Raw genomic sequence first — 57,671 nt, forward strand, 5'->3', positions numbered from 1 at the left:
GATCGTGATGCCGAACTCGAGGGGGTCGGGCACCCGGGTCAGGCACACGGTGACCATCGCGCCCTTGGCCCGGTGGTACTCCACGAGCGCGGTGAGGTCGAAGTCGGTGAGCGCGTCGCCGGAGATGACCAGGAACGTGTCGTCCTTGAGCGCCTCCTCGGCGTTCTTGACGCTGCCCGCGGTGCCGAGCGGGGTTTCCTCGTTCGCGTATGTCAGGGTCATCCCGAGTTCTTCGCCGTCGCCGAAGTAGTTGCGAACCAGCGACGCGAGGAACTGCACGGTGACCACGGTCTCGGAAAGCCCGTGCCGCTTCAGGAGCCGCAGCACGTGCTCCATGATCGGCCGGTTCACCACCGGCAGAAGCGGCTTGGGCATGCTGGAGGTCATCGGGCGCAGGCGGGTGCCCTCGCCTCCGGCCATGACGACGGCCTTCATCGGTCTCGTCCTCCTATCGCGTCACACCACCCGCACCCACGGCGGAACTGCCGGGGCCGGGTGGCGTGCCTTCAGTACGTGGTGATCGCCTGGTGTCCGGCGATCCCTGCGCTACCCGGCGGTCGCTGCGCGACTCGCCTTGTCCGCGGCCACGAGGCGTTTGGCCTGGGCTGCGTAGAGGACTCCTGCCCACCAGTACAGCGCAGTACCCCACCAGGCGAACGCCCATCCGAAGATCGCGGCGAGAGTTGCGACACGTCCGGTGCCGTCACTGAGCAGGAGCAGCGGGAAGGCGTACATCAGATTGAAGGTCGCGGCCTTGCCGACGAAGCTGACCGAGAGCGCGCCGTAGCGGTGTCGGCGCAGGATCAGCAGCACCACGCCCATGAACAGTTCGCGGCCCAGGATGATCGCGGTCAGCCAGATCGGCAGGATCTCGCGCCAGGTCAGGCCGACCAGCGTGGCCAGCACGTAGAGCCGGTCCGCGGCCGGGTCCAGGATCGCGCCGACCTTGCTGACCTGGTTCCACCTGCGGGCCAGTTTGCCGTCGAGGTAGTCGCTGATCCCGCTGAGCATGAGCAGGGCCAGGGCCCACAGGTCGTGCTTGGGGCCGCCGAACTCGGGCGCCAGGATGAGCCACAGGAAGACCGGGACGCCGAGCAGGCGCGCGAAGCTGAGCGCGTTGGGGATCGTCAGGACCCGGTCGCTGGGAGCGTCCACGCCGCCGTCCCGGGGGGGCGGCGGCGCCGCGTCCACGTGGGCCTCCACGGGGCCTCTGCTTTCTGCCGGTGGGCCGTCTCGTACTGGGTCCGACTCGTTCGGTATGCGCTGTCCAGCCTAGTGACGCACGGATCCGCTGCTCACCGGGTCCGGGTCGGGCGTGGGCGGCTCGGCGACCGGCTCGGTGAGCGTGGGCAGCGGGGTGCGGTCGCGCAGGATGCGCCAGACCAGGATCAGGGTCAGCGCGATACCGGCGAACAGGTAGCCGTTGCCGAGCACGAACTCGATCGGGGTCCAGCGGTGTTCCCGGCCCCCGTCCCGCGGGGCGAGCCAGATCAGGCCCCAGGGCTGGAGGGTGCGCGAGCCGTCCCAGTCGCCGTGCACGTTCAGCCGCATCGGCCACGCGGCGAAGAACACGAAGAACGTGCCGGTCAGCCACCACCACAGTGGCCGGGCGCGGGTCAGCGCGGTGTGCGCGAGCAGGACGAACGCGGGCACCACCCAGACCCAGTGGTGCGACCACGAGATGGGCGACACGAACAGCGACAGGCCGCCGGTGAGCACCACCCCGACCAGTTCGTGGCCGCGCAGCGAGGCACGGGCGGCGGCCACCAGACCGAGCGTGCCGACCAGCAGGCACAGCAGCAACCACAGCGCCGAGGCCGCCCCGCCGTCACCGAGCATTCGGGTGAACATGCCCTGTACGGACTGGTTGTTGAGGGTGCCCACGCTGAGCTTGTCGTTGACCTTGCCGCTGATCGACACGAGGTGCGACCAGTAGTAGACGGACGCGGTCGGCGCGGCGGCCAGGCCCACCAGGATGGTGCCCAGGAACGCGCCGCCGGCCACTGCGGCGGCCCGGAACCTGCGGGTGATCAGCAGGTAGACGATGAAGATCGCGGGGGTGAGCTTGAGCCCGGCCGCGATGCCGACCCCGATGCCCTTGTATCGGCGGCTGTCCGGGAGCCCGAGGTCGAGCACGATCAGCGCCAGGAGCAGCAGGTTGATCTGCCCCCACACGAGTGTCCACTCCACCGGCTCCAGCCACAGCACCACGGCGAAGGTGGTCGCGCTGACGCCGAACCGGCCCAGGCCGCGACGGTAGCCGAGCATGCCCCACGCGGACCAGACCACGGCGAACAGCGACAGCAGGCTCACGATCGCCATGAACCACTTCAGACCGGCGAAGCCCAGCGGCAGCAGGATGTAGAAGAGCAGTCCGGACAACGGCGGGTAGATGAACGGCAGTTTGTCGGTCCACTTGCCGTAGTTCTCGGTATAGATCGCGTCGCCGTCGCGGAACGCGTGCGCTGCGTCGTGGTAGACGCTCAGGTCGAGCATGTGCCACATGTCGCGGCGGCCGAGGTGGGTCCACAACACCCACAGGCCCAGCGACAGCGCGAGCAGGAGGCCGCCGACGAGCGCGACACGACCCGGTCGACGGGGTTCCCGGCTGCGCTCGTGCCCGAACGGGACGCGGGGCGCGAGCGTCAGGAGCTCGCGGCAGGAGGTCACGAGCACGTGGGGGAAGGACATGTCGGTCGGGGACTCCACAACTGCACGGTTCAATGGGCGCCTGGCCGGGTGGCGCCGGGTCAGGATATCCACACGGACGGATCGGCCCCGCCCGGTGCCTGGTTGCCGGTAACCGGCGAATGCCCCCGAATGCGACCTCGGGATGATTCAGGCCCTGGTCGGAGCCGGAGTGGTGTTGCCCGGGGCCGTTCGGCCCAGCGGTTCCGGCGGGTCGAGCGTAACGGCTTCCGCGGTGCGACTCGCCCATTTTCGTCGGGTCGCCGGCACGCCCACCGCAATCGTGATCAGCGCGGCCAGCCCGGCGAGAGTGTACGCGTCGGCGAGCACCAGGTCCCACCCGGCGAGCCGGAGTTCGCGACCGTCGCGGTAGGGCACCTGCCAGACCAGTCCGGTCGGCACCGGGACCGGGAGTTCCACCCGACGACTGGGGACCGCGACGGTCAGCGCGACCAGCGCGAGCGCGGCCGGCCCGGCCGGGAGCCGGATCCTGCCGAATCGGCGACGGGTGCCGGCGGCCAGGAGCACGGTGCCGGGTACGACCCACACCCAGTGGTGGGTCCACGAGATCGGCGACACGAGCAGCCCGGTCAGCGCGGTGACGCACAGCCCGGCCAGGTCCCGGCGCGGATCACCCGGTCGGCCCCGTGCCACGATCGCGGCCAGCGCGAGCCCGCCGATCCCGACCGCGATCGCGATGGCCGGCCACACCGCCCCGGGCGGGGGCATCCGATGGGTGAACCGGATCAGCAGCCCGTGCAGCGACTGGTTGCCCGGCCCCTGGACCGGGCCGACCCGAGTGTCGTCGAAGAACAGGCCGCCCCAGTAGCGCAGCGACTCGCGCGGCAGCACGGTGAAGGCGACGCACAGGCTCGCCCCGAGCGCGAGCAGCGCGTTGCGGCCCTCGCGCACCCGACCGGTCAGGAACAGGTAGGGGATCACGATCGCGGGGGTGAGCTTGAGTCCGGCGGCCAGGCCCACCCCGCAACCGCGCAGCCGGGCGCCGGGCGCGCGGGAGAGGTCGGCCAGGACCAGGGCCAGCAGGAGCAGGTTGATCTGGCCGAAACGCAGCGTCTCCTGGACGGGTTCGCTCCACAGCGAGATCGCGGCGGTGCTCGCTGCGGCGGCCAGTCGGCGCGTGCCGCGCACGCCGACCATGCCCCAGGCCAGGTGTGCGCCGAGGATGAGCAGCGCGAGGTTGCCGGCGACCGAGACCCAGCGCAGCACCCCCCAGGGCAACCACGCCAGCGGGGTGAACAGCAGTGCGGCGCACGGGGTGTACGTGAACGGCAGGTGCGCCATCCCGACGGACATCGAGTAGAGCCGGCCGTCGCCGTCCACGATCGCGCGCCCGCCGGCCCGGTAGACCCGCAGGTCGCCGAGCCACCACATGGTCGCCGGTCGGGTCAGCGCGAGCGCGAGGTAGGCGGCGACCGATGTCACGACCAGGACCGCGGCCAGTGCCGGGAGGCGTCCGAGTAAACGCTGGGTGCGATGCGACGTCTCGGACATGGACCTGATCGTGCCATCGGACGCGCCCGATTGCTCCGCATCAATGAGCGCGCGTCACTTTGTTGTGCTTTTCCGATATCTACCGGGCGTTGGCGTGGTTCAGCCGACTATGACCGCTTCTCCTCCGGCTTCGCCTCCTGCTTGTCCTCCTGTGCGCGGGCGCGCGATCGGCCCACCTCGGCGTAGAAGCGGAGCACGTCGAGGTCGTCCACCGAGCCGGGGTTGACCGCGTCCTCCAGCCGGCGGCCCTGGAGCAGCTTCTTGACCGGGATCTCGATGCGCTTGCCGGTGAGGGTGTGCGGCACGCCCGGCGCCGCGATGATCTCGTCCGGCACGTGGCGCGGCGAGACCTCCTCGCGGATCACCGCGCGGATCCGGGCCTTGAGCGCGTCGTCGAGGGTGTGTCCGGGCACGGTGACCACGAACAGCGGCATCCAGTACCCGCCGTCGGGCAGTTCCAGACCCACCACGAGCGACTCGCGCACCTCGGGCAGGCGTTCGACCGCCTCGTAGATGTCGCTGGAGCCCATCCGCACGCCCTGGCGGTTCAGCGTCGAGTCGGAGCGGCCGTGCACCACGATCGTGCCGCGCTCGGTGAGGGTGATCCAGTCGCCGTGCCGCCACACGCCCGGGTAGGTGTCGAAGTAGCTGGCCCGGTAGCGCTCGTCCTGCGGGTCGTTCCAGAAGTACACCGGCATCGAGGGCATCGGCTGGGTGATCACCAGCTCGCCCACCTCGTCCACCACCGGCCGGCCGTCCTCGTCCCATGCCTCGACCGCGCAGCCCAGCGCGCGGCACTGGATCTCGCCGAGGTACACCGGCAGGTCCGGGCTGCCGCCGACGAAGGCGCTGCACACATCGGTGCCGCCGCTGACCGAGGCCAGCCACATGTCCGCGCCCACCGCGTCGTAGATCCAGCGGAAGCCGTCCGGCGGGAGCGGCGAACCGGTGGTGCCGATCGCCCGGACCCGGCTCAGGTCGTGGGTCGTCCGCGGGGTCAGCTCGTTCTTGCGGCAGGCCATCACGTACGCGGCGGAGGTGCCGAACCAGGTCGCCCCGGTCCGCTCCACCACGGTCCACTGCGCGTCGGGGCCGGGATGGCCGGGGCTGCCGTCGTAGAGCACGATCGTGCTGCCCGCGAGCAGGCCGCCGACCAGCATGTTCCACATCATCCAGCCGGTGGAGGTGTACCAGAAGAACCGGTCGTTCGGGCCCAGGTCGAGCTGGAACGCGGCCTGCTTGAGGTGTTCGAGCACGATGCCGCCGTGGCCCTGGACGATCGCCTTGGGCAGGCCGGTGGTGCCGGAGGAGTACAGGATCCACAGCGGGTGGTCGAAGCCGACCTGCTCGAAGTCGAGGTCGGCGGCGGACACCTCACGCCCGATCACCTCGGCCCACGGCAGCACGTCGGCGGGTGCCGGCTCGTCGAGCAGCGGCACATGCAACACGTGTCGCACCGTCGGCAGGCCCTCGCGCAGATCGGCGACCACGTCGGCGCGACGGATCTCCTTGCCGCCGTAGCGGTAGCCGTCCACCGCGATCAGCACGACCGGCTCGATCTGCTGGAAGCGGTCGAGCACGCTGCGCGCACCGAAGTCGGGCGCGCAGGCCGACCAGACCGCGCCGATGCACGCGCACGCGAGCAGCCCGATCACCGCGTGCGGGGTGTTCGGCACGTAGGCCGCCACCCGGTCGCCGGGTCGCACGCCCAGCTCGCGCAAGGTCCTCGCGCACGAGGCGACCTGGCGGCGCAGCTCGGCCCAGGAGATCTCGCGCGGAAGCAGTTCCTCGTCCAGGTACACGATCGCGGCGCGCTCGGGGTCGCCGTCCGCGGCGTGCCGCAGCACCTGCTGCGCGTAGTTGAGGCGGGCGTCGGGGAACCAGCGGGCGCCGGGCATGGTCCGCTCGGCCAGCACCACGTCCCGCTCACCCAGGTCCAGCTCGAACCAGTCGCACAGCGAGGCCCAGAACGCCTCGGGCTCGGTGGTCGACCAGGCCCACAGTTGTGCGTAGTCCTCCGCCCGAACGCCGCGTTCGGCGCCGAGCCACTCGCGATAGCGGGTAACCGCCGCGGCGGCGACCCGTTCGGCCGACGGCTGCCACAGCAGCTCGGCCCGCTCGCTCGATTCCGTCATGTCGTAAGTCCCCTCCGCGCGATGTGCCCCCCGACCCTGCCATCTCGCGCCCCGGCGCGCATCCCCCGGGCGGGTCGCAAAAGGATCTTCGTGGGCACTCTGGACGCGCCGCGCCGAACGCGGGATGTTACCGACGGGAAACAAGCCCGGCAGAGGAGCTCTCGCATGCCCACCACACCCGGCACCGGCACCGACCGCGAGCGCGTCGCCGAGCGGCTGCTCGCCGCGTCGCACGCGCACGCGTTCGACCCGATCACCGACATCGACTGGGACGCGCCGCTGGTCGACGGCGCGTTCTTCCTGCCCGCCCACCGGGTCAGCCTGTACGGCACGCCGATCTGGGAGCGGATGAGCGAGCGGCAGCGGATCGATCTGTCCCGGCACGAGGTGGCCTCGATGGCCAGTGTCGGCATCTGGTTCGAGGTCGTGCTGATGCAGCTGCTCATCCGGCACGTCTACGACCGTCCGCTGACCTCGCGACACGTGCAGTACGCGTTCATGGAGATCGCCGAGGAGTGCCGGCACTCGACCATGTTCGGCAGGCTGATCGACAAGCTGGACTGCCCCGAGTACGGGCCCGGGGCGTACGCGCACACGGCGGCGCGGGCGATGAAGACGCTCGGCTCGGGCGTGCAGGCCTTCGCGATGGCGTTGATCGCCGAGGAGGTCCTGGACACGATGCAGCGCGAGATGATGGCCGATGAGTCGCTCCAGCCGATCACCCGGCAGACCGCGCGCATCCATGTGGTCGAGGAGGCCCGGCACGTGCGTTACGCACGCGACGAGGTGGCCCGCGGCGCGCCGCACATGTCGCGGGCCGAGCGCGCGATCACCCGTCTCGCGCTGGCTCGGGCCGCGCACATCATCGCCACCCGCCTGGTGCACCCGGGCGTGTACACGGCGGTGGGTCTGGACGCGGACCGGGCGTCTCGGATGGCACGGGCGAATCCGCACCGGCTGGACACCCTGGGCCACTGGTCGCGGCGGCTGATCGCGTTCTACGACGAGCACGGCCTGCTCGGCGGACCGGGGCAACGGTTGTGGCGGGCCTCGGGCCTGATGGGACGTCAGATATGACGCCGGGCCGGGCGCCCGGGCGCCGGCGGGTGTGACCGTAAATACCCCGGCCGGGTTGGCGCGCGGAACTGACGATCCGTCAGACTGTGGTCCGTACACACATCGGACGAGACGGCCAGACGAGTTGGAGGGCCCCGTGACGAAGGACCACAAGCCCGTGGTCCCCGGTTGGTTCACCACGTCCGGGGAGGACTTCTCCCTCCTCGGCACCCGGTGTACCGCCTGTGGGACCGTGTTCTTCCCGCGCCAGGAGACGTTCTGCAGCAATCCGGCCTGCGCCGGCACCGAGTTCGCCGAGGTGCCGCTGTCCAGGCGCGGCACGGTGTGGTCCTACACGAACGCCGGCTACCGCCCGCCGGCCCCGTTCGTGTCCGACCCGGACGCCGAGTGGCAACCGTTCACCATCATCGCGGTGCGCCTGGAGGCCGAGGGCCTGATCGTGCTCGGTCAGGGCGCGCCCGGGGTCGGCGTGGACGACCTGAAGGTCGGTGTCGAGGTCGAGATCGTGCCCGGCGTGCTGTACGAGAACGACGAGCACGTCTACACGACGTGGAACGTGCGGCCCGTGGAGGTCAAGGCATGAGCACCGACCGCGAGATCGTCGTCCTGGGCGCGGGCATGCACCCCTGGGGCAAGTGGGGCCGCAACTTCGTCGAATACGGCGTCAAGGCCGCGCAGGACGCGCTGAAGGACGCCGGCCTGGCCTGGCAGGACATCCAGTTCGTGGCCGGCGCGGACACCATCCGCAACGGCTACCCCGGCTTCGTCGCGGGCGCCACCTTCGCCCAGGCGCTCGGCTGGACCGGCGTGCGCATCTCCAGCTCGTACGCCGCCTGCGCGTCCGGCTCGCACGCGATCGCGAGCGCCCGCGCGCAGATCCTCGCGGGCCTGTGCGACGTCGCGCTCGTGGTCGGCGCGGACGCCGCCCCCAAGGGCTTCTTCGCGCCGGTCGGCGGCGACCGCCCGGACGACCCGGACTGGGTGCGCTTCCACGTGCTCGGCGCGACCAACCCGGCCTACTTCGGGCTGTACGCGCGGCGCCGGATCGACCTGTACGGCGCCTCGGTCGAGGACTTCGCCCGGGTCAAGGTCAAGAACGCGCGCAACGGGCTGGCCAACCCGAACGCCCGCTACCGCAAGGCGTTCACGATGGAGGACGTCGCGGCGTCGCCGATCGTGTGCGACCCGCTGCGCCTGATGGACATCTGCGCCACCTCCGACGGCGCGGCGGCGGTCGTGTTGTGCAGCAAGGAGTTCGCCGCGCGGCACACCACCTCCCCGGTGCGGATCTCCGCGGTCTCCACGGTCACCCCGACCTTCCCGAGCGCGCTGATCGAGCTGCCCGACATCGCCACCGACTCCTCGGTGGCGGTGGCCCCCCACGACTTGTCCTTCCGCGCGTCGCTGGCGCACGCGGCCTACCAGGAGGCCGGCATCGGCCCGGAGGACCTGAGTCTGGCCGAGGTCTACGACCTGTCCACCGCGCTGGAGCTGGACTGGATCGAGGACCTGGGCATCTGCGCGCGCGGCGAGGCGGAGAAGCTGCTTCGCGACGGCGCGACCGAGATCACCGGCCGCATCCCGGTGAACGCCTCCGGCGGCCTGGGCTCGTTCGGCGAGGCGGTGCCGGCTCAGGCGATCGCCCAGGTCTGCGAGCTCACCTGGCAGCTGCGCGGCGAGGCGGGCGAGCGCCAGGTGTCCGGCGCGACGGTGGGCATCACCGCGAACCAGGGCCTGTTCGGACACGGTTCCTCGATCATCGTCACCCGGTAGAGCCGGCTCGGATCCACCGAAACGGTCTCGGGGTCGACGGGTCCTCGGCACTGCCGAGGCCCTCGCCCCCGGGATCGTTTCCGTTTCAGCGGAGGGTTGTATGGGATTTCCGGACGACGTCGGCGTGGTCGACCTGCTGATGGGCCTGCCGAACCGCGATCGGCGCTGGTGGGCGACCGCGATGGCGGGCACGTTGCGGGACCGGGACAGCCAGACCGGGATGACCCATCCGGCCGGGTACATGTTCAAGGACCTGCCCGAGATGGAGCGCACCGATTCCTCGGCCGAGGAACTGCTGCGCGAGATGGACCGGTTCGGCGTGGAGAAGGCGCTGATCCCGGTCTCGTTCGAGGACGAGGACACCCTGGAGGCGGTACGCCGGCACCCGGATCGGCTGCTCGGCAGCTTCCAGGTCGATCCCACCGACGTGATGGCGGGCGTGCGCGGGCTGCGCCGGGCGCGCGAGGAGGCCGGCGTGCTGGCCGCGACCTTCTTCCCGTGCGGGTGCACACCGCCGGTACCGATCGACGACCGGCTGGCCTATCCGCTCTACGCGACCTGTGTCGAGCTGGGTCTGCCGGTGTTCGTGAACGCGGGCATCCCCGGGCCTCGGGTGCCGGCCGCCGCGCAGGAGGTGATGCGCTTCGACCGGGTCTGCTACGACTTCCCCGAGCTCACGGTGGTGATGCGGCACGGCGGCGAGCCGTGGTGCGACCTGGCGGTCAAGCTGATGCTCAAGTGGCCCGGGCTGCACTGGTCCTCGTCGGCCTTCGCGCCCAAGCACTACCCGCGCGCGATCGTCGACTACGCGAACACGCGCGGGGCCGACAAGATCCTCTACGCGGGCTACTTCCCGTACGGCCTGACCCTGGATCGCATCTTCGCCGAGTTGCCCGGTGTCGGGTTCAAGGACGAGGTGTGGCCGAAGTTCCTGCGCACCAACGCGCTGCGGGTCCTGGGCCGGTAGTCGGCCGGCCGGCGGGCGCGGGGCGACCCGGCCCGCCGATCAGCCGGCCGCCGGCGCCAGTGCCAGTGCGGCCTCGATCGGGTCGGCGTTCGGGCGCGGGTCGATCACCGCCAGGACCGGGACCGTGACGCCCGCCTCGACATAGCGGGCGATCCCGGCCCGGCACCGCGCCGGGTCGCCGTGCACGATCAGGTCGTCCACGACCGCGTCCGGAACCAGTTCCAGGGCCCGTTTGCGGTCGCCCTCCGCCCAGGCCGCCCACATCGGCGCGAGTTCCTCGCCACGCCCGAGCCAACGGTGGAAGTCGGCGTACACCGGCACGGTCAGGTAGCTCGTGATCATCCGCCGGCCGATCGCCCGTGCGGTGTCCCGGTCCTCGATCGGCAGCACGAAGATCCGCGCGACGATCTCCTTGTCCGGTCCACCCTCGTGCACATACGGCACCACCCGCTTCACGTCCTCGGCACCGAGCCAGTTCAAGATGGCGCCGTCCGCCTCCCGCCCGGCCAGGCGCAGCATCCCCGGGCGCAGTGCCGCGACCAGGATCGGCGGTGGGCTCTGCGGCGGCCGGGACAGCCGAAAACCGCGCACCGCGAACGTCTCGTACTCCCGGGTCACCTTGTCCCCCGCGAACGCCGCGCGCAGGAACCGTAGGGTGTCGCGCACCCGCTGGTAGGGCCGGTCGAAACTCGCGCCGTTCCAGGACTCGACGATCGGCGCGGACCCGGCGCCCACCCCCAGGCGGAACCGGCCCGGAGCCACCTCGGCCAGTGCTGCCGCCGTCATCGCCAGCGTCGCCGGGCCGCGTGTGTAGGGCGAGACGATCGCGGTGCCCAGGCGCACCTCGGGGTCGGCCAGTGCGGCGACGGTGAGCGGCGTGAAGCCGTCGAGGCCATCCACCTCGGCCGACCAGATGTCGGTATAGCCGGCCGCGCGCAGTTCCCGGATCAGGCGCGGATGCTCGGCGAGCGGGGCATTGAGCGGCACGGTGATGCCGTAGGCGGGCGGGCTCATGCGTACTCCTCCGCAGTCCTGATGGTCCATCAGAACTATCACAGCCGGCCGGCCCGGGACCGCGACGACCCGTGGTTCGGATTCTCGAACGAGGAGGCCGAGAATACCGGACACCTGATGTACCGTCAGACACCATGACGACCCTGTGCCTCAACACCTTCGCCTTCTCCGCGTTCGCGGGCGCCGCGGAACCCCCACCCCTGCCCGAGCTGTTGGCGGCGGTGCACGAAGCCGGGTTCGGGGCGATCGGGCTCGACGTGTTCTCCGTGCTCGGCTACGGCCGGCCGCTCGCCGAGCTCGCCGCCGAGGTGGCGGCGGCCGGCCTGCGCTGTCCGGAGATGTTGGGCTTCGTGGTGGACGCGGACGAGGCCGCCGCGCTCGCCGGGGCGCGGCAGGTTGCCGAGGCGTGTGCGGCGTTCGACGCCGACTTCGCACTCGGGATGGTCATGCGGGCGCCCGACGCGCGCTGTGCGGACCTGTTCGCCCGCTGCGCCGAGATCATCGCGCAGGCCGGGGCGCGCGCGGCGGTCGAGTTCCTGCCCTTCACCCCGGTCGCCACGATCGCCGACGCCCGCACCCTGGTGGCACACGCCGGGACCGCGAACTCCGGTGTCCTGGTCGACGCGTGGCACTTCTTCCAGGGTCCGGACACCTGGGCCACGCTCGCCGGGTTGTCGGCCGCCGAGATCGCCTACGTGCAGATCGACGACCACCCGGAACTGCTGCCGGAGGGTGCGGATTTCTATACGGAGTGCATGTCGCGCCGGGTTCTGCCGGGCGACGGGGTGTTCGAACTGGACATCTTCCGGGACGCGTTGGTGGACAAGGGATTCGACGGACTGGTCAGCGTCGAGGTGATCAATCCGGGTCTGGTCGCACTCGGTGCGGCGCGGTACGCCCGCGCCGCGCGGGCGGCGGTGGGGCGATACTGGGCCTGACGAGCGGTCAGGCCGGTTGGCCGTCCGGGATCTGCACCACGGGTGCCGGTTCGGCGGGCAGCCGGACGGCGCCGCACGACGAGGTGCCCGCCGAACCGCCCGACCGGTACGCGCGGGCTGCCGCACGTGCACGAGGCACGGTCATGGTCGAGGTGGGCGGGGCGACCTTCACCGTCGGCCCCGGCGACGCGCTTCAAATGCGCGGTGATCGGCCGCACTTGTACCGCGATCCGCAGGCCGAACCGGCGCGGCCGACCATGACCGTGATCTACGAGCGTTGCGAGGCTCCCGGTATCGGCAGGGCCGACGGCCGGTATCAGCCCGAGTGCTCGGGCCTGGTCGCCTGATAGGCCGCGAACAGCGGGACCGCGCCGGACGCGTCCAGGACCGCGCACGCGAACGACCGGTCGAAGATCACCCGGCGCGGTGGGTTCGGATCCCTTGGCGGGACGCCCTCGCACATGAGGACCGCGGTGACCGAGGCGGCCTCCACGCCCTTTTCGCCGATCCGCAGCAGCGACTCCTGCACGGCTTGCCCGATCTGCAGCGCCGCATCGCTCATCGCGCCGAACTCCGCGTCGTCGGTCAGCGCGACCCCGAGCCCGAGCCGGGTCAGATGCGGGGTGACGTCCAGGAACGTGCGCAGTTCGAAGCGCGGTACGTGGAGGATCACGTCCGCGCCCACGAACGCGGTACCGGCCGCGCGCGGCACCCACGCGGCGGCGATCGTCGAGGCGGGCGGGGCGCCCTCGGGGCCGAGCGCGAACCGCACCAGCGCACCGTCGTCGCCCGCGCACGGCAGTTCCACCACCGTGATCTCGCCGTCCGGCCCCGGGATGGTCCACACATCGTGAGCCGGGACGTGCTTGCACATCATCTGCACGGAGTCGACGAACCGGATGTCACTCGCGTCCCAGGCCCGGTCGGTCGCCTCCGTCGAGGCCGGAACCCCCGGCGGGTCGGGCCGAAACCCCCACCACTCCTGCGTGTCGTCCGGATCGAACTCCACCACCCACCGTGCCTTCAGCGCGAGCGCGTTCACCAGCACGAGCGAGTCCTCGGCCCCCACCTTCACCGGCAGGCACTCGATCAGTCCGCCGGTCGCCCGGGCCACCCACGCGTCCGGATCGGCCTGCTCGACCGGCTTGCCGAAGCCGACGTCGGGCAGCCCACTCCGATACGCCGCACGCAGTTCGTCCCGGCTCCACACCCCGGTCGCCACCGCCAGCGCCTGGGTCGCCACCAACTCGCGCGCAACGGCTGTCACCACCGGCCCGGCCTCCGGCCCCGCGACACCGAGCAGCTCGCCGAGCCGCGCACGGGTCTCCCCCTCGGCACCCGAGGCCACCGCGCCGAGCGCGAGCCACAGGCCGACCGGCGAGAACACCACGTCGCCCCGGGCCGCGACCACCGTGTCGTCGACCAGTATCGCGTCCAGCCACCGCGCGGCCAGTTCCCGTACCGCGCCCGCGTGTTCGCCCATCGTCGACCCCACGTGCCCGCCCCCTCGTCCCGGTACGCCGCCCGTTCCCGAGCGGCCGTGCCCCGACCGTAGCGCAGCGGTATCACCGTCGAGGCGGTCCATCCGACGAACCGTCACAACCCCTGATCGGGCGCGTCCCGCGGCGCCGTCGCCTGGAAGGCCGCGAACAGCGGTACGTAGCCGGACGCGTCCATCACGACGCACGCGAACGGTCGGTCGAAGGCCACCAACCGCCGGGCCGGCTCCGGCTCGTGGCTCATCCAGTCCAGCGTGATCGTGGTCACCGCGGTGGCCTCGACGCCCTCCTCGGCGATCCGCAGCAGCGACTCCTGGACCACCTGGTCGATGCGCACCGGCTCGTCCGCCATCGCGCCGAAGTCCGCGTCGTCGGTCAACGCGGCCTCCACTCCCAGATCGATCAGGTGCGGCACCACATCCAGCCGGGTGCGCAGCTCGAAGCGCGGCAGCCGCACCTCGACGTCCTCGCCCTCGTACGCCTTTCCCGTGTCGCGCGGCGCCCACGCGGCGGTGATCACCGACGCCGGCGGCGCATCCTCCGGGCCGAGCGCGAACCGCACCCGCGCGGGCTGCTCCCCCGCGCACACCAACTCGACCACGGTCACCTCGCCGTCCCGACCGGAGATCGCCCACACGTCCGCGGCCGGCACCTCACGCCGCATCGTCGGCACACGGGTGTGCGTACCGTCCGCAGCGTGGAAGTCGAGGTCGTGCGTCCTCGCCACGTCGAACTCCTCGCGCCAGCGGGCCCGCAATGCGAGTGCGTTGACCAGGACCACGCGCGTCCACGCGTCGAGTTCGACCGGTATACGCTCGATCAGCCCGTCGGTGGCCCGCGCGACCCACGCGTCCAACTCGTCCTGTGCCCGCAACGCGCCGAACCCGATGTCCGGCAGCGCCGCGCGAAAACCCTCGCGCAGCGGCGACACGCTCCACACCCCGGTCGCCACCGCCAGCGCCTCGGTGCCCGCCAGATCGCGCGCGACCGCGCTCACCACCGGCGCCGACTCGGGCCACGCGAGGCCGACCAGGTCGGCGAGTTCCTCCGCGGTGTCGCCCTCCGCTCCGGTGGCCACCGCCGCGAGCGCGAGCCACAGCCCGGTCGGCGAGCACACCACGTCGCCGCCGGCCGACCGCACCCGGGGGTCGCTCAGCATCGAGTCGAGCCAGCGCGAGGCCAGTTCCCTTACGGTGCCCGCGTGTTCACGCAGAGCCGGTTCCATCTGATCACCTTCGTCGTCGCCGCGTCGTCGCTGCCCGGAGTTGTTCGGTGTCCCCCGGCCGAGGGGATGTATGCCTCCCGACCGTAGTGTCGTGTGTCATGAACGACTTCGGCGGGGACGTGGAGCTGCGCAGGCTGATCGATCGTCAGGCCATCCACGACGTCGTCCTTCGGTACTGCCGGGGAATCGACCGGATGGACCTCGACGCCGTCCGCGCGTGCTACCACCCCGACGCCACCGACGAGCACGGCGGCTTCATCGGGACGGTGGACGAATACCTCGCGTGGATCGGACGATTGCTCCCCCGGTACACCTCGACCATGCATCTCATCGGCAACCACCTGGTGGAATTCGGCGACGACACGCCCGATCTCGCCCGTTCGGAGACGTACGGAATGGCCTTCCACCGCAGCGCCGATCCGGCCCCGCGCGGCAACCTGATCACCGGCTTCCGCTACATCGACGACTTCACCCGACGCGACGGCGGGTGGCGGATCGCCCGCCGGGTGGCCACCACCGAGTGGGTCCGGGTCGACGACGCGGCCGGGCAGTGGCCGGTGCCCGAGGGCATGCGCACGGGCCGACGGGACCGCACGGACGCGGTGTACGCACCCTTTCCCCTCGCCCCGCCCGGCCCACCCACGCCGCCGGGCACCAGGCCCTGAGCGTGATCGAAGACACGCCCTAGCCGATCGGCTCCGCCTCGATCCCACTCGGCTTGCGGAACACCCGGGTCGCGTGGATCTCCCCGACGATCTGCGGCGCGTCCGGCTCCTGCGGCACCGGCAGCCCGGGCCGCAGGTGCTCCTCGACCGAGATGTACTTGAGCCCGGCGCGCAGGTCCGCGTCGTTGCGCAGCCGCACCACCAGCGGGAACTCGGCCAGCGCCGTGGTGTCGAACAGGCCCGTCGTGTAGACCAGTTGCACCCCGAGCGCGTCCGCGACCGCGCGTTGCAGCTCCAACAGATAGGACGCGTTGGCCCGCCCGATCGGGTTGTCCAGGAACAACGTCCCGGCGTGCCGGTGCCGGGCCCGACCACGGTCGTTGCTGCGCAGCGCCGCCATCGTGCAGTACAGCGCGATGGCCGCGGTGAGCAGCTGGCCGCCGGAGAACACGTCGCCCATTTGTCCCACCGGCACCCGCTCGGCCCGCAGCACCGAGTCCGGCTTGAGGATCTCCACCTGCACCCCGCGCGGGCGCAGCGCCGCATGCACCCCGCGCAGGAGCAGCGTCATCCCGTCCCGACGCACACCGCCGACCGTGCCGTCCCGGCCACGCTTGATCGTGCGGGTCGCCTCGTCGACCACCTCGCCCAGCGCCTCCACCAGGGCCGCCGCGTCCGGTTCGTCGAAGCGGATCCGCAGGAACTCCTGGCCGGACCACTCGCCGAGTTCCTCAGGCAGTCGGGACAACCGCTGCGCCGCGCGCAGCGTGGTCAACGCGGCCTCGACCATGCCGCGCATCCGGTCCACGATGCTGTCCCGGTTGCGCTCGATCTGGCGCAGTTCGTCGGTGAGCACCCGCAGGCGCGGCGCGAACGCGGCGGACCAGGCGGGCGCGTGCTCGGCCAGCGCGGCCGGCGGCAGTTCCCGGATCTGCTGCCGGGCGGGCATCCGTACCTGCTCGAACCGGGTCGCGCCCGCATGCCGCACGAGCGTCTCGGTCCGCTCCCGGACCTGCGCCTCGGCGGCGGACAGGTCGGCCGCGGCGGCGCGCAGCGCGCGCCGGCACGTGGTCGCCGCGTCCCGCGCGTCGGCGATCAGGCCGGCGAACGGCGTGGCGGGCCGCTGCTCGGGGTCCACCGGGACGGCCGGCAGCGTGTCCGTGAGCGAGGCCGCCACCTCGCCGAAGGCGCCCGCGGCGTGGTCGGCGTCGGTGTGCTCGCGGGCCAGCCGGCCGTGCGTCTCGCGGGCCGAGGTCAGCGCCTCGGTACAGGCGGCGTGTTCGGCGCCGGCGGCGCGCAGCAGCTCCAGCGCGTGCGCGCCGTCCCGGGGCCGCCGCTCCTCGGGCAGGTCCAGGTGGTGTTCGCGGCCCTCGGCCGGAGCGTGCCGTTCGACCTCGCCGCGCAGTCGGCCGAGCAGTTCGCTGGCCGCGTCGGCCCGACCCTCCAGGGTGCGCACGTGGTCCTCGGCGCGGCCGGCCGCGGCCAACCGGGACGGGCCGTCGGAGCCGTCGAATCCGTCCAGGAGCTCGGCCGCCTGTCGGCGCACCTTCGCGCTGAGCCGGTCCAGCGTGCTCTGCGCGGCGGACTCCTCGCTCTCCGCCCGGGCCTGTTCGGCGCGCAGGTCGGCGCCCACGCCGACCTTCTCGTACAGTGCGCGGGCCGTGCGATACGCCTCGCGCAGCGCCGGCAACGACGCGCGCGCGGCGGCCTCGTCGGCCGGCGCGTCGGCGACCTGCTCCTCCAGCGCACCGGTGATCTCGGCCCGCTCCTCGCGCAGCGCACGAGCGGTACGCCGGGCGTCGTCGGCGGAACGCTGCGCCTGCCGACGGTCCTCGTCCGCGGTCCGGGCCAGTGTGCGGTCCGCCTCGACGCCCGCCTCGTGTTCGCCGGTCTCCTGTTCCAACTCGCGGATCCGGCGCGCCCAACCGGCCCGCTCGCGCAGCCGGAAGGCCAGCCCGGCCAACGCGTCCGCCCGACGGCGCGCGGTCTGCGCGGCGTCCATCCGCCGATCGCGCCGGTCCACGGCCTGTGCCCGGGCCTGCTCGGCGCTCACCGCGGCGATCTCCGCGGCCTCGCCCGCGGCCTGCGCGGCGGCCAGTTCCTGCCGCGCGTCGGTGACCGCCTCGAAGAGGGCGTCGAGCCGCCCCGCCGGACACGCGGCCCGCCAGGTCGCCAGCCGCCCGGCCAGCGCCCGGTCGCCCTCCAGGCGCGCGGCCCGCACCCGGATCGCCTCCTGCCGCTCGCCCGCCCGGCGGCGCAGCGCGTCCCGCTCGGTGTCGGCGGCGCGTTCGTCGTGCATCGCCGGGTTCGGCGGCACCAAGAACGTGTCGGAGCGGTCCCGACCGGGTTCGAGCAGCGCCTGCGGGGTGCCCACCGCGACCGCCGAGCGCGGCAGCAGCGCGGCCTCGGCGAGCACGTCCCTGGCCCGGTCCATCGCGTCGTGCATGGTCACGATCACGCCGTCGACCAGCTCGGGATGGGCCGCGAGCACCGCGAAGTGCCGCTCGGCGGGCACCGACTGGGCCAGGTAGCGCCAACCCGGCAGCGCCGGAATGCCGTGCTCGCCCAGGAGCTCGACCGCGGCCAGCACATCCGGTCCGGCGGGCAGCAGACCGCCGTCGCCGAGCGCGCCCAGGATCCGCGAGTCGTCGGCGGCGCCGGTGCGCAGTTGGAACAGCGTGCGCTCGCCGTCGGTGACCGCCTCGGCGAGCAGTTCGCGCAGCACGTCGGCGGCCCGGTCGAAGGCCCGCGCGGCCTGCTCGCCGACCGCCTCCTCGGCGTCGGGACCGAGCAGTTCGCGCACCCGCGGATCGGCCGCGAGCGCCGCCGCGTTCGCGTGCACGGCGGCCAGGTCGGCCTCGGCCACACCCAGTCGGTCCGCCGTCCGGGCCGCGGCCAACTCGGCCCGCCCGCGCGCCGACTCGGCCTCGCGCACCCGCGCGGCGAGTTGTTCGGCGCTCGCCCGGGCCTCGGTCCACGCGGCGGAGGCGGCCTTCTCCTCGTCCGAGGCGCGCGCGGCGGATTCAGCCGGATCACCGTCGTCGTCGATCCAGCCCGCCTGGACCGCCAGGTCGAGTTCGGCGCCCACCTCGGCGAGCCGGCCGCGCAGGTGTGCGGCCTCGCTGCGGGTGCGCTGCGCCTCGGTCGCCGCGGTGGTGGCGGCCCGTTGGGCCCGCTCGCCGCGTTCCTGGAGCTCGGCGGCCCGGCGTTCCTCGATGTCCGCCCGGCCCTCGGCCCCGGCGGCGGCCGCGTGCAACGCGCGCACCAGCGCGCCGGCGGCCTCCTGGCGGGCGGCCAGCGCGGGCGCGGCGTCCCGCTCGGCCGCCCGGATCGCCACGTCCACCCGCTCCGCGCGGTCCACCGCCGCACGGTGGCGCAGCACCGCCTCGGTGGCCAACCAGGCCGAGTGCAGCCCGCGTGCGTCGCCCAGTTCGCGCTTGAGCCGCGCGGCGTCCTTCTCCGCGGCCATCAGCCGCATCCCGGCATGCCGGTGGGTGATCTCGGCGGTGACCAGCGCGGCGTGCGCCCCGGCCTGCTCGGCGGCATCCACCGCGGCACTGGATTCGGCCACCCGGCGGGCCAGTTCGGCGGCCCGCTCGCGCTCGCGCTCGGCCCGGGCGCCCAGTTCGCGGCCCAGACCGCGCGCGGTGTCCTCGGCTCCGCGGTGCGCCGCCCGCACCCTGGTCCGCCGACCGGCCGCCTCGCCCACCGCGTCGAGCAGTTCGACCGCGCCCTCGACGAAGTCCCGCTCGGCGGTCAGTTCGGCCCGCTGGGCGAGCTTGACCGCGAAGCCGTCGACCAGGTCGGCCAGCCCGTCGGTGTCGGCCGGATCGGAGACCGCGCGCAGCAGCAGGTCGACGAAGTCCGCGTCGTTCTTGACCGCGAACAGGCCCGCCGCCTCGCCCTCGTCGGCGTTCATCTCGCGCTGGTAGCGAAACAGTTCGGGGTCCAGGCCGAGAGCGTTCAGGTGCTCGATCCAGCGGTCGTGGATCTCCTCCCAGACCACGTCCACGTCCGGGTAGACCTTGTGCAGTTCGGTCATCGCGTCGCGGAAGCCGCGCATGGTCCGCCGCCGGCCGCCGACCCGGACCGGCAGGCCCTCCAGGGTGAGTCCGGGTCCGGGCCGGAAGGAGTACCAGCTCTCGGCGAACTTGCGCGGGTCGGAGGAGACCTGGCGCCCGCGCCACTCGCTGACCTTGCCGACCACGACCGTCTCGCCGGTGCGCACGTGTTGCCATTCCAGCGCGACGTGCCCGCAGTCGTCGGCGAGCAGGAACTTGCGCAGCACGCCGGAGCTGGCCCCGCCGAGGGTGTTGCGGTGTCCGGGCAACATCACCGAGAAGATCAGCTTGAGCAGGACCGACTTGCCGCCGCCGTTCTCCAGGAACAGCACGCCCGCGGGCGCGGGTCGGCGCGGCGGCCCGACCGGCTCGCCCTCGAACAGCTGCGCCTGCCTGGGCGCCGGGTCGGGCACGGGCGCACCGACGCCGCGCAGGTCGAGCACGGTGTCGGCGTAACGCGCACCGGCGGGCCCGATGGAAAACAGGCGGACCCGGGACAGCTCGTACATCGGCGGTCAAATCTCTCTGATCGAAGCACAGGACAAAACCAACACACAACGGACGATCGTCCGGCGGACGATCTCCCGGCGAAGAAGCACTCGGCGGGTGGAACCCCCGACACCCGGGGCCGCCGGACCCGCGCGAGTCGGCCCGGGCAGCGGGTCGGCCCGGACGCCGGATCGGGTCCGCCGGCGGGTCGGCCCGAACGGGGTCCGACTCCCCGACCGGTCGGGAAGGCCCGAACCGGGTCAGACCCCGTGGAAGGGCAATCCGGCGCCGGGCGCCAACTCGCCGCCGTCGGTCGTGGCGGCCAGCAGACTCGGACTGCCGTCGGTGACCGCCACCACCCCCAGGTCCAGCAGTTCGGACATGGCCGCCGAACCGGCCGTGTCGCGCACCTGGAGCTGATAGCGGGCGGTGGTGCGGTAGGTGCCGCCCGCGTCGTCGGAAACCCGCTGCAGGAAGCCCGAGTCGACCAGGAACGCGACCGCCTTGGCCACGATCCCGATGGTGGACGCGGCCAACCTGCGGGCGTCCTTGGTCGCGCCGGTGGCGCTGCGCCGGGCGTACACCCGCCAGGCCGCCTCCAGGCCGGGTCCGTCCACCTCGGGGTCGCTGATCTCGCCGCGCTGCTCGACGCGCTCCTCCAGACGCAGGCACGCCTGGCGGACGAAGGCGTCCACGCCGTGCACGCTGAGCCGGCCCACGTAGGCGTCGTCGGCGAGATCCTCGGGACGCGGGAAGGCCATCACGGCGACCGCGAGGTGGGCCAGGCCGTGCAGGAACCGGTCGGCCGACTCGGTGCCGGCCCGGCGCGCGTAGTCGCCCATCCGGACCGCGAACACCGAGTCCTCGCCGGCGGTCACCGCCATCCCGGCGCGCGGCGACACCTCCAGGACCACCAGCCCCAGGCCCGCCGCGACGGCCGCGGCCAGCGCGGCGAAGCGCGGGTCCTCGCGGTGTCTGCGGATCAGGTCGGCGTATTCGGCGTCGCGGGCCGGCAGCAGCTTGGGCTGGAGGCCGAAGGCCACCAGCCGCGCGGCGTCGCCGACGTCGGCCGAGGTGATCGGCGCGGCTTCGCCGGTCGTGTCGTGGGTCATGCGGGGGTGGGCCTTTCCGGCTCGGGTCGCGCGCCGGCCAGGACCGCCGTGCCGATGATCAGGTCGGCGCCGCCGACCTCGGGGTCGTCGAGTTCGGTGCCGTCGTCCACGGCCACCAGGAGGGTGCGGTCGCCCTGTCGCAACGCGGTGCCCACCGGCGGGGAGGCCGCGTGGAAGGCGAGCAGCGCGACCAGGTAGCCGAGGTCGGGATCCGCCTCGCGGGCCTCGGCGAGCAGCCCGGAGAGCCGGCGCGGGGTCTGCGGCGGGATGTCCAGGAGCAGCGCGGCCGCATCGTGCTGGCTCTCGGTGTAGCGGCTGTCGTCGGGGGTGAGCGACACGTCCGGCTCGGGCAGTTCGGCGCCGAGGTGATCGCGTGGCGCGGGCGGGGTGAGCAGCATCTCGGTCAGGTCGTGCAGGCGCACCGCGACCGGCGTGCGCAGACCGGTACCCGCGGCGAAGAAGCGGTCGGTCACCCGCCGTGCGTCGCCGACCGGCAACTCCAGGAGCGGGCGCAGCAGTTGTCCGTACAGGTCGAGCCCGGTGCGGGTGCCGGGCGCGGCGAACGCCTGCCGGTCCTGCTCGGCTCGGAACAGCGGCCCGGCCTCCATCAACCGGGTCTGCAACTGGGTGTGTCGCCGGATGCAGTCCTGCACGATGTCGACCAGCTCGGCCGCGCCGCGTTTGCGCTCGCTCTCCTCGGCCTCGTCCCGGGCCCGCCGGATGTTGATCAGGATCGCGTTCTCGTGCCGGTAGCGGTCGGCGACGTGCTCGAACGCCTCGTCGATCAGGTCCGGTACGGCCTGCAACCAGTCCACCGCACGCACGTTGCGCCGGGTCGCGTCGAGTGCGCGGCGCAGCGATTCGGCGTACTGCACGGTGCGGTAGCGGGCCTGTTCGGCGGCGAACCTGGCCTCGGCCAGTCGGCCGCGCCGGATCAGGTGTTCGAGCTTGACGTCGGCGGCGATCTGCGCGCTGGTGACATCGGTGTCCAGTGCGCCGACCAGGACGTTGATCGCCTCGTCGGTGGCGCGCAGGAAGATGTGCCCGTCCGGACCCGGGACCTCTTCGAGCAGTTTGAAGTCGTAGTCGCGCCGGATGTATTCACCCTCTCGGGTCCACATCCCGTACACGGCACGAAAACCGCGGTCCACGCTGCCGACGTTGATCAGGTTCTCCAGCACCCAGCGCGCGACCCGTTCGTATTCGCCGGGGTCGCGTCCGGGGGCCTGCGCGGCCACCCGGGGGCGGAGTCGGGCCACGATCTCGTCGTGGTCGGCTCCGGTGTCGAAGTCCATCGTGACCGTGACCAGGTCGATCGCGGTGAGACCGAGCTCGGCCATCGCGTAGACGGTGTACTCGCCCGCCAGGTTCGCCTTGCGCGCCTCCAGGTCGTGCAGCGGCGCGGTGCAGGCGAGGGCCTTGAGGCGGCGGGCGAGCCCCTCCTCGGTCACCCCGGAGCGCGGGTGTGCCGCGCCCGGGGGCAGCGCCGGGCCGGGAGTCGGCGGCACTTCCCCGGGCAGGCCGGCTCGGACGGGAACAGTCATGGGAGTAGAGCCTAGGACGTTCGGCCGACAGGTTCGGCGCCCGGCCGGCGGCGAGGCGGCCGAACGGGCGCGGGTCGGCGGGTGAGCGGCTACATCTCGCTCAGCCTGGCCAGGGCGGCGGTGCGCACGTCGTCGTGCTCGGCCGGGTCGCCCGCGAGCCGGCGCAGCCGCGTCACGGCCTCGGGGCGGCGCGCGTCCACGTGGCGCGCGGCGATCAAGCGGGTGTCGGCCTGGCAGTCCCACAGGGCTTCCACGGCCGTTTCGGCGGCGAACGATGGCTCTATCCGGGCCAGCGTCCGCACCGCGCAGGCGCGCAGCCCGGCGGACGCGGCCTCGTGGTAGAGGCCCTTGACCAGATCGAGCGCGTCGACCAGGGCCAGGCGCCCTATCCCGGCGACCAGGTCGCACAGGCGAAAGTGCTCGGCCTGGTCGGTGATCGGGTCGCCGGCGCGCATCGACGCGGCCACCCGGGTGCGCAGGGCCTCCAGCAGAATCGGTCCGTCGACGGTTTCCCCGGCGCCGGCCAGTATCCGCACCGCGACTTCGCCGAGCAGGTCCTCGCGAGCGGCCCAGCCGCGGGCCCGGGCCACCGCGGCCGGGCTGCGCAGTCCGCCGACGGCCTGTGCGGCGGCGAGCCGAACCACGGCCGGCGCGTCCGGCGCGAGCGCCCCCTCGGCCAGGTCCAGGAGTGCGCCGTCGCCCTGTTCGCCGAGGTATCTCAGCGCGGCGGCTCTGGCGCCGTCCGGCCCGGCCCAGGCGGCGGCCAGGATCGCGCCGCGGTGCTCGGGACCGGCGACCGCGCTCAGCCGTCGTCCGCACGCGAGCGATTGTCGGGGGCCGTCGGCTGCGTCGGCGAGGACCTGGTCGACGGTCTGCGCGGGCGCGGTCGGCCCGGTCGGCGTCTTGACCGAGCGGGTCAGCTCCCAGCGCCACCAGTCCAGGTCGACCTGTTCGACGACCGCGCGCACCCGCTCGTCCTCGGCCGCCCAGACCCGCCATGGGCGCATCCCGGTGGAGCGCTTGACGCAGTCGTAGAGCTCGTCGTCCTCGCCGCGGTCCAGGACCACCTCCAGCAGACCGGCCAGGGCCGCGTCGTGGCCGATCGCGGCGAGCCGCTCCAGCGCCTCCGGCCAGTCGCGGCCCTCCTCGACGTACTCCCGCAGCAGCGCGGTCGCGTCGACGCGGCCGAGTCGGGCGAGGGTGCCCAGGACGGCGAGCGGCAGCGCGGTGCGGTCCGCGTCCTCGTCCGTCCAGTCGTCGTCGCACAGGAGATGTCGGGCGAGGCCGTCGAGGCCGGCGTCGAGGTCCGTGTAAAGGCGTGCGTAGTACAGCGACCGTGACTCGGTGGCCGGAACGGCACGGGGATCGCGGACCACACAGCCGTCGAGCGCGTCGAGCACAGCGACGCGGTCGGCGACGAGGGCCCGCCGGGCGCCTTGACCGTGGCCGCTGCGAAGCAGGCCAAGGAGGGCGTCATGCGAGGTGATGACCGGATCGAACATGCCGCAAGCATCGGTGGCCGGCAACCTCGGAGCAACAGGATTTAGGACACATGTACCCGTTGCCCGTTGTTTCGGGGAAACCGTGTTGCTCTTTCGTCACCGGAAGCTATGAACTGTACCGTCCGCGTTCGCCCGGACGCCGCCCGGGTGTGCCCGACGTGCCGCGCCGGCGGCGGCCCTTGAACGGCGCGCGCCGGCGCGTGCGCGATCCGGTCCGGCTCACTGCTGTTTGGGCACCTGTACGCGCGGTCGATCGCGCCGGACGGTGCCGTAGTCCTGGCCGTCGACCGGGCCCAGCATGCTCGCGGGCACGAACGACTCCATCGCCCAGACCCTGGTCTGCACCTCGGTGGCGAAGCCGTACGCCCCCCAGACGGGCCAGCGCACGCGGGCGCGCCAACTGCCGTCCCGGTACTGGTGCCAGCTCACCAGGGTGACCTCCAGGTGTTGTCCGTCCGGGAGGAGCATCCGTACCCGCGGCCCCCTCCGCGGGTACGCCTTCTTGCGTCGCTCGCCGATCGGGCCGAGGAGCGGCTCGCGGCGGCCGGCGGATTGCGACGCGCGGGTGGGCGACTCGCCATCGGCGGCCGATGTCGGTACTGCTGCGATCTTGCTGCTCACGCGGACATTGTGCGGCGCGGCGACGGCGCGAGGGCGCGAAAGCGGCGACGCGCGCACGCGTCCCACCCGTACGGCGCACGGGGGCGCGCCACGCGGGTGGGACGGGCGGGGGTGCGCTCCGTCAGGACACCACCCGCAGCTCGGCGGGAGCGACCACGCTCAGGCCCAGCGTCGCGGCCAAATCCTCGACCAGGTTGACGGCCTGGTCCGCGGTCAGTCGTTCGACCGTCCACTCGTCGGTGGGGCGGCCTTCGGCGTCGGTGTGCGGACCGAATCTCAGCTCGATCGGACGGTCCTCGTCGGCGGAGGGCAGCACCGGAACCCGGGCCACCAGGGTGACATTGTTCGACATGACGTCGACTCCCTTCGGAGAGCGAAAACGATCGCCGTTGTCATTGCCGGTCACCACTCACGCTGGCATCGCCCACGGACCGTGTCCAGGTGTCTCCGGAGGCACAGGGAGCGCACAAGGCGCGCCCCGACGCACGACACGGCCCCGGAGCACCTCGCGCGCCGGGGCCGTGTCATCGATCGTGTGGGGGAACTCCCCCGCATGTGGGCGAACTCGCCACCCGGGTGGGGCAACGGCTCGCCACCGCATGCGCTCAGGGGCGGATCAGCCGAAGAACGCCTTCACCACCGGTCCCGCCGCGGAGCCGCCGGACTTGCCCTTCTCCACCAGAACCGCGATCGCGACGTCGTCCTTGAACGCGATCATCCAGCCGTGCGTGAGGGTCTCGCCCTTCTCGTCGAACTCGGCCGTACCGGTCTTGGCGCCCACGGTGCCCGGGATGCCCTGGAGCATCTTGCCCGAGCCGTTGGCGACCACACCCTGCATCAGCGACTTGAGTTGACCGGCGATCGCCGGGTCCAGGTCGTGCGAGGGCACCCGACCGGGCACGTCGTCCGGCGCGAGCACGGGCTGGTTGAACTTGCCGGAGGCGATCGTCGCGGCGACCGAGGCCATCACCAGCGGACTGGCCAGGACCCGACCCTGGCCGATCATCGACGCGGCCTTGTCGTTCTCGCTGTTGGCCGGGGGTACCGAACCGTCGAAGGTCACCGTGCCGACGTCCCACTTGGCGCCGATCCCGAACTGCTCGCCCGCCAGCTTGTTCAGCGTGTCGTTGTCGATCTTCGACCGGTTGCCGATGAACGCGGTGTTGCAGGACTGCGCGAAGTCCTCCTGGAAGAGCGCGTTGGGCATCGGCTGGAGACCGTCGTAGTTCTTGAACGTCTGGCCGTTGACCACCAGCGTGTTCTCGCACGGCACCTTGTCGCTCGGCTTGAGACCGGCCCGCAGCAGCGCCCCGGAGGAGACCGTCTTGAAGGTCGAGCCCGGTGGGTACCGACCGGTGAAGGCGCGGTTGTCACCGTTGGCGGGGGTGTTCGCGGCGCCCAGGATGCCGCCGGTCTTGGCGTCGAGGACCACGATCGAGGCGTTGTTGCCGCCGGTGACCGACTTGAGCGCCTCCTCGGCCCGCTTCTGGGTGCTCGGGTCCAGGGTGGTCTTCAGCGGCTCGGACGGCTTGCCCTTGACGTCGACCAGGGTCGCCCTCTCCGCACCCGCGGCGTCCACGATGCTGATCTTCAGCGCGGCGACGCCGGCCAGCTTCTTCTCGTAGCGGTACTGCAGGCCGGAGGCGCCCACCGAGTCCGCGGAGGACGCGCTCGGGTCGGCGTTCTTGAGCAGGTCCGCGTTGTCGCCGGAACCGACCGTGCCGACGATCTGCTTCGCCACGTCGCTGGCCTGCTGCGTGCTTTCCTTGACCTGTATCCCGCCCAGCCCGGCCAGCTTGAGCTGACCGTTGCCGTCCCACTTCTCCTTGCGCAGGGTCACCAACGGCAGCGACTGGTTCGGATCCGCGGCCGCGACCCGGGACTTGAGCTTGGGGATGTCCAGGTCGAACAGCGGATCGGCGAGCGCGGCGTACAGCGCGTCCGCGTTGGTGATCTTGGCCGGCCACAGGGACAGCGCCACCACCGGCGTCGAGGTGGCCAGCGCCTTGCCCGAGCGGTCCAGGATCTCGCCGCGCTTGGGCAGCGTGCGATCACGCTTGATCTTGCCGGTGTCGGCGAGTTGGGGGTGCACGATGCTCTGTGTCCAGTGCACGGTGCTCTTGCCGTTCGCGGTGACCACCGGGACGGTCGACTCGATCTTGAGCGGGTCGGTCACGCCCTTGAGGGTCAGCGTCGCGCTGTAGGTGAGCGTGGCGGGCGCGTTGTCCTTGCCCTTGGTGTACGTACCGGGCTTGTATTCGGCCTTGACGATGCCCAGCTGCTTGCCCGTCGTGTCCAGTCCCGCCTGTGCCGTGGTGGGGTTGTCCGTGAAGGACGCGGCCTTGGGCAGATCGCCGCTCTGCCACGCGGTCAGGAAGTTCCTGGCCGTCGTCTCGGACGTGTCCTTCTTCTCGTCGTCGCCGCCGCTGCACGAGGTCAGCGCGGCCACCACGACAACGGACAACACCAACGGCACGGCCGACGGGATCCGCCGCATCTTGCTGCCCACCAGATTCCTCCCGAACGTCCACGAACCCCCGGCAGCCCGCCGGAGGTCTTCGATCACGCTACCCGGACCGCCGGCGGACGTCGGCCATCGGGCAGGTGTAGGCCGACTTGTGACCTGGTTGTCGAGGTTCGCGAAACACCTCGGGTGAGGGATCGCCCTCAACCCTGGGCGAACGGGAGCCGAATTCGCGACCGGAGGAAACCGGTCCCCCATGCGGTGCGTCGGTAGGAGCATGAGGGTCTGCCGGGTCGGGGGCCCGAGTTGACCGTTGGCACCGTCGAGCAGGAGGAGAACGGGGCGATGGGGACCACACGGATCGCCATACCGACACCACCGCGTTACGGGTGGCAGGAGGACGCGGCATGCAGGGGCCTGGACGCCGGGCTCTTCTTCGGTGACGACCAGGAGCGGCCCGGCGAGCGCCGGGCGCGCGAGCGGGTCGCCAAGAAGGTCTGCATCTCCTGCCCGGTGCGGCGGCGCTGCCACGAGCACGCGATGTCGGTCCCGGAACGCCGAGGTGTATGGGCGGGTCTGGGCGAGACCGAACGTGCCGCGCTGCTGCGCGAACAGGAGCAGGAACACGAGCACGAACACCAGCGGGAGAAAACCACGACGGCGGCCTGACCGCCCGGGGGCGGCAGCCCCCCGACCGCGCGGCCGGATCCGGGGTCAGGCCGGCAGGTCGTCCTCGGTGAGCAGACCGCGCACACCGAGTCGGGCGCGTACCTGCGGCGCGCACGCGTCCACCACGACCGCCGCGCCGATCCATTCGGCGCCGGCCTCGGTGACCATCCGCCGCACGGCGCCGGCCTGCGCGCCGGTCTCGATCCACTCGTCGACCAGGAGCACCCGATCACCCGGCCGAAACAGCCGGCTCGGGACCACCAGGGTGAGGCCGCCATCCTGGTATTCGGGCGGGGTGGCGGCGCGCAGCATGGGGTCGCCGCCGGGTCGTCTGCCGCCGCCGACGATCCGCCGATCCTTGCGGATCTCGACGAAGCCGACGCCCAGGTGCAGCGCCGTGATCGGCCCCAGGACCAGACCGCGGGTCTCGACGCCGACGATCAGGGTGGGGCGCGCATCCGCGTGCAGCGCGCCGAGGCCGGGACCCAGCATGGCCAACACCTCGGGGTCGTGCCACCAGCCGGAGACGTCGGCGAAGGTGCCCCACGGGGTCTCCCGCCAGGTGAACGCGTCCGCGAGTCGCCGCGCGATGGCTCCCACGCTGCTCTGACGGCTCGTCACCTCGGCGCACCCCGTTCCGTTCCCGCACCGGCATGGCCGGGGCTTCGATCGGACAGGCTACCGGTGCGGGTCGGCTCGGATCCGCGAACCCGCCCGCGGCGGCCCGCACTCGACGGGCCGCCGAGGCGCGCGCTCAGTCCGCGCCGGGACGGTCCAACGGCTGTTCGACCAGCGCGAGCACCCGACTGGCCATGAACCGCGCGGTGCGCACCACCGTGCCGGTCCTGGTCAGTTCGCTCACCTCGACGACGCCGCGGCGGACCGCGACATCCAGCCGGCGCCCCGCGCGCGTCGCGGTCATCTCATAGGTCTTGGTGCTGTCGCCCGCGTCGACCACTATCTCGACCCGATCGCCCTTCATCCGCGCCCCCTTCGACCGATTACCCCCATCTTCTCCCACAGGTCCGACATCAACCGTCTCCCCGATGCGGGTGGTCCGGTCCCGACTCCGGGGCGCCTTACCGCGCCGGGTGCCGGGGTTCCTCTAACGTGTGTCGCACAAAGGGGATTCGGGCACACGACACCCGGACGACGGCACCACGCGAGGGGATCGGGCACATATGACGATGGTGCGGCTGCGACGGCAGGATCCGCGCATCGTCGGTTCCTATCGGTTGCTGCGTCGTCTCGGGGCCGGCGGCATGGGCGTGGTCTACCTCGGCGTGGACCGGCACGGCAACCGGGTCGCACTCAAGCTGATCCGCCAAGAGCTGGCCGGGAACCCGGAGTTCCGCTCGCGGTTCGCCCGCGAGGTGGACGCCGCCCGGTTGGTCCGCGGCAATCGCACGGCCGCCCTCGTGGACGCCGACGCGAGCGCGGATCGCCCGTGGCTGGCCACGGTCTACGTGCCCGGCCCCTCGCTGCAGCGCCGGGTCGGCGAGCGCGGCCCGTTGGGCTGTCTGGATCTGGCGCGAGTGGGCTCGGCGGTGGCCGACGGCCTGGTGTCGGTGCACGCGGTCGGCGTCGTACACCGCGACGTGAAGCCGTCCAACATCCTGCTGTCCCCCGACGGACCGCAGATCATCGACTTCGGCATCGCCTACGCGGACGGCGCCGGCACCCTGACCGTGACCGGAACCGCGGTCGGCTCGCCGGGATTTCTGGCCCCGGAACAGGTGCGCGGGCAGACCGTGACACCGGCCACCGACATATTCGCGCTCGGCGTGACGCTGGCCTACGCGGGCCGCGGCGCACCGCCGTTCGGGTCGGGGCCGGTGGACGCGCTGCTGTACCGCGTCGTGCACGAGGAACCGGATCTGGAGGGTGTGCCGGAGCAGGTGGTGCCGTTGATCTCGGCCTGCCTGTCCAAGGACCCCCGGATGCGACCGTCCGCCGAACAGGTACGCGAACGGCTCGCCGCGATCGCCCGCCAACGCGAGGCGGAACGCGGTACACCGGGCCGCGGGTCGGTGGCGACGCCGGCTGCGGCGGCCGCGGGTCCGGCCTCGGTCACCGGCCGGCCCGACGGTGGCCCGCCGGTTCCGTCCGCGGCGCGCGAACGGGATCGGGAGCGGGATCGGGCCAGGCGTGAGGCGGCCCGCCGGGACGGCACGCGGCGGGACGAAGACACCCGCGCGGACCGATCCGCGGCGACCCGGGCCGAGTCGGGACGGGCGGAGTCCGGCAGGGTGTCGGCCGAGGGACGTTCGACGACCCGACCCGAGTCGGGCCGGCACGAGTCGACCCGACCCGACGGCGGGCGACCGGACGCGCGGGCGCACGAGGGGCGCGGGCACGACGGCCGCGGGCACGACGCGCGGGCGATGGAGGCCGGCCGGGCGGAACCGGTGCGGCACGAGCCGGGTCGGGCCGATGCCGGGCGGCACGACGCACGACACGACGCGGGGCGGCACGACTCCGGGCGGCACGACCTCACCCGCGGTGAACGCAACGAGCGTGCCGAGCGCAACGATCCGACGCGCGGCGCCGTGCCGGACCGGCAGGAGCGTGCGGACCGGGTGGATCGCGCGGACCGTACCGACCCCAAGCGAGCCGGCCGGGTCGATCACGGGCCGCGTTCGCGCGCCGGGGCCTCCGGCGGCGTCCCGCGTCGGCGCCGGCCCGAGGACCGACGGCGGTTGCTGATCCAGCAGTTGATCGTATTCGTCGTCGTGACGGCCATCGCCGCGTTCGCCATCGCCGCGTTCCAAAACGACGACGGGGACGACGGGGACGACACCAAGGCCTCGACCGTCGCCCAGCCCGCTCAGCCGCCGGCCGGCCCGGGCGCGTTCCGGATCGGTCCGGCGCACGGCTCGATTCCGATCGCCGACTGGTCCGACCGCACCTACGCGGATCCCTCCGCGGGCGGCGCCACCGTCACCCTCGCCGACGGCTCGGCGGTGGTCGGCAGTGACCGGATCACCCTCGGCGACGTGGTCCCGGCAAGCCTGGACGGCGCACCCGCCGTGGTCGTGGTGCTCACCCGCTCCCCCGGTGCGGGCGGCTCGCCGACCCACCTGGTCGAGCTCTACCGGTTCGCCGACGGCACGCCGATCGCGGTGGCGGCGCTGGCCGCGGCCGCCGAGCCGCAGGCGGTCGCCACGCGGTGGACGGTGGTCGACGGCGCGATCGTGCGCATCCAGTCCTACGTGGACATCGCCGACGTGACGACCCGCTACGTGGTCGGCCCCGACGGCGTTCTGGTCCCGCTCGGACCCTGAGTCCCGGTCGGACCCTGAGCGGGAACCCACCGGACACCCAACCCGCCGTCGGCCCCACCCCACCGGCCGGGGCAACGCGCGCGCACGACACACGAGAAGGGGCACCCGGCCGAAGCCGGGTGCCCCTTCTCGTATCGGATCACATCTCGTCGGGTCGGATCGCGATGTCCGGGCTCAGCCGAACTGGCGCTCCAGGTCCTTCAGTTTGCGCTCCAGCGAGTCGAGCCGGGGCAGCGTCATGGTGTCGTCCTCGGCGGTGAGGTCGATGACGTCACGCCGCTCGCCGCCGGTGTCGGCAGTCGCCGACGGGAGTTCGCCCGATCGCGTGGAAGGGGCAAGAGCCGGACGGCCGGAAGGGTTGTTCGTGTCGGCTGAGCCGCCGTGGCCGGAAACGTCGTTTCCGGCTATAGCAGGCTCCGAGAGTGCTTCGGAGCCGCCACCTCCCGGCAGAGCAGCCATTTCCTGACGCGCGGCGCCGCGGCGGCCGAAGTGCCCGCCACCGCCCTCACCACGACTGAGCGCCTTGAGCTGCGCCCGCTCCCGCTTTCCGTCGATCCGCCGACGCTCGCGATCGTCCTGCTTGGCCCGCTTGTCCTCGCGGACCTCCTCGACGGCCTCGTCGAGGGTGCGCACGCCTTCGAGCAGCATGAGCGACCACGCGTTGAACGTCTCGTGCGGGGCACGCAACCACCGCACGATTCGGATCTGCGGCAATGGGCGTGGGACCAAGCCCTGTTCGCGCAACGCGGCCCGGCGAGTCTGCTTGAGCGCGCGGTCGAACAGGACGGCCGCGGAGAGCGACATGCCGGCGAAGAACTGCGGCGCACCCGCGTGCATGTCGCCGCGCGGCGCGTGCACCCAGTTGAACCAGGCCGAGGCGCCCGCGAACGTCCACACCAGTATCCGCGAACCGAGCGCCGCGTCACCGTGGCTGGCCTCGCGCACCGCGAGCACGGAGCAGAACATCGCCGCCCCGTCGAGCCCGAACGGCACCAGGTATTCCCAGCCGTTGGCCAACCCGAGGTTTTCCCGACCGAAGCCGACCAGGCCGTGGAACGACAGCGCGGCCGCGACACCGGCGCAGACGAACAGCAGGGTGTACGAGGCGACCCCGTACATCAGTTCCTTGCGCCGCCGGCGGTCCTGCTCACGCTCCCAGTTGTCGGACCCTTCCCCGGTATCCGTCGCGTCGACCTTGCGGCGTCGGACGACCAGATACGCCACAAGCGCCATAAGGGCGACCAGTTCCGCCAAGCCGACGAGGGCCCAGGCCAGGGGTACACCCATGATCTCCAACGAGCTTTGCCTCGCTTCCCGTTCCTGATCCGATTGCGCGGCGCCCCATACTGGCGGAATTTCGCCTGGTGCGGGTCGAATCCACCGAATTTCCCGCGTGTGGGTGACAGGACAATCCCCTGCGCAACCACATTTTCGGCCGCCCGTGCGACCCCAACAGGCCACTGCGCCAATTAGGGCGACGCTCGACCGTACTGCACTTCCGCGCACACGCTAGTCCAAGATCACATTCGATCGAAATTGGCATGACACGATCGGCATGTCCTGGGATAAATCAGGGAAGGTCTCGACGCCCAATTCCGAGTGATCGGAAGAAATACCTCAAGAATCACAAGAAAGAGGGAAACGGATCACTACCAACCAACCGCGCAAATACTCACGTTCAGGTGTCAATCCGGACGCGGGCGATCGGATGAAACTGCATCGGACCGGCGCTTATCTGGACGGACGGCCCTACACGCTGATCACACTGCGACCGTCCACCACGACCCGGTTCGCCGTCAACCACTTCCACGACTCCTGGCACGTGCTGTCCGACCTGGCCGGGGCACGGCTGTTCGCCCGGCTGTTGTGGGGCCTGGCCTACGGCCGGCACGAGAACACCGTCGTGGTGATCGACCGGCGGTTCCTGGACCCGAACCCCTTCGAGGCGGAACCCTCGCTGCCCATCGTGCTGTTCGCGACCGAGCGCACGCCGTTCGGTGGCCGCGCCGCGCGCGATCTGCGCCGGGTGTTGCCCACCCTGGGCACACCGGACGGCACCGTCCGCTGGCGAACCCACGGGTTGACCGCCGCGCTGACCGACCGCGCCGTCTGGCAGCGCGAGCATCCGACGCCGCCACGGGACCGGGATCGCGAGCGCCGGCACAAGCGCAAGCCGCACCACACCGTGCGCGACGGTCTTTTGGTACTCCCCGGGACCGCCGAGGCACTGCTGCGCGAAGCGGTGTCGATCGCGAGCCTGACGGTGTCCGGCGAGGCGCCGATGGCCTACGAGTACCTGCACCACTTCGAATTCCAGGTCTTCCACGACTACCGGCGCCGGGTCAGCGCGGCGCGCGTCGCACGCCGGGAGATCGAGGCACTGCCGGTGCCGCCGGATCGGTTCACCGGTCGGGGATACCACGAGGAGGACCCGGTCCGCCGGCACATCTGGGTCCGCGGCATCGAGATCCGCAAGCAGCGCATGCGCGGCCGGCGCGTCGTGCGTCGGCCCGCGCTCTACCAGGCCCGCTCGATCAACGAGATCCAGCGATCGGGCGAGACCCCGTTCGAGCGCCTGGCGAACATCTCGGCCGACGAATGAGGCCGCGGCCGGCGCGTCGCCGACCCGTCCACCCGATACCTCGGCTCAGCCGTAGCTCACCGCGTAGAAGGCGACCGCCGCCGCGGCGCCCACATTGAGCGAGTCGACCCCGTGCGACATCGGGATCCGCACGAGACGATCGGCCGCGGCAAGCGCCTTCGCGGTCAGCCCGGGACCCTCGGCGCCAAGCATCAGCGCGCACCGGTCCAGGTCCGCCGGCGGCAGTTCGTTCAGCGCGACCGACCCCTCGGCGGGAGTCAGCGCGAGCAGTGTCAGACCGGCCCCGCGCAGCACGTCCAGCCCGCCCGGCCACGGCTCCAGGCGGGCGTAGGGCACCGAGAACACGGCACCCATCGAAACCTTGACCGAACGCCGATACAACGGATCCGCACAATCGGGCGACAACAACACGGCGTCCATGCCCAGGGCCGCCGCACCGCGGAAGATCGCGCCGACATTGGTGTGATCGTTGACGCCCTCCAGGACCGCGACCCGGCGCGCGCCGGCCACCACGTCGGCAGCGGCCGGCAACGGCTTGCGACCCATCGAGGCGAGCGCGCCGCGATGTACCTGATAACCCGTCACCCGCTCGACCACCTCCGGACTGCCCACGTACACCGGCACGTCGGCGGCCTCGATGACCTCGGCCATGGTCTCGATCCAGCGCTGCGAGAGCAGCATGGAGCGCATCGGGTAGCCCGCCGCGAGCGCGCGGCGGATCACCTTCTCGCCCTCCGCCATGAACAGCCCCTCGGCCGGCTCGCGGCGGCGGCGCAGTTCCACGTCGGTCAGGTCGGTGTAGTCGACGAGGCGCGGGTCGGCGGGGTCGTCGAACATGATCACGGGCACGGTCTCAGTGTCCCAGCCGCGTCGGACCCGACCTCAGCCGCTCCCCGTCGGGCACGGCGGACGCGTGCGACAGCGGCTGCTCGCCCCGGAGATCGGCCCGTCCGGCGCTCCGGGACAAGCGGGCCGCGGGCCCACCCGCATCGGTTCGGGCATCAGCCGGTGAGCGCCACCACGTCGCCGATCACCACGATCGCCGGCGGCCTGATCCCCGCCGCGACCACATCCCGCGCCGCCGAGGCCAACGAGGTACGAAGCACACGTTGGGTGGCCATCGTGCCCTCCTGGATCACCGCCACCGGCGTCGTCGCCGCGCGCCCGTGCGCCACCAGCGCCGAGGTGATCGGCCCGAGCCGCTCCACCGCCATCAGCAACACCAGCGTCCCGCGCAGCCGGGCGAGCGCCGCCCAGTCCACGAGCGAACGCGGGTCGTCCGGTGCGACATGCCCGGACACCACGGCGAACTCGTGCGCCACGCCCCGGTGGGTGACCGGGATGCCGGCTATCGCGGGCACCGAGATCGCGCTCGTGATCCCGGGCACCACCCGGCACGGCACGCCCGCCTCGGCGCACGCGAGCGCCTCCTCGAAGCCCCGCCCGAAGACGTAGTTGTCGCCGCCCTTGAGCCGGACCACGAACCGGCCCGCCTTGGCGTGCTCGATCATCGCGTCGTTGATCGCCTCCTGGGCCATCGCCCGTCCGTACGGGATCTTCGCCGCGTCGATCACCTGGACATGCGGCGGCAGCTCGCCCAGCAACGCGCGCGGGCCCAGCCGGTCGGCGATCACCACGTCGGCCTCGGCGAGCAGTCGCCGACCGCGCACGGTGATCAGGTCCGGGTCGCCGGGACCGCCACCGACCAGGGCCACCCCGGGCAGCGCGCCGACCGGACGCTCTCCCCGCGCGGCCAGCGAGCCGTCGTGCAGGCCCTCGACGATGCGATCCCGCACGCCCGCCGCGCGCCGCGGATCACCGCCCGCGAGCACCGCCACGGTGAGACCGTCGTAGCGCCCGCTCGCCGGCGTCCACGCGCTGGCGTGCGACGCGTCGTCACAGCGCACGCAGAACACCCGCAGCGCCTCGGCGTCGGCGGCCACCACCTCGTTGACCTCGGCCACGTCGGTGGCGGCCAGCGCGTACCACGCGCCGTCCAGATCACCGGGCGCGTAGGCGCGCCGCACCCACGTCAGTTCGCCGCCGGTGGCCATGCCCTCGACCGCCGGCGTCGCCTCGGGGGCGACCACGAGCACGTCCGCGCCCGCGTCGAGCAGGGCGGGCAGTCGGCGCTGGGCGACCGTACCGGCGCCGACCACGACGACCCGGCGTCCCTCCAGACGCAGGCCGGCGGGATAGGCGGGAGGACCAGGGAGTCGGGACATCGTTCTCACTTTTCCGGGTGGGGCGGGGTGCGCTGCGTACGGTGTTTCTCGGTCTTTCGGTGCGCGGATCGGTGCTGCTCCGACATCGGTCCGTCGCGACCCCGGTGGTATCGCTCCGGTGTCGCCTCGGCCGTCGCCTCGGCGGGTTTTTCCGCGCGGAAAGGGCACCTCCGCCACTCCATCGTGGCGGAGGTGCCCTTCGGCTGCTGCGGGCGGGGGTCGAAATCAGTCGGTTTTGCCGCTGACTCCCGCCGAGTCGAACGTGGCCACATCGTGCAGTACGCGGACCGCGCTCTGCACCAGCGGCAGCGCGAGCACCGCGCCGGTGCCCTCGCCGAGCCGCATCTCCAACTCGACCAGCGGACGCAGCGACAACTTCGCCAGGGCCGCCGCATGGCCGGGTTCGGCCGAACGGTGGCCCGCGACGCACGCTTGGATCGCCTCCGGCGCGATGGCCTGCGCGACCAGGGCGGCCGCACCGGCGATCACCCCGTCGAGCACGACCGGTACGCGCAGCGCCGCCGCGCCGATGATGTAGCCGGCGAGCGCGGCGTGCTCCAGGCCGCCGACCGCGGCCAGTACGCCGATCGGGTCACCGGGATCGGGCTCGTGCCGCGCCAGTGCGGCCTTGACCACCTCGATCTTGCGCCGGTGCGTGGCGTCGTCGATGCCGGTCCCGCGACCGGTGACCTCGGCGACCTCCACACCGGTGAACACCGAGATCAGCGCGGCGGACGCGGTCGTGTTCGCGATCCCCATGTCGCCGGTGAGCAGGCCCCGGTTGCCGGCGGTGACCAGGTCGCGGGCGGTCTCGATGCCGACCTCGATCGCGGCGATGGCCTCCTCGCGGGTCATCGCCGGGCCCTGGGTCATGTCCGCGGTACCCGGCCGGATCCGGCGCGGCAGCAGTCCGGTCGCGTTCGGCAACTCGGTCGCGACGCCGACGTCCACGACGCACACCTCGACGCCGATCTGCTTGGCGAACGCGTTGACCACGGCGCCACCCGCGAGGAAGTTGCCCACCATCTGCGCGGTGACCTCCTGCGGCCACGGCGACACGCCCTGGGCGTGCACCCCGTGGTCGGCGGCGAACACCGCGACCGCGGCGGGCTCCGGGATGGGCGGCGGGAAGGTCCGGGCCAGCCCGGACAACTGCGCGCCGATCGTCTCCAGGATGCCCAGCGAACCGGGCGGCTTGGTCATGTTGCGCTGGTGTTCCCACGCCGCGCCCAGCGTCTTGGCGTCGAGCGGACGCACCGACCGGAGCGTCTCGTCGAGCAGGCTGACCGGCTCCTCGCCGGGCAGACCGCGCCGGCCGTAGGTCTCCTCGTGCACCACCCACGACAGCGGCCGGGCCTTGGCCCATCCCGAGGTGGCCAGCTCCGGCTCGTCGGGGAACGCGTCCACGTAGCCGACGCACAGGTAGGCGACCACGTCGATGTGCTCGGGCAGGCCCAGTGCTGTGGCCAGCTCGCGCTCGTCGAAGAAGCTCACCCAGCCGACCCCGAGGCCCTCGGCCCGGGCGGCGAGCCACAGGTTCTCCACCGCGAGCGCGCTGGAGTAGGGGCCCATCTGCGGCTGGGTGTGCCGGCCCAGGGTGTGCCGACCGCCGCGCGTGGAGTCCACGGTGACCACGATGTTGACCGGGGTCTCCAGGATCGCCTCGACCTTGATCTCCAGGAACTGCTTGGCCCGGGCCTTGGGCAGCGAGGTGGCGTACGCCTCGCGCTGCCGCTGGGCCAGTTCCTGGACGGTGACCCGGGTCTCCTCGGAGCGGATCACCACGAAGTCCCACGGCTGCGAGTACCCCACGCTGGGCGCCGCGTGCGCGGCCTCCAGGACCCGGACCAGGACGTCGTCCGGCACCGGGTCGGGCCGGAAGCCGGCCCGGACGTCCCGGCGCTCGCGCATCACCCGATGCACCGCCTCGCGCGCCGCATCGTCGTAGCCGGGAGCGGCGGGGCCGCGCTCGACCTCGGGCTCGGGCTCCGGCTGCGGGTCCGATTCCGAATCGGACGTGGCGACGTCTTGCGGTTCACCGGCCGATGCGGCCGCGGCCGCCTCGGGTTGCGACTCCTCGGCCGCCGCTGCCGGCTCGACCGTGGCCGGCCGCTCGGCGGCGGGCAACACCACGGTGACCGCGGTCGCCGAGGCGGACTCGCCCGCCGCGTCACCGTCGGTCGGCGCGGCGCCCGCCGGCGCGGGCGCCTCGGACGCGGCCACGTCGGTCTGCCGGCCCTGGGCCGGGTCGGCCGCAGGGAGGCCGACCGGCTCGGCCGGCGGCGGCGGAATCCGGGGGATCTCGCCGGTCCCGACGACGACCGCGGGCTGCGGCTGCCGATCGGGCTCGGCGCTGCCGGGTGTGCTCTGGGGGCCGTGCATGACGGTGCTTTCCTCGGACGTACGGGGACCCGCCGGGTCGGCGACGGCCGATCCGGTCTCGATCGGGTCGGCGGGCGGCGCGGCTGCGGTCGCGGGGGGATCCGCGACGGGCTCGGGGGCCGTCGCGGGCGCCGGCTGCTCGGCGGTCGACGGGGCGGGGATCTCCTCGGCGAGGAGCTCCGCCGCGATGGACTGCGTGGTCGGTCCGGCCGGGACGGCGGCGGCGGGCGCCGCGTTCCCGATCGGGGCCGGGGCGGCCTCGGTCGACGCGTCGTTCACCGCGGCGACGGATGTCGCCTCGGCGGACGCGGCACCTGTTCCGTCCACGACCGGCGCGCCGTCGGCGACCGGTTCGAGGCCGGGGTCACTCGTGACCGGCTGCGCGGCGACCGGAGCGGCCTCGGCGGCGGGTTGCGCACCGCCCGCCCGCTCACCTGGCGCGGACGGCTCGGCCGAGGTCGGACCGGCCCCGTCCGGAGCGGCCGATGCGGGCTGCTCGGCGGGCGTGACCGGAGCGGGCTGCTCGACGGGCGCAGCCGGAGCGGGCTGCTCAGTCGGCGTGACCGGCGCGGCCGGCGCGGGCTGCTCGGCGGGCGCGACCTGCTCGGCCGGCACGGTCGGGCCGGCGGGCGCGACCTGCTCGGCGGGCGCGGTCGCCACCGGTGGCACGGGCTGCGCCGCAGGTGCCGGCTGCGCGGCCGACTCGGTCTGCGCTGCCGACTCGGTCTGCCCGGCCTGCTCGGTCGGCTGCGGCGGCGGGGCCGAAGCAGCCTGCGCGCCCGGTGCGGTCGGCTCGGTGGACGCCGCGGCTGCGGCCGGCTCCCCCGCTCCGGTGGGTGCACTCGGCGCCACAGGCGCCACACCCTGCTCCGAACCCACTGCCGCCGCCGCCTCGTTCTCGGCGGGCACCTCGGTCGCCACGCCCTCCGGCGCGACTGCCACGACCGCCACGGGCTCGGCCTGCGGCCCGGTCGCCGGCCTGGCCGGCTGTACGCCGGCCGCGACGGGCGCCGTGTTCGAACCCTCGGACGAGCCGACGTCCACACCGGACTCCGCCGGTACGGGCGGTACCACCGGCGTACCCTCGGCCGGCGCCTCCGCCGTACTCGCGTTCGCCGCATCCGGCGACGCGACCGCGTCGGCGACGGGCGCGACCGGCTCGGCCGCCGGCGCTGCGACCGCGGCCTCCTCGGCGACCCGGCCGGTCACCGGCTCGGGCGGCGGGACCGGGCCGATCGGCGTTCCGGCGGAAACCGCCCCGTGCGCACCCGAATCGGCCGGCGCCGAATCGGCCTCGGGCTTGCGTCGCCGGCTTCCGGTGCCTTCCGGCACGACGGACGCGACCGACGGCACCTGCCCGGCCGGCACCGACGGCGCGGCGTTCTCCCGCTGTGCCGCGACGGACGGCGCGGTTGCGACCACGGACTCGGCCTCGACCGGACCGGCCTCGACCCGGACCGGCTCCGGCGCGATGCCGGCGGGCGGTTCGGCCGCGGGCTCTGTCGCGGGCACAGCCACAGGCGCGACCGCCGGCGCATCGGCCGCAACCGCGTCGGCCGCGCCCGGCGGCACCGCAAGGGCCGCCTCCGCGCTGCCGATCGGGCCCGCGGCGGGCGTGGGTTCGGCGGCGGGCGGTCCGGCCGGAGCCGATGCGGTCTGCCCGACCAGCGCGTCGACGACCGCGTCCGGCGTGGCCTGGACGAATCTGGGATGCGCGGGCTGCGGCGGCACGCCCGGCAACGGTTGCGGTATGGCCGGCGCGGTGACCGCCGGCACGGGCTCGGCCTGCGGTGCGACCGGCGGCACGGGCTGCTCCGCGACCGGCGCGGCAGGCACGACCGCCTCGACCGGGGCGGCGGCCGCGATCGGCGCGGCAGGCACCGGCTCGACCGGCTGCGGCGGTACCACCGGCACCGCCTGCGCCGGTGTCGCCTGCGCCGGGATACCGGTGTTGACCGCGTCGCCCACGGGGTGTGCGCCACTGTGCGGGCCGGCCTGCTGCGGCACCGGGCCGCGACCGACCCGCCGCTGCCGCCGCGGCGGCAGGGTGGTGCGCTGCGGCACGGCGGCGGCGACCGGGAACGGCGGGGTGTCCGCCGGGTTCGCGCCGACCGGCCGGGCCGGCTGCGGGGGCGCCGGCGGTTGCGGCGCCGCCGACTGCGGTGCCTGCTGCGGCTGGTCCACGGTCTGCGCCGCGCGTACACGCTGGCGCAGCCGACCGCCGGTGACTCCGGGCTGCTCGACGAACGCACCGGCCGCCGGGCCGGGCGTCGGGTGCGGCATCGCACCCGACGGCACCTCGGACCCGGCCACGGGCGCTGCCTGCGGCACCTCCGGGGCGTACTCGGCAATCGGCTGCCCGGCGATCGGCTGCACGAACAGCGGCGCGGCGGGCGGCGGTACGACGGGCACCGCCTGCGCGGGCGGCGCGGCGGGCGCGGGCATGCCCTGACTCGGCAGGCCCTGGCCCGGCACGCCCGGCGCGAGTGCGCCCGGGGCCGGCGCCGGGTACGGCTCGGCCACGCCCTGCGGCGCGCCGTACTCCCCAGGGCCGAACCCCTGGACCGGCTGCGGGACTTCCTGATGCGGCGTCATCGGACCGGGCGGATAGGGGATCTGGCCGGCCGTCATCGGCGCGGCATAAGTCTCCTGCGGTTCCGGCTCGTCGATGATCATCGCGGCGAACATGCCGGACTGCGGGCCGGGCACGGCGTCGTACGCCTGCTCGACCGGCGGCACCGGCGCCTGTCCCGAGGCGTCGTCGCCGGCCGCGGCCATGCGATCGGCCAGGGACATCCCGGGAGCAGCCGGTACCGGCACGTTCGGGTCGGCCCAGCCGGCCTGCGGCCCCGGCATCAACAGCGAGTCCTCGTCGTCCAGATCGTCGTACGGGTATGGACCGGCCGGTTCCCCCACCGGACCGGTGCCGGCGGCGTGCCTGGCGGGGGCAGGGCCCACGCCCTCCCCAGCAGGTCGGCGCTCGTCGGCTTCGCTCATGTAACTACTCCTTCCAGGGCAGCCGCGAAGGCCAGCGTCGTGGCACGATCCCGCACCGCGATCCGAAGCCAATCCGGGCCCAGGCCCGGAAAGGTGTCGGCCCGCCGAACCGCGTAGCCTCGCTCCCTCAGCTGCTCGCGGATCTCTGGGCCCCCCTCGATCCGCGCGAGCACGAACGAGGAACGGGGAACGACCGGTAGTCGCATCCCCGAGACCGTGCGCAGCCTCTCCACGAGGTACGAACGGTCAGCCGCGAGCGTAACGGCCAACGCCTCCGCCTGCGCGAGCGCCTCCGGCGTGCAGCACGCCTCGGCGGCGATCAGCGCCGGTGTCGACACCGACCACAACGGCTGAGCGTCCGTGAGGATGCGCACCAGATCCGGGGAAGCCAGGACGTAACCGATTCGAAGACCGGCCAACGCCCAGGTTTTCGTGAGACTTCGCACAACCACGAGCCCGGGCAGATCGCGTCGGTCGGCCACGCTTTCGGGTTCGCCGGGGATCGTATCGGCGAACGCCTCGTCGACCACCAGGATTCGGCCGGGGCGCGCGAGCGCGGCGATCGTGGCCGCCGGGTGCAGTACCGAGGTGGGGTTGGTCGGGTTGCCCAGAACGACCAGGTCGGCCTCGTCCGGAATCCGGGCCGGATCGAGGGAGAAGCCGTCCTGCTCGTCCAGCAACACCCGGTGCACGGTGTGCCCGGCGGCCCGCAACGCGGCTTCGGGCTCGGTGAACTGCGGGTGCACGACCACCGCGTGTCGAGGGGTCAGGGTCCGGGCGAGCAGCACGAACGCCTCGGCCGCGCCCGCCGTGGGCAGCACTTCGGCGATCGGGCGCCGGTGTCGGGCCGCGATGGCGGCCCGGGCCCGGCCGGTGTCGGGATAGGCGGCCAGCTCGCCCAGGCTCGCGGTGAGGCGGTGCACGAGCCACGGCGGCGGGGCCGTGAGCCGGACGTTGACCGCGAGGTCCACCAGTCCCGGCCCGACTTCCGCGTCGCCGTGGTGGCGCAGGTCCACGTCCGGTGCGACGCGTGCGCCCGGCGCGCCGCCCCGTTCGTCGGGAATGGGCCCGTCGAGTTCCGTCATCGCGTCACTGCCCATGTCCGTGGTTCCGTACCCCTGCCCGGTGCCCCTGCCCCGCCCGTGTCGTTCGTGTCCATGATGGTGGTGATGGTGCCCGGTCCGACGGCCGGGGTCCCGGCGTTGACCGTGAGCCGGCACTTCCCGACCGGTTCGCCGTGCGAAATCGACTGCCACACCGTCGAATCCGCCCATTCCCGTACCGATCACGGCGTTTGTTGTTCCGCCTGGGCGTTCGCCCACCCACCCGCCGGTCGATGGCGGGCCACCGCGACCGTACAGCGTGGGCGCGCCCCCACACCGCGCGTCTTGGTCACCAACAACTCGCCCAACGGGGCACCCGACCGCGGCCCCAGTCGAGCGGCGGCCTCGGCCACGCCCGGCGTCCCGACCGCCGCCCGGACCCGCTCGCACGGGTGCGGCACCGGCACCGCGGCGAGTTCCCGCGCCGTACGCGCGACCAGCGGCAGCCCGAGCAGCGCCGCTCCCGCGACCAGTCCCGGCTCGTCCGCCCGGGCCGTCACGGTCACCAGCGCCAGTACCGCCGAGCGCGCCAGCCCGGCCCGCGCGAGCACGGCGCACACGCTCGCGCGCACCTCCTGCGCGCCCACTCCGCGCGCCGCCCCGACTCCGACCACCAGGTCCCGACCGACCGACGCCGGGCCGACCGTGGCCGAATCCAGCCCCTGAACGGCGCTCGACGGCGAAGCATCCGACGCGGCAACTCCCGCCGCCCGGCCTCCGGTCACCGGCCCACCCGACACCCGATCCCCGGTCAAGCCCGGTCCCCCCACGACACGAACACCAAATGCGCCGGTTCCCATCGCTGGGTGCCACCGGCGACCGGCGCCGGCCGCGATGCCCGCAACAGACAGTCCTCCACGGTGCAATCCGAACGCGCCAACACCGCGCGCGCCTCGGCCACCCGATCCACCTCGGACATCGCGGCCTCGATCCGCTCCGGCCGGCGCGCCGCGCACGCGGCCACCGTCGAGGGTCCGCCGGCGCCGACGAACACCACGTCCGGCAACGGCAATCGGGACAACACGTCGGGCGCCTTGCCGTGCACCACCTGCGGCTCGACCCCGAATCGGCCGGCGTTCTCGGTGATCAGGTCGCACCCGAACGCGTCCTGTTCGACCGCGACCACCGCCGCGCCGTGCCGTGCGCACTCGATACCCACCGAACCACTGCCCGCACCGATGTCCCGGACCAGGTCGCCCAGCCGCGGCCCGAGTCGGGCCACCACCGGAGCGCGCGCCTCGGCCCGGGTGATCGCGCCCGCCCGATGCGCGTACACGTCCTCCGGCGCCGCCCAGCCGCGCACCGACCCGGGAAAACCGGGGCGTTCGCCCGCCGGCCGGCCCGCCGCCGCGCCCGGGCGCGGGGCCGGCCCGATCACGATCACCACGTCCACGTCGGACCACTCGTGCTCGATCGCGTGCTCGGCGGAGACCATCGAGATCTCCTCCCGCTCGGTGCCCAGGTGCTCGCACACACCACGAACGTGCGCGGCACATCCGGGAGCATCGCGGCGAGTTCGGCCGGCCCCGCGCCCGGACCGGTGAGCACCGCGACCTTGCCGAACGCCCGGCACACGTTCGCTGCGCGCCGCACGTCCCGGCCCACGGCGCTGACCACCCGCGCGTCGTCCCACGGCATCGAGGCCCGGGCGAACGCCGGCGCCACCGAGGACACCGCGGGCACGATCTCCAGCTCCAGGCCGTATTCGGCCCGGCGCAACAGCCGCACGATCCCGAAGAACCCCGGGGCCGCCGACGGCCGGCACCACCGCGATGCCGCGATGCGCGCCCATCCGCTGCGCGGCCACGTGCACGTTGCCCAGCACGACCCGCTCGGCGCCCTCGGGCACCGCGACGGCGGCCGACAGCCGTTCCGGGCCCGCCACCAGGGTCGCCGTCCGCAGCGCCTCCACCGCCGGTGCCGACAGCGGGGCGCCGTCGTACCCGATCACGGTCACCCGATCAGCCATGGCCATCCCCCTCGTCGTGCGAAACCCCGGGGGAGGTTGCACACGTGGTCATGCGGCGGCGCCCACCAAGAGGAGCCCGTATCCGACACGACGTCGGCTCCTCCGTTCGAGGTTGCGCCGATCACCGGCCCGGGCCCTGTCCGGCGGATCCCGGTGGATCAGGCCGCGTCGTCCGGTGCCTTGGGCCCGGGGCCTGTCTTCGATCCCCCGTCATGCTCCGGGCGTCGTGGCGCTCGGCGGGGGATGCGGGACACGCCCCGGGGTGTTCCCGTCCCCGCGGTCGGAATCCGGCCACCCTCCCGCGCCGTTTCGCGCACCCCCGCCCGCCGCGCCCGCCGAATCCGCCGCGAGCGCGCAGGACCGGGCGAACCGCCGGGCCAGATCGGGCGCGCCGGCCCAGTGCGCGTGCAGATACGACGCGTGCACCGATCCGGCGATGTGCCCTTCCAGGCCGGCGTCGCCCAGGCTCCACGCCGCCCGGTGCCCGGCCCGCGGCGTGAGCGTCGTGCGGTGGAACTCGTGCCCGCGCACCACCCGACCGGTCGCCGCGAGCACCGAGTCGTGCGCGGCCGTCGCCTCCCGATAGCCCAGGGTCAACCGCTCGGTCATCCGCGCGTCGGCGTCCAGCACACCGCACATCGGCGCACCGTCCAGCGTCCGGGCCAGGTAGAGCAGACCCGCGCACTCGGCCGCGATCGGGCCGCCGCGCGCGGCCAGCGCCGCCACGTCCGCGCGCAGCGTCGTGTTGGCGGACAACTCCGCCGCGTACACCTCGGGAAAGCCGCCGCCCAGCACGAGCCCCGCCGTGCCCACCGGCAGCCGCTCGTCGCGCAGCGGGTCGAGGGTGACCACCTCGGCCCCGGCCGCACCGAGCAGTTCGGCGGTCTCCGCGTAGGCGAAGGTGAACGCCGAACCGCCCGCGAGCGCGATGGTGGGCCGCCCGGGAATCGGTCCGGCCACCTCGTGCACCGGGTCCCACGGCGCGTCCGGCAGCGGCCCCGCGCCCGCCGCGATCCGCCGCACCGCGGCCAGGTCCACGCTGCGCGCGAGCAGTTCGCCGAGCGCGTCCACCGTGCGCAGGGCGTCCGCGTGCCGTTCGGCGACCGGGACCAGGCCCAGGTGCCGGGCCGGTTTGGCGATCGCGTCGTGTCGGCGCAGCACACCCAGGACCGGCATGCCGATCTCGTCCAGCGCCTCGCGCAGCATGCTCTCGTGCCGGTCCGAACCGACCCGGTTCAGGATCACCCCGGCCACGCCCACGTCCGGATCGAACGCGTCGAACCCGCGCACGAGCGCGGCCACCGAGCGGCTCTGCGCCCGCGCGTCCACGACCAGGATCACCGGCGCCGCGAGCAGGCGCGCGACGTGCGCGGTGGAGGCGTACCCGCCACGACCGGCCGCACCGTCGAACATGCCCATCACGCCCTCGACCACGGCCAGATCGGCACCGCGCGCACCGTGCGCGAACAGCGGCGCGATCCGCTCCTCGCCGACCAGGAACGGGTCCAGGTTGCGCCCGGGCCGGCCGGCGGCGAGCGCGTGATAGCCGGGATCGATGTAGTCCGGCCCCACCTTGTGCGGCGACACGACGTCACCGCGTCGGGTGAACGCCGCGATCAGACCGGTGGCGACGGTGGTCTTGCCGTGTCCGGAGGCGGGCGCGGCGATCACCACGCGCGGCAGCGCCGAAGCACTCACCACTCGATGCCTCGCTGGCCCTTTTGGCCCGCGTCCATCGGGTGCTTGATCTTGGTCATCTCGGTGACCAGGTCGGCCGCCTCGATCAGGCGCGGGTCGGCGTCGCGACCGGTGATCACCACGTGTTGGCTGCCGGGCCGATCACGCAGTACCGCGACCACCTCGTCCACGTCCACCCAGCCCCACTTCATCGGGTAGGTGAACTCGTCGAGCACGTACACCCGATAGGTCTCGGCGGCCAGGTCCCGCTTGATCTGCTCCCAGCCCTGTCGGGCCGCCTCGGCGTGGTCCTCCTGGGTGCCCTCGCGCTGGATCCAGGACCAGCCCTCGCCCATCTTGTGCCACGTGACCGGACCACCCTCGCCGGTCTCGGTGTGCACGCGGCCGAGGGTGCGCAGCACGTTCTCCTCGCCGACCTTCCACTTCGCCGACTTCACGAACTGGAACACCCCGATCGGCCAGCCCTGATTCCAGCCGCGCAGGGCCAACCCGAACGCGGCGGTGGACTTGCCCTTGCCGGGCCCGGTGTGCACGACGACCAGGGCCCGATTCCGACGCTGACGCGTGGTCAGCCCGTCGGCGGGCACGTGGGTGGGAACGCCCTGCGGCATGGTGATCTCCCTTTGTCCAGAGGAATGTCGGCCCTGTGTAGGAGGGTCGACGAAGGCACGAGCGCGACACCGAACCGGCCTCGGTCACCGCACGGGCCGAACACCTCGACCCGTGCGGCGTACGAGGCCGGCGAGTCGTGGATCGGCCCACCCGCGGCCGGCGGCGAATCCGGCCGGCGGGTCGGGCCGCGGGTCAGGCGACCGAACGCACATCCCGCACCAGCCCCGCCAGGCCGTCCGCCGCCAATTCGTCCAATGTGACCACCGGGCCGCCCAGGTCGACCGCGAGCCGCGCCGCCAGCCCGAGCCGAACCGGTCCGCTCTCGCAGTCCACCACCAACGAGGCGACCCCCGTCGCGGCCAACAACCGCGCCGCCCGCCGGCTCTCGCCCAGCGCGTTGCGGCCGCCGGTGGCCCGGCCGTCGGTGATCACGACCACCAGCGCCCGACGCAGCGGATCACGCAGCCGCTCCACCCGCAACGTCTCGTGTGCGCGCAGCAGTCCGGCCCCCACCGGGGTACGCCCGCCGGTGGGCAGCGCGGCCAGTCGGGCCGCGCCGATCTCGACCGAGGAGGTCGGCGGCAACACCAGCGCGGCGTCCGCGCCGCGGAAGGTGACCAGGCCGACCTTGTCCCGCCGCTGGTAGGCGTCCAGGAGCAGGGAGAGCACCGCGCCCTTGACCGCCCGCATGCGCTTGCGCGCCGCCATCGACCCGGACGCGTCCACCACGAACAGCACCAGGTTGCCCTCGCGGCCCTCACGGACCGCCTCGCGCAGATCCGCGCGCCGCAGCAGCAGCCCCGCTCCGGTGCGACCGCGCGCCTTCTGATGCAACGCCGCCGCCCGCACCGTGGCCGCGACGTGCAGCCGGGTCACCCGGCCGGCCGCGACCTGCGCACCGGTGGTGCGCCCGCTCGCGGTCCGCGCGCGCGAGCGACGCCCGGCCGCGCCCTGGCCCACCCCGGGCACCGAGAACAGTCGGGTGCGGTACGGCTCGGCCGCCGCGACGGCGGCCTGCTCCCGTCCACCGCCCGAAGCGGCGGGCGCACCCTCGACGGGCGCGTCCTCGGTGCCCGGCCGCGAACTCGGCGTCGCCTCGGTCCGCTTGGGCGCCTCGGCCGCGTTGCCCGACCCGTCCGAGCCTCCCGACGCGTTCGCGTCAGACTGCGGCGACCCGCCACCGTCCGGCCCGTCGCCCTCCGGTTCCGGTTCCGGCTCGGGCTCCGGTTCCGGCTCCGGCACGTCCGGGTCGCGCAGCGCCTCGTCGAGGTGTTCCTCATCCAGCCCCGGCGCGTCGAAGGGGTTGCGCCGCCGTCGATGCGGCAGCGCGAGCAGCGCCGCCGCGCGCACATCCTGCGCCGTCACCTCGGTCCGACCGTGCCAGGCGGCCAGCGCGATCGAGGTGCGCGCCGTGACCAGGTCCGCGCGCATCCCGTCCACCTCGAACGACGCGCACACCCGAGCGATCCGCTCCAGTTCGGCGTCCGGTAGCACCACGTCCGCCAGGACGGCGCGGGCGCGCAGGATGCGCTCGGCCAACTCGGCGTCCTCGCCCGCCCAGCGGGCCGCGAACGCGTCGGGGTCGGCCTCGTACGCCAACCGTCGGCGCACCACCTCGGCCCGCTCGCGCGGCTCCCGGCTGGCCGCGACCTCCACCGTCAGCCCGAACCGGTCGAGCAACTGCGGTCGCAACTCGCCCTCTTCCGGGTTCATCGTGCCCACGAGCAGGAATCGCGCGGCGTGCCGCACGGACACCCCCTCGCGCTCGACGTGCGAGGTGCCCATCGCCGCCGCGTCCAGGAGCAGATCCACCAGGTGGTCGTGCAGCAGGTTGACCTCGTCGACGTACAACACGCCTCGGTGCGCGGCGGCCAGCAGGCCGGGCTCGTACGCCTTGACGCCCTCGGTCAGCGCGCGCTCGATGTCCAGCGAGCCGGCCAGTCGGTCCTCACTCGCGCCGACCGGCAGTTCGACCAGGCGCGCGGCGCGGGTGGTGCCGACGAGCTTCGGGGCGTGCGGGCCGTCCGGGCACTGTGCGTCCGGGGCGGCCGGGTCGCAGGAGAAGCGGCAACCGGGCACCACCGCGACCGCGGGCAGTTGACCGGCGAGCGCACGCACCATGGTCGACTTGGCAGTGCCCTTCTCGCCGCGCACGAGCACCCCGCCGACCGCGGGCGAGACCGCGTTGAGCACGAGCGCCAGTCGCAGATCGGCCAGGCCGACGATCGCGGAGAACGGGTAGGCGGCGCTCATCCGCGTCGTCCCGCGCCAGTGGATATGCGGTCGGTTGTCACAAAGCACGCAGGCATGCGCCGTCGGCCTCCCTCGGGTGTCCACGCCCTGGTCGGTTGCGGGACCCGTGACTCGGGCCCCGGACAGCGGCAAGTCTCTGGCTCACGCCCGCCCGACGGCGCGCGTTCACAGTGGCGGGACCGCTCCGGGTTGCCGCATCGCGCCGCCTCCCTCGGACGTACCGGTGTCGAGGTGTGCCCGAACCCTCGTGGAGCACGCGCACATACCTCGACACCGGGCCCGAAGGTGCTCCGCGCGATACGCCGGATTCCTTCCCTGCTGTCGGCGACAGCCTCTCATACGCCAAAAAACGCGCCACGGCCCCCGCCGGGCGACGGGGGCCGTGGTGATGCGCTACGCGCGGATCAGAACGCGGGCAGCACGTTGCCCTTGTACTCGTCGGCGATGAACTTCTTCACCTCGGGCGAGTTCAGCAGCTTGGCCAGCTTCTGCACGCGCGGGTCGTTCTCCTTGCCCTTCTTGACCACCAGGACGTTCGCGTACGGGTTGTTCTCCGCCTTCTCGACCGCGATGCCGTCCTTGCCCGGGGTCAGCTTGGCGTCCAGCGCGTAGTTGCCGTTGATCACCGCGCCGTCCACGTCGTCCAGCGCACGGGGCAGCTGGGCCGCCTCGATCGCCTTGAACTTGAGCTTCTTCGGGTTGTCCACGACGTCCTTCTCGGTCGCCGTGGTGCCCGCGCCGTCCTTGAGCTTGATCACACCGTTGTCGGCGAGCAGCTTGAGTGCGCGACCGCCGTTGGTGGCGTCGTTGGGGAACGCGACGGTCGCGCCCTCCTTGAGGTCGGCGAGCGACTTGACCTTCTTGGAGTAGAACGCCAGCGGCTCCAGGTGCACCGGCACGACCGGAACCAGGCTGGTCTTCTTCTCCTTGTTGAACTCGTCCAGATACGGCTTGTGCTGGAAGAAGTTGGCGTCGACGTTGCCCTCGTCCAGGGCCGGATTCTGCTGGGTGTAGTCGGCGAATTCCTTGACGTCCAGCTTCAGGCCCTCCTTCGCCGCGAGGTTGTCCTTGATGTACTTCAGGATCTGCGCGTGCGGGACGGCGGAGGCGGCGACCTTGAGCGGGTCGGACGCGGACGAGCCCTTCTTGTCGTCGCTGCCGCAGGCGGCGAGACCGAGTCCGAGGGCGGTGACGGCGGTGAGGGCGACAAACTTGTTGATACGCACGAAGAGTGCCTTTCCTGGTGGTGCGGTGTACGCGGGCGGGATGCCTCGCGTCGTACGGTTGCGCGGGTCGAAAGCCGGCGGCCCTAGCGGTGGGCGAGCCTGCGGGAGAGCAGATCGCCGACGAATTGCACGAGTTGGACCAGGACGACGAGCACCGCGATGGTGACGAGCATCAGGTTCGTCTCGAAGCGTTGGTAGCCGTAGCGGATGGCCAGGTCGCCTAGCCCGCCGCCGCCGACCACGCCCGCCATCGCGGAGTAGCCGACGATCGCGACGATGGTCACCGTGATCGCGGAGATGATCGAGGGCACCGCCTCACGCACGAGCACCTTGCGCACGATGGTGATCGTGCTCGCGCCCATCGACTGCGCGGCCTCGATCAGCCCCCGGTCCACCTCGCGCACGGCGGTCTCCACCAGGCGGGCGAAGAAGGGGATGGCGCCCACGGTCAGCGGCACGATCGCGGCGTCGGTACCGATCGTGGTGCCGACCACCCACCGGGTGAACGGGATCAGCGCGACGAGCAGGATCAGGAACGGGATCGAGCGGCCCACGTTGACCACCAGGCCGAGCAGCTTGTTCGCCGGCGCGAACGCGAGCGGCCCGCCCCGGTCGGTGAGCACCAGCAGCAGCCCGATCGGCAACCCGATCAGCACGGTGATCAGCGTCGAGACGCCGACCATGTACAACGTCTCCTGCGTCGCGGTCTCCAGCAGTGGCCGCATCTCGGACCAGGTCATCTTCAGATCTCCTTGCCCGCGAGCGCCACGCCGTCGGCGGCGGCGACGTCGGCGTCCGACTCGGTGGGGGTGGCCGGGCCCTCGTCGACCACGTCGACCTGCAGGCCCTGCTCGCGCAGGTAGCCGATGGGCACCACGTTGTTCTCGAACGTGCCGTCCAGCGAGATCCGCATCCGGCCGATCTGCCGACCGCCGACGCTCTCCACCGCCGCGCCCAGCACGTTGACGTCCACGTTGTAGGTGCGCGCGAGCGTGGAGATGAACGGCTGTGCCGTCTCCTCGCCGCGGAAGGTGATGTCGACCACGGTGCGGCCCGCCGGCACATCGGGCGTGCCCAGCGGGAACATCTCCCGGGCCAGCCGCGAGTCGGAGCGGCCGAGCAGTTCGCCCACCGTCCCGGACTCGACGATCCGGCCGCCCTCCATCAGGGCCGCCGAGTCGCAGATGTTCTTGACCACGTCCATCTCGTGGGTGATCAGCAGGATGGTCAGGCCGAGCCGGTCGCGCAGGTCGCGCAGCAGCGCCAGGATCGAGCGGGTGGTCTCCGGGTCGAGCGCCGAGGTGGCCTCGTCGGACAGCAGCACGCGCGGCTCGGCGGCCAGCGCACGGGCGATGCCCACCCGCTGCTTCTGCCCGCCGGACAGTTGCGCGGGATACGCCTTGGCGTGCTCGCTCAGCCCGACCAGTTCGAGCAGTTCGGCCACCCGGCGGGCCCGGTCCCGACGCGCGATGCCGGCGATCTCCAGCGGCACCGCGACGTTTCCGGCGACGGTGCGGCTGGAGAGCAGGTTGAAGTGCTGGAAGATCATCCCGATCCCGCGCCGTTCGGCGCGCAGCGCGCTCGCGGACAGCGTGGTCAACTCGCGCCCGCCCACCTCGACGGTGCCCGACGTGGGGCGCTCCAGCAGGTTCAGGCAGCGGATCAGGGTGCTCTTGCCGGCGCCGCTGCGGCCGAGCACGCCGAAGATCTCGCCTTCGCGCACGTGCAGGTCGACGTTGTCGAGCGCGGTCACCTGCCGTTCTCGGCTGCGATAGACCTTGCTCAGGGCAGTGGTACGGATCACCGTGAAGTCCTCGGTTGGATGCGCGTGCCGAATCGGGCCCGGCGAGGGGCCGCGCGATTTCGTCACACAGGGGGCGTGGCGGGGATGACACCGGGGGCGCGGAGCGCTCGGCCCGGGAGAGGGATCAGGCCCTCAAATCCTCAACAGCCACACATTCGACAGATCTGACACGAACGGCACATGCGACGACAACCCGTGGCGGTAGCCGCGGTGCCGGATGTGTGAGCCGTCGTGAACATGATCCGATTAAAGCAGACACCCGCCCCGCAATGGAAATGTCATCCGGCCGGGGCGCCTGCGACCGGAACCGACAAAGCCCCGGCGGCCATGGATTCCATGGTCACCGGGGCTTCGAGCGCCGTTTCGCCGGGCGCCGGCGGTCGATCAGGCCGCGAGGACGGCCGTCTTGCGCAGGTAGACCAGGCTCAGCCGAGGGCTGACCTTCTCGATCCGGCCGGAGACGTACCCGAGCCGCTCGTACAGTCGCAGGTTGTTCTCACTGCGGTGGCCGGTGAACAACTCGTACTCGGCCGCGTCGGCGAGTTTCCCCTCGATCGCGCGCAGCAGCCGGGTGCCGAGCATGTGCCGCTGCAGCCGCGGGTGCACGACCAGTTTGCCGATGCGGGCCACGCCGTCCTCGATGGTGCCGCGCACCGAACCGACGACCTCCTCGCCCAGGCGCGCCACCAGGATGGTGTGCGTGTCGAACTCGGCGCGCAGACTCTCCAGGCTCTGCGTCAGCGGCTCGATGCCATAGTCGTTGTACAGGGCTGCTTCGCCCTGGTAACAGAGGTACTGAAGCTTGAGGATCTGCTCGGCGTCGGATACGTCCGCCGTGCCGATGCCTACGTTCTGCCCCATCGGTTTGCTCCCCTGATCGCCCTGATCACCGTGCGGATGTGTGTGCCGCAGCGTCATGTCACAGTGCCTTCGCAAAGGGGGAGGGTTGTCCCCTTCTCGAACACTCGCTGAACACTGCATTCGTCACTGTTCCACACGGCTTTTCCCGGACTTCTACCCGGCCCTCACCTACGCGCAATCCGCCGTTCAGGCAACCGCTTGGGCCGTGTGTCCCCGAACGAGTGATTCTCGGGTCGTCCGTTCGGCCTCCTACAGACCGGTGACCCGGCGCACGACCCCCTCCTTGATCGCCCGCACGGTCGAGAACGGCTCGGTGAGCCGATGCACCAGCAGGGTCAGGTGCGCGTCGGCACCCACCACGTACCGCGATCCGGGCGCCTTGACGGTGGCCGCCTCGACGATCTTCGCGGCCACCGCCTCCGGTTCGCTCCACAGCGGCTTCATGATCGAAAAGCCCAGGTCCATTCGCTGGAAGGCGGTCGCGAACGCCCCGCCGCGGTGCCGCTCGACGGCCTCGGCCATCTCGTCGGTGACGCCGCTGCGGAAGCCGCCGGGCGAGACCACCACCACGTCGATGCCGGCGCCGGCCACCTCCACGCGCAGCGCGTCGGAGACCGCCTCCATCGCGTGCTTCCCGGCCTGATACCAGCCGAGCAGGGGATAGCTGATCTGCCCGGCGAGCGAGGAGACCTGGATCACCCGGCCCCACTCGCGCTCGCGCATGTGCGGGATGGCCAGGCGGGCCAGCCGCATCGGGCCGAACAGCGCGGTCTCCATCTGGTGCCGGGCGTCCTCCTCGGGCACGTCCAGCACCGGCGCGAAGGACGTGCCGCCGGCGTTGTTCACCAGGATGTCGGGGCGCACGTCCTCGATCACGTCCTTGGCGCCGGCCGCGTCGGTGATGTCCAGGAGCACGGTGCGCACGTCGACGCCGGTCGCCGCCGCCGCGGCGGCGACCGCTTTCGCCTTCGCCGCGGAGCGCACCGTGCCCACCGTGCGAACGCCCGCCTCGGCGAACGCCAGCACGGTGGCCAGCCCCAGGCCCGAGTTGGCCCCGGTGACCAGTGCCGTGCGGCTCACGCGCGACCCGCCTCGACGCCGGCGGCACGGGACTTCGGCTGCCCACGGCGCGCGGCGGCGGTGCCGGTCGGCTTGGCCGCGGTGCTCATGGCCGCGCCCTTGCCGGCTCGCTTGGCCGTGCCCGCACCGGACTTGCCGGCCCTTTGGCCGCGCCTGGGCGCGGGCACCTTGATCGCGGGCGCCGGCGCGGCAGCGGCCCCCGGCGCGCCGACCGGCTGCGGATCGGCGGGCAGGTCGCGCACGCTTTGAGGCGGCGCGATCTCGTCGGCCGCCTTCAACAACAGGTTGAGCTGTTCGACGATGCTGTCGGCCAGCGCGAACGGATCCGGCAGCGCCTGCTTGTCCGCGAGCACGCCGATGTCGATCTGGTCGTGGTAGCTCATGCCACCGATGAACAATCCGAAGCCGTCGGCGATGATCCCCATCGAATGAAATGCCTCCACCTTCTGCCCGTGGGCATACAGGGGCGTGCGCGGACCGGGCACGTTCGACACGGTGGCGTTGCACAACGCGGGCAGCACGGAAGCCAGTTGCGCGTCCCGGTACAGACCGCCCAGCAGGCCGAGCAGGGCCGGCGGCGGCGCCTCGGCCAGGCCGGTGAGCAACTCGCCGCCCATCGCGCTTTGTACGGCCTTGGCCGCGTTGGAGTTCTCGTGGATGCACAACAGTCGCTCGGCGGGCTCCGCGACGTCCGTGGCCAGCCCGACGAGCATGCCGGTGATCATGTTGCCGCCCGCACGCTCACCACCGCGCGTGGCGTCCACGGGCACCGTGGCGATCAGCTGCCGCTCGGGCAACTCACCGAGGTCGTCGAGCTGTTCGCGCAGCGCGCCGGACACGATGGCGAGCACGACGTCGTTGACCTTGACCCCGAACGCGTTCTTGACCTGCTTGACGTCGGACAGCGACACGGTGCAGAACCCGTACGAACGCCGCTTGCCGATCGGCTCGTTGTACCGGGTTCTCGGCACGTTCAGCGGCAGCGCCTGCCCCAGTCGTCCGGTCATCGCGGCCTGCACGACGCCCTGCCCCAGTCGACCGAGTTGGCGACCCACCCGGACCGGGGTGCCGGCCAGCGAGAGCGCGCCCTCGCGCACCGCCTGCCAGCCCTGCGGCGGTTCGAGCGCCTCGACCGGTGCCCGCACCGGGGCTGTCTCGGTCACGACCGAGGCGCCGGGGTCCGCGTCGAAGAAGATCTCCTGCATGGCCGCGCCGGAGCGACCGTCGATGCACGCGTGATGCACCTTCCACAGGTGCGCGACCCGCCCGTGCTCCAGGCCCTCGACGATCCACCAATCCCACAGCGGCCGATTCCTCGGGAGTCGGTGACGGTAGATCTCCTCGGCCATGGCGGCGAGTTCACGCCGGCCGCCCGGGGCCTCGACGGTGGCCCGGTGCAGGTGGTTGGCGAGTTCGAAGTCGGGGTCCTCGACCCAGTGCGGCCGGGCCAGCCCCCACGGGCCCTGAACCAGTTTGCGGCGCAGCAGCGGCAGCAGGGGCAGACGCGCGGCCAACGTGCGCTCGAAGGCCGCGCGGTCGACCCGGCCCCCGGTGTCGGAGGCGTCGACGATGGTCAGGCAGACCACGTGCGCCGGCCACTCCCGCGACTCCAGGGCCAGAAAAGCCGAATCCAGACCGGAGAGCTTCACCAGGTGTTCCTCCTCCCGATGCCCGACGAGGTCAGGGCATCCTCGATGAAGCGGCGCGCCTCCCGGTTCCACACGGCCCCGATGTGCGAGCCGCGGTACCAGCAGACGGATGGTTCCTCCCAGTGCTTCCAGAGCCGGTACGCCTGCTGCGGCGTGGCCATGCGATCGGCCAGGCCGGCGTAGACGAAGCGGCGGTCCAACGGCACCCGCGGTGTCATCGCCAGCGGTGAGACCACCCGGTGGACCGTCTCGGCCTCGTCGCCGAGCAGGCCCGCCGCGCGCACCTCGCGCTTGATGTCCTCGGGTGCGTGGTGCGACATCACCCACGCCATGTCGACCGAGGGAACACCGACGATCGCGCAGTCGAGTTCCTCCAGGCTCGCGACCAGTGCGGCGACGTACGCGCCCAGCGAGAGCCCGTGCACCGCGATCGGGGTGTCCCCCTGCCGGCGGATCCAGTCCAGGCAGCGGCGCACGTCCCACACCGCCTGGCCCAGGCCGTGCACGTTGCCGAGGTAGTCGAACGAGATGAACGGCGTGTCCTGGGCGCGTGCGGACTTGCGCGGGCCGTGCATCGGCAGCACCGGGTGGATCACGTTGATGCCCAGTTCGCGGTGCAGCCGTTGGGAGCGGAACGCGGCCAAATCGCCGGGACGCCCCATGCCGAAGCCGTGCAGGTTCACCAGCCACGGCCGCGGCTTGCCGGGATGGCGCAGCACGTACGCCCACACCCGCTGATTGGCGCCCGCCGCCTGCCACCGGGTGGCGCCCGGGACGCCCGCCCACGGCACGTATTCGCTGTCGAAGGCGAGTTGTTCGTATCCGATCGTGCCGTAGAGCCTGCCCCGCACCACCGGATCGATCAGTGCCGGCGGCTCGGGGTGGAACAGGGTCGGGTCGTCCAGGTAGGTCTCGGCGCGGAACTTGTGCACCGCGTCGGAGATTTCCTCCCGGATGCGTCGGGCGTCCTCGGGATCCGGCGAGAGCCGCCCGGTCGCCAGGAGCGCGACCACGACTTCGTCGAGGAAGGCCGCGTAGACCAGCCCCGGCGTGGGAAAAACGGTCGGCATGTCCGGATAGCGACGGCGTTCGGCACGCAGCGAGCGGACATAGGAGCGCACGCCGAATCCCACGGACTGGGGCACGCTGCGCAGCAGCCCGCCGATCGGCAGATCCGAGAGCATGGAAGCCGACTTCTCACTCTCGAAACGTATGCGGCGCAGGCGATCGAGCATGCTGATCCCTCCCCTCGATCAGGGCCGACCCTAGTACGCAACGCACGGAGCGAACACAGCCAATCGCTTTTGGTAACGGCGATTTCACATATGGGACTGGAACCTCGACTTCCGCTCACACATGTGCAACAGGCCCGAAACCGGACCGCGGCCGACCCCCCGAGCACGCCGGACTGCTCCCGGGCACGCCGATGGGCCCGCCTCCTCCCCCCGGAGAATGCGGGCCCATCGTCTCAGTTCGATCGCGGTGCCGGTGGTGTTACGCGCCGGCCCACTTACGCTGGGCGGCCAAGTCCACCCGAATCTCCGCGAGTTGCTCGGCGACGCGGACCGGAGCGGTGCCGCCGCGCCCGTCCCGCGAGGCGACCGAACCGGCCACGGTCAGCACCGAGCGCACCTGCGGCGTCAACTCCGGCGAGATCTCCGCGAGTTGATCATCCGTCAGGTCCCACAGTTCGAGCCCGCGCGGCTCGCAGTACTTCACGCAGGCGCCGGCCACGTCGTGCGCGACCCGGAACGGCGTGCCCTGGCGGACCAGCCACTCGGCGATGTCGGTGGCGAGCGAGAATCCGGCCGGGGCCAGCTCCGCCAGCCGCTCCCGGTGGAAGGTGAGCGTGGCGATCATGCCGGTGAACGCCGGGAGCAGGACTTCGAGTGTGTCGCACGAATCGAAGACCGGCTCCTTGTCCTCCTGGAGATCGCGGTTGTAGGCCAGCGGCAGCGCCTTGAGCGTGGC

General features: G+C 72.8%; 46 protein-coding genes (2 of these 46 running past the window's edge). 10 read left to right on the forward strand and 36 right to left on the reverse strand.

Going from position 1 to position 57,671, the window contains the following annotated elements; genetic code table 11:
- The 5 genes from A3IC_RS0103710 to A3IC_RS0103730 form a co-directional block, all read right to left on the reverse strand.
- Positions 1-435, reverse strand: partial view of a mannose-1-phosphate guanyltransferase gene (locus A3IC_RS0103710; RefSeq protein ID WP_020548718.1) — the 5' end (the start) only. The gene continues 2,061 nt to the left of window position 1, outside the view; the window shows 435 of its 2,496 coding nt (coding positions 1-435); the start codon lies at positions 433-435; its stop codon lies beyond the left edge, outside the window.
- Between the two features lie 111 nt (positions 436-546).
- Positions 547-1,155: a cardiolipin synthase ClsA gene (gene clsA / locus A3IC_RS0103715; protein WP_026217857.1), complete on the reverse strand. Its 609-nt coding sequence runs from the start codon at positions 1,153-1,155 to the stop codon at positions 547-549.
- A 117-nt stretch (positions 1,156-1,272) separates the two neighbouring features.
- Positions 1,273-2,709 carry a glycosyltransferase 87 family protein gene (locus A3IC_RS61765; RefSeq protein WP_020548720.1) on the reverse strand — a complete coding sequence of 479 codons (1,437 nt, stop codon included), beginning with the start codon at positions 2,707-2,709 and terminating at the stop codon, positions 1,273-1,275.
- A 129-nt stretch (positions 2,710-2,838) separates the two neighbouring features.
- On the reverse strand, positions 2,839-4,200 hold the full coding sequence (locus A3IC_RS52320; RefSeq protein WP_020548721.1) for a glycosyltransferase 87 family protein: 1,362 nt from the start codon (positions 4,198-4,200) through the stop codon (positions 2,839-2,841).
- A gap of 107 nt (positions 4,201-4,307) precedes the next feature.
- On the reverse strand, positions 4,308-6,335 hold the full coding sequence (locus tag A3IC_RS0103730) for an acetoacetate--CoA ligase (RefSeq protein WP_020548722.1): 2,028 nt from the start codon (positions 6,333-6,335) through the stop codon (positions 4,308-4,310).
- Between the two features lie 165 nt (positions 6,336-6,500).
- Between A3IC_RS0103730 and A3IC_RS0103735 the strand changes: the two genes are divergently transcribed.
- The 4 genes from A3IC_RS0103735 to A3IC_RS0103750 all read left to right on the forward strand — a co-directional run bounded on the left by A3IC_RS0103735 (position 6,501) and on the right by A3IC_RS0103750 (position 10,152).
- Complete coding sequence (locus A3IC_RS0103735) at positions 6,501-7,412, forward strand: AurF N-oxygenase family protein (RefSeq protein WP_020548723.1); 912 nt, start codon at positions 6,501-6,503, stop codon at positions 7,410-7,412.
- Positions 7,413-7,548: 136 nt separating this feature from the next.
- Positions 7,549-7,995 carry a Zn-ribbon domain-containing OB-fold protein gene (locus A3IC_RS0103740; RefSeq protein ID WP_020548724.1) on the forward strand — a complete coding sequence of 149 codons (447 nt, stop codon included), beginning with the start codon at positions 7,549-7,551 and terminating at the stop codon, positions 7,993-7,995.
- Positions 7,992-9,185 (forward strand): lipid-transfer protein, encoded by a 1,194-nt coding sequence (locus A3IC_RS0103745; RefSeq protein WP_020548725.1) that lies wholly within the window; start codon positions 7,992-7,994, stop codon positions 9,183-9,185. The genes A3IC_RS0103740 and A3IC_RS0103745 overlap by 4 nt, the downstream gene beginning before the upstream one ends.
- A gap of 100 nt (positions 9,186-9,285) precedes the next feature.
- A complete protein-coding gene (locus A3IC_RS0103750) occupies positions 9,286-10,152 on the forward strand; it encodes an amidohydrolase family protein (protein WP_020548726.1) in 867 nt (288 codons plus the stop codon).
- Between the two features lie 39 nt (positions 10,153-10,191).
- Here A3IC_RS0103750 and A3IC_RS0103755 read toward each other — a convergent pair whose 3' ends face one another.
- Positions 10,192-11,166, reverse strand: a complete 975-nt coding sequence (locus A3IC_RS0103755; protein ID WP_020548727.1) for an LLM class F420-dependent oxidoreductase — start codon at positions 11,164-11,166, stop codon at positions 10,192-10,194.
- 134 nt (positions 11,167-11,300) lie between these two features.
- Between A3IC_RS0103755 and A3IC_RS52325 the strand changes: the two genes are divergently transcribed.
- Together A3IC_RS52325 and A3IC_RS0103770 are read left to right on the forward strand one after the other, a co-directional pair.
- Positions 11,301-12,104: a TIM barrel protein gene (locus A3IC_RS52325; protein ID WP_020548729.1), complete on the forward strand. Its 804-nt coding sequence runs from the start codon at positions 11,301-11,303 to the stop codon at positions 12,102-12,104.
- Between the two features lie 143 nt (positions 12,105-12,247).
- Positions 12,248-12,451, forward strand: coding sequence for a cupin domain-containing protein (locus A3IC_RS0103770; protein WP_020548731.1), 204 nt, complete (start codon positions 12,248-12,250; stop codon positions 12,449-12,451).
- Here the strand turns inward: A3IC_RS0103770 and A3IC_RS0103775 are convergent.
- Positions 12,421-13,599, reverse strand: coding sequence for a serpin family protein (locus A3IC_RS0103775; RefSeq protein ID WP_026217858.1), 1,179 nt, complete (start codon positions 13,597-13,599; stop codon positions 12,421-12,423). The genes A3IC_RS0103770 and A3IC_RS0103775 overlap by 31 nt on opposite strands.
- 101 nt (positions 13,600-13,700) lie before the next feature.
- The gene (locus A3IC_RS52330; protein ID WP_020548733.1) at positions 13,701-14,828 is read right to left on the reverse strand and encodes a serpin family protein; all 1,128 of its coding nucleotides are present in this window, start codon (positions 14,826-14,828) and stop codon (positions 13,701-13,703) included.
- 98 nt (positions 14,829-14,926) lie between these two features.
- Between A3IC_RS52330 and A3IC_RS52335 the strand changes: the two genes are divergently transcribed.
- Positions 14,927-15,493 (forward strand): nuclear transport factor 2 family protein, encoded by a 567-nt coding sequence (locus tag A3IC_RS52335; RefSeq protein WP_020548734.1) that lies wholly within the window; start codon positions 14,927-14,929, stop codon positions 15,491-15,493.
- A 19-nt stretch (positions 15,494-15,512) separates the two neighbouring features.
- On the opposite strand, the gene A3IC_RS0103790 is transcribed toward A3IC_RS52335, so the two are convergent.
- The 7 genes from A3IC_RS0103790 to A3IC_RS61770 all read right to left on the reverse strand — a co-directional run bounded on the left by A3IC_RS0103790 (position 15,513) and on the right by A3IC_RS61770 (position 27,331).
- Positions 15,513-20,063 (reverse strand): hypothetical protein, encoded by a 4,551-nt coding sequence (locus tag A3IC_RS0103790; protein WP_020548735.1) that lies wholly within the window; start codon positions 20,061-20,063, stop codon positions 15,513-15,515.
- Between the two features lie 240 nt (positions 20,064-20,303).
- Positions 20,304-21,155, reverse strand: coding sequence for a hypothetical protein (locus tag A3IC_RS0103795; RefSeq protein WP_020548736.1), 852 nt, complete (start codon positions 21,153-21,155; stop codon positions 20,304-20,306).
- Entirely contained in the window at positions 21,152-22,699 is a 1,548-nt protein-coding gene (locus tag A3IC_RS0103800) for a hypothetical protein (RefSeq protein WP_052173181.1), read from the reverse strand. The genes A3IC_RS0103795 and A3IC_RS0103800 overlap by 4 nt, the downstream gene beginning before the upstream one ends.
- An 89-nt stretch (positions 22,700-22,788) precedes the next feature.
- Positions 22,789-24,201, reverse strand: a complete 1,413-nt coding sequence (locus tag A3IC_RS0103805) for a hypothetical protein (RefSeq protein ID WP_020548738.1) — start codon at positions 24,199-24,201, stop codon at positions 22,789-22,791.
- Between the two features lie 219 nt (positions 24,202-24,420).
- Positions 24,421-24,822, reverse strand: coding sequence for a hypothetical protein (locus A3IC_RS0103810; RefSeq protein ID WP_020548739.1), 402 nt, complete (start codon positions 24,820-24,822; stop codon positions 24,421-24,423).
- A gap of 121 nt (positions 24,823-24,943) precedes the next feature.
- Complete coding sequence (locus A3IC_RS0103815; protein WP_020548740.1) at positions 24,944-25,174, reverse strand: hypothetical protein; 231 nt, start codon at positions 25,172-25,174, stop codon at positions 24,944-24,946.
- Positions 25,175-25,438: 264 nt separating this feature from the next.
- Positions 25,439-27,331: a penicillin-binding transpeptidase domain-containing protein gene (locus A3IC_RS61770; RefSeq protein WP_020548741.1), complete on the reverse strand. Its 1,893-nt coding sequence runs from the start codon at positions 27,329-27,331 to the stop codon at positions 25,439-25,441.
- A gap of 261 nt (positions 27,332-27,592) precedes the next feature.
- Between A3IC_RS61770 and A3IC_RS52345 the strand changes: the two genes are divergently transcribed.
- A complete protein-coding gene (locus A3IC_RS52345; RefSeq protein ID WP_245599134.1) occupies positions 27,593-27,955 on the forward strand; it encodes a WhiB family transcriptional regulator in 363 nt (120 codons plus the stop codon).
- Positions 27,956-28,000: 45 nt separating this feature from the next.
- On the opposite strand, the gene A3IC_RS0103830 is transcribed toward A3IC_RS52345, so the two are convergent.
- Together A3IC_RS0103830 and A3IC_RS0103835 are read right to left on the reverse strand one after the other, a co-directional pair.
- On the reverse strand, positions 28,001-28,576 hold the full coding sequence (locus A3IC_RS0103830) for a phosphoribosyltransferase family protein (protein WP_205354157.1): 576 nt from the start codon (positions 28,574-28,576) through the stop codon (positions 28,001-28,003).
- Between the two features lie 133 nt (positions 28,577-28,709).
- Complete coding sequence (locus tag A3IC_RS0103835; protein ID WP_020548744.1) at positions 28,710-28,937, reverse strand: hypothetical protein; 228 nt, start codon at positions 28,935-28,937, stop codon at positions 28,710-28,712.
- 199 nt (positions 28,938-29,136) lie between these two features.
- Between A3IC_RS0103835 and A3IC_RS67235 the strand changes: the two genes are divergently transcribed.
- A complete protein-coding gene (locus A3IC_RS67235) occupies positions 29,137-31,239 on the forward strand; it encodes a serine/threonine protein kinase (RefSeq protein WP_052173182.1) in 2,103 nt (700 codons plus the stop codon).
- A gap of 174 nt (positions 31,240-31,413) precedes the next feature.
- Here the strand turns inward: A3IC_RS67235 and A3IC_RS0103845 are convergent, their stop codons facing one another.
- Positions 31,414-32,535 (reverse strand): DUF2637 domain-containing protein, encoded by a 1,122-nt coding sequence (locus A3IC_RS0103845; RefSeq protein ID WP_020548745.1) that lies wholly within the window; start codon positions 32,533-32,535, stop codon positions 31,414-31,416.
- Positions 32,536-32,947: 412 nt separating this feature from the next.
- Between A3IC_RS0103845 and A3IC_RS61780 the strand changes: the two genes are divergently transcribed.
- Complete coding sequence (locus tag A3IC_RS61780) at positions 32,948-33,841, forward strand: hypothetical protein (RefSeq protein WP_020548746.1); 894 nt, start codon at positions 32,948-32,950, stop codon at positions 33,839-33,841.
- 45 nt (positions 33,842-33,886) lie between these two features.
- Here A3IC_RS61780 and A3IC_RS0103855 read toward each other — a convergent pair whose 3' ends face one another.
- The 18 genes from A3IC_RS0103855 to argH all read right to left on the reverse strand — a co-directional run.
- The gene (locus tag A3IC_RS0103855) at positions 33,887-34,678 is read right to left on the reverse strand and encodes a TrmH family RNA methyltransferase (protein WP_040876120.1); all 792 of its coding nucleotides are present in this window, start codon (positions 34,676-34,678) and stop codon (positions 33,887-33,889) included.
- A 164-nt stretch (positions 34,679-34,842) separates the two neighbouring features.
- Complete coding sequence (gene cobA, locus A3IC_RS0103860; protein ID WP_026217861.1) at positions 34,843-36,066, reverse strand: uroporphyrinogen-III C-methyltransferase; 1,224 nt, start codon at positions 36,064-36,066, stop codon at positions 34,843-34,845.
- Positions 36,067-36,291: 225 nt separating this feature from the next.
- The gene (gene cobT / locus A3IC_RS52360; protein ID WP_245599135.1) at positions 36,292-41,445 is read right to left on the reverse strand and encodes a nicotinate-nucleotide--dimethylbenzimidazole phosphoribosyltransferase; all 5,154 of its coding nucleotides are present in this window, start codon (positions 41,443-41,445) and stop codon (positions 36,292-36,294) included.
- Complete coding sequence (cobC, locus tag A3IC_RS0103870) at positions 41,442-42,545, reverse strand: Rv2231c family histidinol phosphate aminotransferase CobC (protein WP_020548750.1); 1,104 nt, start codon at positions 42,543-42,545, stop codon at positions 41,442-41,444. The genes cobT and cobC overlap by 4 nt, the downstream gene beginning before the upstream one ends.
- A gap of 185 nt (positions 42,546-42,730) precedes the next feature.
- Entirely contained in the window at positions 42,731-43,273 is a 543-nt protein-coding gene (locus A3IC_RS52365) for a cobalamin biosynthesis protein (protein WP_020548751.1), read from the reverse strand.
- Between the two features lie 26 nt (positions 43,274-43,299).
- Complete coding sequence (locus A3IC_RS70575; RefSeq protein ID WP_245599136.1) at positions 43,300-44,022, reverse strand: RsmD family RNA methyltransferase; 723 nt, start codon at positions 44,020-44,022, stop codon at positions 43,300-43,302.
- Complete coding sequence (locus A3IC_RS70580) at positions 43,929-44,276, reverse strand: SAM-dependent methyltransferase (RefSeq protein WP_052173184.1); 348 nt, start codon at positions 44,274-44,276, stop codon at positions 43,929-43,931. The genes A3IC_RS70575 and A3IC_RS70580 overlap by 94 nt, the downstream gene beginning before the upstream one ends.
- Before the next feature lie 451 nt (positions 44,277-44,727).
- On the reverse strand, positions 44,728-46,215 hold the full coding sequence (locus tag A3IC_RS0103885; RefSeq protein ID WP_020548753.1) for a cobyrinic acid a,c-diamide synthase CobB: 1,488 nt from the start codon (positions 46,213-46,215) through the stop codon (positions 44,728-44,730).
- Entirely contained in the window at positions 46,212-46,826 is a 615-nt protein-coding gene (cobO, locus tag A3IC_RS0103890) for a cob(I)yrinic acid a,c-diamide adenosyltransferase (protein WP_020548754.1), read from the reverse strand. Before cobO ends, A3IC_RS0103885 begins: the two co-directional genes overlap by 4 nt.
- A gap of 193 nt (positions 46,827-47,019) precedes the next feature.
- Positions 47,020-49,080, reverse strand: a complete 2,061-nt coding sequence (locus tag A3IC_RS0103895) for a putative cobaltochelatase (RefSeq protein WP_020548755.1) — start codon at positions 49,078-49,080, stop codon at positions 47,020-47,022.
- 404 nt (positions 49,081-49,484) lie between these two features.
- Positions 49,485-50,306, reverse strand: coding sequence for a MetQ/NlpA family ABC transporter substrate-binding protein (locus tag A3IC_RS0103900; protein ID WP_020548756.1), 822 nt, complete (start codon positions 50,304-50,306; stop codon positions 49,485-49,487).
- An 83-nt stretch (positions 50,307-50,389) separates the two neighbouring features.
- Positions 50,390-51,046, reverse strand: coding sequence for a methionine ABC transporter permease (locus A3IC_RS0103905; RefSeq protein WP_020548757.1), 657 nt, complete (start codon positions 51,044-51,046; stop codon positions 50,390-50,392).
- A 2-nt stretch (positions 51,047-51,048) separates the two neighbouring features.
- Entirely contained in the window at positions 51,049-52,110 is a 1,062-nt protein-coding gene (locus A3IC_RS0103910; RefSeq protein WP_020548758.1) for a methionine ABC transporter ATP-binding protein, read from the reverse strand.
- A gap of 384 nt (positions 52,111-52,494) precedes the next feature.
- On the reverse strand, positions 52,495-52,971 hold the full coding sequence (locus A3IC_RS0103915; protein ID WP_020548759.1) for a GNAT family N-acetyltransferase: 477 nt from the start codon (positions 52,969-52,971) through the stop codon (positions 52,495-52,497).
- Positions 52,972-53,220: 249 nt separating this feature from the next.
- Positions 53,221-54,051 carry an SDR family NAD(P)-dependent oxidoreductase gene (locus tag A3IC_RS52375; protein ID WP_020548760.1) on the reverse strand — a complete coding sequence of 277 codons (831 nt, stop codon included), beginning with the start codon at positions 54,049-54,051 and terminating at the stop codon, positions 53,221-53,223.
- Positions 54,048-55,700, reverse strand: coding sequence for a wax ester/triacylglycerol synthase family O-acyltransferase (locus A3IC_RS68265; RefSeq protein WP_020548761.1), 1,653 nt, complete (start codon positions 55,698-55,700; stop codon positions 54,048-54,050). The genes A3IC_RS52375 and A3IC_RS68265 overlap by 4 nt, the downstream gene beginning before the upstream one ends.
- Complete coding sequence (locus tag A3IC_RS68270) at positions 55,697-56,935, reverse strand: alpha/beta hydrolase family protein (protein ID WP_020548762.1); 1,239 nt, start codon at positions 56,933-56,935, stop codon at positions 55,697-55,699. Before A3IC_RS68270 ends, A3IC_RS68265 begins: the two co-directional genes overlap by 4 nt.
- 259 nt (positions 56,936-57,194) lie before the next feature.
- A protein-coding gene (gene argH / locus A3IC_RS0103935) for an argininosuccinate lyase (protein WP_020548763.1) crosses the window boundary here: on the reverse strand, positions 57,195-57,671 show its final stretch. The gene runs 942 nt beyond the window's last position; only the last 477 of its 1,419 coding nucleotides appear in the window; its start codon lies beyond the right edge, outside the window; the stop codon is at positions 57,195-57,197.

Source organism: Embleya scabrispora DSM 41855 (assembly GCF_000372745.1).
Classification (GTDB): Bacteria; Actinomycetota; Actinomycetes; order Streptomycetales; family Streptomycetaceae; genus Embleya; species Embleya scabrispora.

Bases quoted from the DNA above. Each gene is read 5' to 3' on its own strand.
- A3IC_RS52320 (WP_020548721.1), bottom strand. From the start codon at position 4,200: ATGTCCGAGACGTCGCATCGCACCCAGCGTTTACTCGGACGCCTCCCG.
- A3IC_RS0103730 (WP_020548722.1), bottom strand. From the start codon at position 6,335: ATGACGGAATCGAGCGAGCGGGCCGAGCTGCTGTGGCAGCCGTCGGCC.
- A3IC_RS0103735 (WP_020548723.1), top strand. From the start codon at position 6,501: ATGCCCACCACACCCGGCACCGGCACCGACCGCGAGCGCGTCGCCGAG.
- A3IC_RS0103745 (WP_020548725.1), top strand. From the start codon at position 7,992: ATGAGCACCGACCGCGAGATCGTCGTCCTGGGCGCGGGCATGCACCCC.
- A3IC_RS0103750 (WP_020548726.1), top strand. From the start codon at position 9,286: ATGGGATTTCCGGACGACGTCGGCGTGGTCGACCTGCTGATGGGCCTG.
- A3IC_RS0103755 (WP_020548727.1), bottom strand. From the start codon at position 11,166: ATGAGCCCGCCCGCCTACGGCATCACCGTGCCGCTCAATGCCCCGCTC.
- A3IC_RS52325 (WP_020548729.1), top strand. From the start codon at position 11,301: ATGACGACCCTGTGCCTCAACACCTTCGCCTTCTCCGCGTTCGCGGGC.
- A3IC_RS0103770 (WP_020548731.1), top strand. From the start codon at position 12,248: ATGGTCGAGGTGGGCGGGGCGACCTTCACCGTCGGCCCCGGCGACGCG.
- A3IC_RS52330 (WP_020548733.1), bottom strand. From the start codon at position 14,828: ATGGAACCGGCTCTGCGTGAACACGCGGGCACCGTAAGGGAACTGGCC.
- A3IC_RS52335 (WP_020548734.1), top strand. From the start codon at position 14,927: ATGAACGACTTCGGCGGGGACGTGGAGCTGCGCAGGCTGATCGATCGT.
- A3IC_RS0103790 (WP_020548735.1), bottom strand. From the start codon at position 20,063: ATGTACGAGCTGTCCCGGGTCCGCCTGTTTTCCATCGGGCCCGCCGGT.
- A3IC_RS0103795 (WP_020548736.1), bottom strand. From the start codon at position 21,155: ATGACCCACGACACGACCGGCGAAGCCGCGCCGATCACCTCGGCCGAC.
- A3IC_RS0103800 (WP_052173181.1), bottom strand. From the start codon at position 22,699: ATGACTGTTCCCGTCCGAGCCGGCCTGCCCGGGGAAGTGCCGCCGACT.
- A3IC_RS0103805 (WP_020548738.1), bottom strand. From the start codon at position 24,201: ATGTTCGATCCGGTCATCACCTCGCATGACGCCCTCCTTGGCCTGCTT.
- A3IC_RS0103815 (WP_020548740.1), bottom strand. From the start codon at position 25,174: ATGTCGAACAATGTCACCCTGGTGGCCCGGGTTCCGGTGCTGCCCTCC.
- A3IC_RS0103835 (WP_020548744.1), bottom strand. From the start codon at position 28,937: ATGAAGGGCGATCGGGTCGAGATAGTGGTCGACGCGGGCGACAGCACC.
- A3IC_RS67235 (WP_052173182.1), top strand. From the start codon at position 29,137: ATGACGATGGTGCGGCTGCGACGGCAGGATCCGCGCATCGTCGGTTCC.
- A3IC_RS61780 (WP_020548746.1), top strand. From the start codon at position 32,948: ATGAAACTGCATCGGACCGGCGCTTATCTGGACGGACGGCCCTACACG.
- A3IC_RS0103855 (WP_040876120.1), bottom strand. From the start codon at position 34,678: ATGTTCGACGACCCCGCCGACCCGCGCCTCGTCGACTACACCGACCTG.
- cobA (WP_026217861.1), bottom strand. From the start codon at position 36,066: ATGTCCCGACTCCCTGGTCCTCCCGCCTATCCCGCCGGCCTGCGTCTG.
- cobT (WP_245599135.1), bottom strand. From the start codon at position 41,445: ATGAGCGAAGCCGACGAGCGCCGACCTGCTGGGGAGGGCGTGGGCCCT.
- cobC (WP_020548750.1), bottom strand. From the start codon at position 42,545: ATGGGCAGTGACGCGATGACGGAACTCGACGGGCCCATTCCCGACGAA.
- cobO (WP_020548754.1), bottom strand. From the start codon at position 46,826: ATGCCGCAGGGCGTTCCCACCCACGTGCCCGCCGACGGGCTGACCACG.
- A3IC_RS0103895 (WP_020548755.1), bottom strand. From the start codon at position 49,080: ATGAGCGCCGCCTACCCGTTCTCCGCGATCGTCGGCCTGGCCGATCTG.
- A3IC_RS0103905 (WP_020548757.1), bottom strand. From the start codon at position 51,046: ATGACCTGGTCCGAGATGCGGCCACTGCTGGAGACCGCGACGCAGGAG.
- A3IC_RS0103915 (WP_020548759.1), bottom strand. From the start codon at position 52,971: ATGGGGCAGAACGTAGGCATCGGCACGGCGGACGTATCCGACGCCGAG.
- A3IC_RS68270 (WP_020548762.1), bottom strand. From the start codon at position 56,935: ATGCTCGATCGCCTGCGCCGCATACGTTTCGAGAGTGAGAAGTCGGCT.